Source organism: Aureimonas sp. AU12 (assembly GCF_001463705.1).
Lineage (GTDB): Bacteria > Pseudomonadota > Alphaproteobacteria > Rhizobiales > Rhizobiaceae > Aureimonas.
Genome location: NZ_BBWH01000009.1, coordinates 1 through 55832 on the forward strand (window position 1 = coordinate 1; position 55832 = coordinate 55832).

Annotated in this window: 53 protein-coding genes; 24 read left to right on the plus strand and 29 right to left on the minus strand. The window is 67.2% G+C overall.

What is annotated here, in order from left to right:
• From AUL33_RS03745 to AUL33_RS03765, 5 genes are all read right to left on the minus strand, one after another.
• Positions 1–752: ABC transporter ATP-binding protein (locus AUL33_RS03745; protein ID WP_062203876.1), on the minus strand; the 752-nt coding region annotated here is incomplete at its 3' end.
• 319 nt (positions 753–1071) lie between these two features.
• A complete protein-coding gene (locus tag AUL33_RS03750) occupies positions 1072–1926 on the minus strand; it encodes an ABC transporter permease subunit (protein WP_244491968.1) in 855 nt (284 codons plus the stop codon).
• A gap of 99 nt (positions 1927–2025) precedes the next feature.
• Positions 2026–3033, minus strand: a complete 1008-nt coding sequence (locus AUL33_RS03755; protein WP_062203882.1) for an ABC transporter permease subunit — start codon at positions 3031–3033, stop codon at positions 2026–2028.
• 138 nt (positions 3034–3171) lie between these two features.
• Positions 3172–4767: an ABC transporter substrate-binding protein gene (locus AUL33_RS03760; protein ID WP_062203885.1), complete on the minus strand. Its 1596-nt coding sequence runs from the start codon at positions 4765–4767 to the stop codon at positions 3172–3174.
• Between the two features lie 101 nt (positions 4768–4868).
• A complete protein-coding gene (locus AUL33_RS03765) occupies positions 4869–6068 on the minus strand; it encodes an Mrp/NBP35 family ATP-binding protein (RefSeq protein WP_062203888.1) in 1200 nt (399 codons plus the stop codon).
• A 138-nt stretch (positions 6069–6206) separates the two neighbouring features.
• Between AUL33_RS03765 and AUL33_RS03770 the strand changes: the two genes are divergently transcribed.
• Entirely contained in the window at positions 6207–6965 is a 759-nt protein-coding gene (locus AUL33_RS03770; protein ID WP_062203889.1) for a HugZ family protein, read from the plus strand.
• Positions 6966–7376: 411 nt separating this feature from the next.
• Here the strand turns inward: AUL33_RS03770 and AUL33_RS03780 are convergent, their stop codons facing one another.
• From AUL33_RS03780 to AUL33_RS03795, 4 genes are all read right to left on the minus strand, one after another.
• A complete protein-coding gene (locus AUL33_RS03780; protein ID WP_306302788.1) occupies positions 7377–7649 on the minus strand; it encodes a YMGG-like glycine zipper-containing protein in 273 nt (90 codons plus the stop codon).
• A gap of 104 nt (positions 7650–7753) precedes the next feature.
• Complete coding sequence (locus AUL33_RS03785; RefSeq protein WP_062203899.1) at positions 7754–8044, minus strand: hypothetical protein; 291 nt, start codon at positions 8042–8044, stop codon at positions 7754–7756.
• Positions 8045–8159: 115 nt separating this feature from the next.
• Positions 8160–9125, minus strand: a complete 966-nt coding sequence (locus tag AUL33_RS03790; RefSeq protein ID WP_062203902.1) for a PAS domain-containing sensor histidine kinase — start codon at positions 9123–9125, stop codon at positions 8160–8162.
• A 282-nt stretch (positions 9126–9407) separates the two neighbouring features.
• The gene (locus tag AUL33_RS03795; RefSeq protein ID WP_062203905.1) at positions 9408–10199 is read right to left on the minus strand and encodes a response regulator; all 792 of its coding nucleotides are present in this window, start codon (positions 10197–10199) and stop codon (positions 9408–9410) included.
• A 280-nt stretch (positions 10200–10479) separates the two neighbouring features.
• Between AUL33_RS03795 and AUL33_RS03800 the strand changes: the two genes are divergently transcribed.
• The 6 genes from AUL33_RS03800 to AUL33_RS03825 all read left to right on the plus strand — a co-directional run bounded on the left by AUL33_RS03800 (position 10480) and on the right by AUL33_RS03825 (position 13089).
• A complete protein-coding gene (locus AUL33_RS03800; protein ID WP_062203907.1) occupies positions 10480–10698 on the plus strand; it encodes a NepR family anti-sigma factor in 219 nt (72 codons plus the stop codon).
• A 3-nt stretch (positions 10699–10701) separates the two neighbouring features.
• On the plus strand, positions 10702–11253 hold the full coding sequence (locus AUL33_RS03805; RefSeq protein WP_062203911.1) for a sigma-70 family RNA polymerase sigma factor: 552 nt from the start codon (positions 10702–10704) through the stop codon (positions 11251–11253).
• 161 nt (positions 11254–11414) lie between these two features.
• On the plus strand, positions 11415–11762 hold the full coding sequence (locus AUL33_RS03810; protein WP_082652291.1) for a YqjD family protein: 348 nt from the start codon (positions 11415–11417) through the stop codon (positions 11760–11762).
• 3 nt (positions 11763–11765) lie between these two features.
• Positions 11766–12215: a hypothetical protein gene (locus AUL33_RS03815; RefSeq protein ID WP_062203913.1), complete on the plus strand. Its 450-nt coding sequence runs from the start codon at positions 11766–11768 to the stop codon at positions 12213–12215.
• Positions 12216–12333: 118 nt separating this feature from the next.
• Positions 12334–12606 (plus strand): hypothetical protein, encoded by a 273-nt coding sequence (locus tag AUL33_RS03820; protein ID WP_062203916.1) that lies wholly within the window; start codon positions 12334–12336, stop codon positions 12604–12606.
• 111 nt (positions 12607–12717) lie between these two features.
• Positions 12718–13089 carry a hypothetical protein gene (locus tag AUL33_RS03825; RefSeq protein ID WP_062203920.1) on the plus strand — a complete coding sequence of 124 codons (372 nt, stop codon included), beginning with the start codon at positions 12718–12720 and terminating at the stop codon, positions 13087–13089.
• 76 nt (positions 13090–13165) lie between these two features.
• On the opposite strand, the gene AUL33_RS03830 is transcribed toward AUL33_RS03825, so the two are convergent.
• On the minus strand, positions 13166–14197 hold the full coding sequence (locus AUL33_RS03830; protein ID WP_244491949.1) for a diacylglycerol kinase family protein: 1032 nt from the start codon (positions 14195–14197) through the stop codon (positions 13166–13168).
• Between the two features lie 53 nt (positions 14198–14250).
• On the opposite strand from AUL33_RS03830, the gene AUL33_RS21490 reads away from it, so the two are divergent.
• From AUL33_RS21490 to AUL33_RS03845, 4 genes are all read left to right on the plus strand, one after another.
• Entirely contained in the window at positions 14251–14415 is a 165-nt protein-coding gene (locus AUL33_RS21490; protein WP_082652292.1) for a DUF1328 domain-containing protein, read from the plus strand.
• A 147-nt stretch (positions 14416–14562) separates the two neighbouring features.
• Positions 14563–15990: a PRC-barrel domain-containing protein gene (locus AUL33_RS03835; protein ID WP_062203927.1), complete on the plus strand. Its 1428-nt coding sequence runs from the start codon at positions 14563–14565 to the stop codon at positions 15988–15990.
• A 198-nt stretch (positions 15991–16188) separates the two neighbouring features.
• Positions 16189–17475, plus strand: coding sequence for an efflux RND transporter periplasmic adaptor subunit (locus AUL33_RS03840; protein WP_062203930.1), 1287 nt, complete (start codon positions 16189–16191; stop codon positions 17473–17475).
• A complete protein-coding gene (locus tag AUL33_RS03845) occupies positions 17472–20615 on the plus strand; it encodes an efflux RND transporter permease subunit (RefSeq protein WP_062203933.1) in 3144 nt (1047 codons plus the stop codon). Before AUL33_RS03840 ends, AUL33_RS03845 begins: the two co-directional genes overlap by 4 nt.
• Positions 20616–20622: 7 nt before the next feature.
• Here the strand turns inward: AUL33_RS03845 and AUL33_RS03850 are convergent, their stop codons facing one another.
• On the minus strand, positions 20623–20853 hold the full coding sequence (locus AUL33_RS03850; protein WP_062203936.1) for a hypothetical protein: 231 nt from the start codon (positions 20851–20853) through the stop codon (positions 20623–20625).
• A gap of 105 nt (positions 20854–20958) precedes the next feature.
• Here AUL33_RS03850 and AUL33_RS03855 point away from each other — a divergent pair, with 105 nt between their 5' ends.
• Together AUL33_RS03855 and AUL33_RS03860 are read left to right on the plus strand one after the other, a co-directional pair.
• Positions 20959–21882, plus strand: coding sequence for a LysR substrate-binding domain-containing protein (locus AUL33_RS03855; protein ID WP_062203938.1), 924 nt, complete (start codon positions 20959–20961; stop codon positions 21880–21882).
• Between the two features lie 14 nt (positions 21883–21896).
• Entirely contained in the window at positions 21897–23726 is a 1830-nt protein-coding gene (locus AUL33_RS03860) for an ABC-F family ATP-binding cassette domain-containing protein (RefSeq protein WP_062203942.1), read from the plus strand.
• An 84-nt stretch (positions 23727–23810) separates the two neighbouring features.
• Here the strand turns inward: AUL33_RS03860 and AUL33_RS03865 are convergent, their stop codons facing one another.
• Entirely contained in the window at positions 23811–24281 is a 471-nt protein-coding gene (locus AUL33_RS03865) for a DUF3597 domain-containing protein (protein ID WP_062203945.1), read from the minus strand.
• Positions 24282–24470: 189 nt separating this feature from the next.
• On the opposite strand from AUL33_RS03865, the gene AUL33_RS03870 reads away from it, so the two are divergent.
• Positions 24471–25643 (plus strand): D-alanyl-D-alanine carboxypeptidase family protein, encoded by a 1173-nt coding sequence (locus AUL33_RS03870; RefSeq protein WP_244491952.1) that lies wholly within the window; start codon positions 24471–24473, stop codon positions 25641–25643.
• Between the two features lie 42 nt (positions 25644–25685).
• Here AUL33_RS03870 and AUL33_RS03875 read toward each other — a convergent pair whose 3' ends face one another.
• A complete protein-coding gene (locus AUL33_RS03875; RefSeq protein ID WP_062203952.1) occupies positions 25686–26384 on the minus strand; it encodes a bifunctional 2-polyprenyl-6-hydroxyphenol methylase/3-demethylubiquinol 3-O-methyltransferase UbiG in 699 nt (232 codons plus the stop codon).
• A gap of 426 nt (positions 26385–26810) precedes the next feature.
• Between AUL33_RS03875 and AUL33_RS03880 the strand changes: the two genes are divergently transcribed.
• A complete protein-coding gene (locus AUL33_RS03880; RefSeq protein WP_062203955.1) occupies positions 26811–28220 on the plus strand; it encodes a DEAD/DEAH box helicase in 1410 nt (469 codons plus the stop codon).
• A gap of 164 nt (positions 28221–28384) precedes the next feature.
• A complete protein-coding gene (locus tag AUL33_RS03885; protein ID WP_062203959.1) occupies positions 28385–28708 on the plus strand; it encodes a polyhydroxyalkanoic acid system family protein in 324 nt (107 codons plus the stop codon).
• Between the two features lie 9 nt (positions 28709–28717).
• On the opposite strand, the gene AUL33_RS03890 is transcribed toward AUL33_RS03885, so the two are convergent.
• Positions 28718–29215, minus strand: coding sequence for a hypothetical protein (locus AUL33_RS03890; protein ID WP_062203962.1), 498 nt, complete (start codon positions 29213–29215; stop codon positions 28718–28720).
• Between the two features lie 162 nt (positions 29216–29377).
• On the opposite strand from AUL33_RS03890, the gene AUL33_RS03895 reads away from it, so the two are divergent.
• Complete coding sequence (locus AUL33_RS03895) at positions 29378–29704, plus strand: PilZ domain-containing protein (RefSeq protein WP_062203966.1); 327 nt, start codon at positions 29378–29380, stop codon at positions 29702–29704.
• A gap of 80 nt (positions 29705–29784) precedes the next feature.
• Here the strand turns inward: AUL33_RS03895 and AUL33_RS03900 are convergent, their stop codons facing one another.
• Positions 29785–31134 carry a dicarboxylate/amino acid:cation symporter gene (locus tag AUL33_RS03900; protein ID WP_062203968.1) on the minus strand — a complete coding sequence of 450 codons (1350 nt, stop codon included), beginning with the start codon at positions 31132–31134 and terminating at the stop codon, positions 29785–29787.
• A gap of 231 nt (positions 31135–31365) precedes the next feature.
• Between AUL33_RS03900 and AUL33_RS03905 the strand changes: the two genes are divergently transcribed.
• Positions 31366–33186, plus strand: a complete 1821-nt coding sequence (locus AUL33_RS03905; protein WP_192843129.1) for an ATP-binding protein — start codon at positions 31366–31368, stop codon at positions 33184–33186.
• A complete protein-coding gene (locus tag AUL33_RS03910; RefSeq protein WP_062203974.1) occupies positions 33183–34544 on the plus strand; it encodes a sigma-54 dependent transcriptional regulator in 1362 nt (453 codons plus the stop codon). The genes AUL33_RS03905 and AUL33_RS03910 overlap by 4 nt, the downstream gene beginning before the upstream one ends.
• A 9-nt stretch (positions 34545–34553) precedes the next feature.
• On the opposite strand, the gene AUL33_RS03915 is transcribed toward AUL33_RS03910, so the two are convergent.
• Positions 34554–34805: a hypothetical protein gene (locus tag AUL33_RS03915; protein WP_062204182.1), complete on the minus strand. Its 252-nt coding sequence runs from the start codon at positions 34803–34805 to the stop codon at positions 34554–34556.
• A gap of 165 nt (positions 34806–34970) precedes the next feature.
• Between AUL33_RS03915 and AUL33_RS03920 the strand changes: the two genes are divergently transcribed.
• Complete coding sequence (locus AUL33_RS03920; protein WP_156419271.1) at positions 34971–35228, plus strand: hypothetical protein; 258 nt, start codon at positions 34971–34973, stop codon at positions 35226–35228.
• A gap of 184 nt (positions 35229–35412) precedes the next feature.
• Positions 35413–35670 carry a hypothetical protein gene (locus AUL33_RS03925; RefSeq protein WP_062203978.1) on the plus strand — a complete coding sequence of 86 codons (258 nt, stop codon included), beginning with the start codon at positions 35413–35415 and terminating at the stop codon, positions 35668–35670.
• 58 nt (positions 35671–35728) lie between these two features.
• On the opposite strand, the gene AUL33_RS03930 is transcribed toward AUL33_RS03925, so the two are convergent.
• The 5 genes from AUL33_RS03930 to AUL33_RS03950 all read right to left on the minus strand — a co-directional run bounded on the left by AUL33_RS03930 (position 35729) and on the right by AUL33_RS03950 (position 41948).
• A complete protein-coding gene (locus AUL33_RS03930; protein ID WP_062203981.1) occupies positions 35729–36841 on the minus strand; it encodes a DUF1513 domain-containing protein in 1113 nt (370 codons plus the stop codon).
• Positions 36842–37011: 170 nt separating this feature from the next.
• Positions 37012–38109, minus strand: coding sequence for an imelysin family protein (locus AUL33_RS03935; RefSeq protein ID WP_062203984.1), 1098 nt, complete (start codon positions 38107–38109; stop codon positions 37012–37014).
• Positions 38109–39638 (minus strand): di-heme oxidoredictase family protein, encoded by a 1530-nt coding sequence (locus AUL33_RS03940; protein ID WP_244491954.1) that lies wholly within the window; start codon positions 39636–39638, stop codon positions 38109–38111. Before AUL33_RS03940 ends, AUL33_RS03935 begins: the two co-directional genes overlap by 1 nt.
• Positions 39639–39749: 111 nt before the next feature.
• Positions 39750–40982 carry an imelysin family protein gene (locus tag AUL33_RS03945; protein WP_062203990.1) on the minus strand — a complete coding sequence of 411 codons (1233 nt, stop codon included), beginning with the start codon at positions 40980–40982 and terminating at the stop codon, positions 39750–39752.
• Between the two features lie 228 nt (positions 40983–41210).
• The gene (locus tag AUL33_RS03950) at positions 41211–41948 is read right to left on the minus strand and encodes a serine protease (protein WP_192843130.1); all 738 of its coding nucleotides are present in this window, start codon (positions 41946–41948) and stop codon (positions 41211–41213) included.
• Positions 41949–42105: 157 nt separating this feature from the next.
• On the opposite strand from AUL33_RS03950, the gene AUL33_RS03955 reads away from it, so the two are divergent.
• Complete coding sequence (locus tag AUL33_RS03955; RefSeq protein ID WP_062203997.1) at positions 42106–42834, plus strand: DUF2076 domain-containing protein; 729 nt, start codon at positions 42106–42108, stop codon at positions 42832–42834.
• A gap of 46 nt (positions 42835–42880) precedes the next feature.
• On the opposite strand, the gene AUL33_RS03960 is transcribed toward AUL33_RS03955, so the two are convergent.
• A complete protein-coding gene (locus AUL33_RS03960) occupies positions 42881–44254 on the minus strand; it encodes an APC family permease (protein ID WP_062203999.1) in 1374 nt (457 codons plus the stop codon).
• Positions 44255–44344: 90 nt separating this feature from the next.
• Entirely contained in the window at positions 44345–45031 is a 687-nt protein-coding gene (gene gph, locus AUL33_RS03965; RefSeq protein WP_062204004.1) for a phosphoglycolate phosphatase, read from the minus strand.
• 207 nt (positions 45032–45238) lie between these two features.
• On the opposite strand from gph, the gene AUL33_RS22475 reads away from it, so the two are divergent.
• Positions 45239–45385 (plus strand): hypothetical protein, encoded by a 147-nt coding sequence (locus tag AUL33_RS22475; RefSeq protein ID WP_192843131.1) that lies wholly within the window; start codon positions 45239–45241, stop codon positions 45383–45385.
• Positions 45386–45404: 19 nt separating this feature from the next.
• On the opposite strand, the gene AUL33_RS03970 is transcribed toward AUL33_RS22475, so the two are convergent.
• On the minus strand, positions 45405–45899 hold the full coding sequence (locus tag AUL33_RS03970; protein WP_062204006.1) for a MaoC family dehydratase: 495 nt from the start codon (positions 45897–45899) through the stop codon (positions 45405–45407).
• Positions 45900–46199: 300 nt separating this feature from the next.
• On the opposite strand from AUL33_RS03970, the gene AUL33_RS03975 reads away from it, so the two are divergent.
• Complete coding sequence (locus AUL33_RS03975; protein ID WP_062204010.1) at positions 46200–47900, plus strand: methyl-accepting chemotaxis protein; 1701 nt, start codon at positions 46200–46202, stop codon at positions 47898–47900.
• A 181-nt stretch (positions 47901–48081) separates the two neighbouring features.
• Here AUL33_RS03975 and AUL33_RS03980 read toward each other — a convergent pair whose 3' ends face one another.
• From AUL33_RS03980 to AUL33_RS04000, 5 genes are all read right to left on the minus strand, one after another.
• The gene (locus AUL33_RS03980) at positions 48082–49569 is read right to left on the minus strand and encodes a DUF4167 domain-containing protein (RefSeq protein WP_156419272.1); all 1488 of its coding nucleotides are present in this window, start codon (positions 49567–49569) and stop codon (positions 48082–48084) included.
• Between the two features lie 345 nt (positions 49570–49914).
• Positions 49915–50832: a peptide chain release factor N(5)-glutamine methyltransferase gene (prmC, locus tag AUL33_RS03985; protein ID WP_210171787.1), complete on the minus strand. Its 918-nt coding sequence runs from the start codon at positions 50830–50832 to the stop codon at positions 49915–49917.
• The gene (gene prfA / locus AUL33_RS03990; RefSeq protein ID WP_062204016.1) at positions 50813–51886 is read right to left on the minus strand and encodes a peptide chain release factor 1; all 1074 of its coding nucleotides are present in this window, start codon (positions 51884–51886) and stop codon (positions 50813–50815) included. The genes prmC and prfA overlap by 20 nt, the downstream gene beginning before the upstream one ends.
• Before the next feature lie 93 nt (positions 51887–51979).
• Positions 51980–54247 carry a phosphoenolpyruvate--protein phosphotransferase gene (gene ptsP / locus AUL33_RS03995; protein WP_062204019.1) on the minus strand — a complete coding sequence of 756 codons (2268 nt, stop codon included), beginning with the start codon at positions 54245–54247 and terminating at the stop codon, positions 51980–51982.
• Between the two features lie 94 nt (positions 54248–54341).
• Positions 54342–55595 (minus strand): aspartate kinase, encoded by a 1254-nt coding sequence (locus tag AUL33_RS04000; RefSeq protein ID WP_062204023.1) that lies wholly within the window; start codon positions 55593–55595, stop codon positions 54342–54344.
• Positions 55596–55832: the final 237 nt, after the last annotated feature.

Genomic DNA, 55832 nt, shown 5'->3' on the forward strand with positions numbered 1-55832 from the left:
GCGGTATAGGGGTGATGCGGGGCATCGAACAGCGTCTTCACCGGCTGGCGCTCGACCTGCTGTCCCGCATATTGCACCACCACGCGGTTCGCCGCCTCCGCGATCACACCCATGTCGTGGGTGATGAGGATCATCGCCATGCCGTAGCGCTCGCGTAGATCCACGAGGAGATCGAGGATCTGCGCCTGAATGGTCACGTCGAGGGCCGTGGTCGGCTCGTCGGCGATGAGGAGCTTCGGCCGGCAGGCCGTGGACATGGCGATCATCACGCGCTGGCTCATGCCGCCCGAGAGCTGATGCGGAAATACACGAAGTCGCCGCTCCGGCTCGGAGATCCCAACGGCGTCGAGAAGCTCGACGGCCCGCGCATGGCGTCCCCTACGATCGAGATCGGTGTGCGCCTTCAGCGCTTCCTTGATCTGATAGCCGACGGTGAAGCACGGGTTGAGGCTGGCGATCGGCTCCTGGAAGATCATCGCGATGTCGCGGCCGATGATCGAGCGCCGCTCGCGCGGGCTCATCGCCTGCATGTCGCGGCCCTCGAACTTGATCTCGTCGGCGGTGACGGTGGCGCTGGCCGGCAGGAGGCCCATCAGGCCAAGCATGGCGACGGACTTGCCCGATCCCGATTCGCCGACGATGCCGAGCACTTCGCCCGGCTCCACCGTGACGTCGACCCCGTCCACCGCGCGGAACGGGCCGGACGCGGTCTCGAAAGTGACGGAGAGGTTGCGCAGAGAAAGAAGAGGCATGGCCTGTTTGAACTTTCCGGCTTTGAGACTTACATTCTTCGAGAATGAATGGAGACGGACACGATGTCGTTCTGGAACCAAGTGCTCGACTGGATCGCCCCCAGGCCGCAGCTGAAGCCGCTGCCGGTGATGGTGCCGATCAGGAGACCCACGGGTCGCCGCGCCAACTACTGAAATCGACCTGACGCGATCGACGTCGTTTCCCCGGAAACGGCGTCTTTTCGTATCTGCCGGGTCCATCGGCTGCAGACCCCACGGCCGGCCGATGGGTGACATCCGCAATGGCCACGCTTGCCGGCCCGGGCATGAACGCCACGCCTCAGCTCTTCTTCAGCTTCGGATCCAGCGCATCGCGCAGGCCATCGCCGACGAGGTTGATCGCCAGCACGGTCACGAGGATCGCCAGACCCGGGAAGGTGACGACCCACCAGGCCCGCAGCACGAACTCGCGTGCCTCGGCCAGCATCGTGCCCCATTCCGGCGTCGGCGGCTGCGCGCCGAGACCGAGGAAGCCGAGCGCGGCCGCATCGAGAATCGCGTTCGAAAACGACAGCGTGGCCTGAACGATGAGCGGTCCCAGGCAATTCGGCAGGATCGTCACGAACATCAGGCGCATCGGACCGGCGCCGACGACCCGCGCCGCCGTGACATATTCGCGCTCCTTCTCAGCCATCACCGACGCGCGCGTCAGTCGCACGAAGTGTGGCTGCAGCACGATCGCGATGGCGATCATCGCGTTGACGAGGCCGGGGCCGAGGATCGCCACGAGGACGAGGGCCAGCAGCAGCGACGGAAACGCGAGGATGACGTCCATCACGCGCATGATGACGGTGTCGACCCAGCCACGGAAATAACCGGCGACGAGGCCGATGACGATGCCGGTCGAAACCGCCAGCACCACCACGAACGTGCCGATGAACAGCGAGTACTGCGCTCCGTAGATCAGGCGCGAGAGGATGTCGCGGCCGACCGCATCCGTTCCGAGGACGTAGGACAGGCGCCCGCCCTCCATCCAGAACGGCGGAATGAGCAGTGCGTCGCGGTTTTGCAGGATGGGATCGTGCGGCGCGATGATCGTCGCAAAAGCCGCGACGAAGACGACGATCGCGAACACGACGAGCCCGGCGACGGCACCGCGATTGACCGAGAAGTAGTACCAGAACTCGCGCAGCATCTGGCGGCGTCCGCTCGGCGTCGGCACCCTTTGGGTCACGAGCGAACCGACGCCCTCGGCGGCTTCCTGCGCTTCGATATGAGACATGGTTCCCGGCTCCTATCGGGCGCGAACGCGCGGATTGATGAGGCCGTAGAGTAGGTCGACCACGAGATTGACGAACATGACGACGAGCGCGATCAGCAGCAGACCGCCCTGCACCACCGGGTAGTCGCGTCGGAACACGGAATCGACCATCCACTTGCCAATGCCCGGCCAGGAGAAGATCGTCTCCGTCAGGATCGCGCCAGCCAGCATGACGCCGATCTGCAGGCCGATCGTCGTCACCACCGGGATCAATGCGTTGCGCAGCGCGTGGATGCCGATGATGCGCCCGCGCCCGAGGCCCTTGGCGCGCGCCGTGCGCACGTAATCCTCGCCGAGGACCTCCAGCATCGCCGAGCGCGTCTGGCGCGCGATCACCGCGAGCGGGATCGTCGCGAGGACGATGCCGGGCAGGATCAGATGGCTGACGGCCGAGGAGAACGCGCCCTTCTGCCCCGAGATCAGGCTGTCGATCAGCATGAAGCCGGTGACGGGCGGAAAGAAGTACATGAGCGAGATGCGGCCCGAGACCGGGGTCCAGCCGAGCGTGCCCGAGAAGAAGATGATGAGAAGCAGGCCCCACCAGAAGATCGGCATCGAATAGCCGACGAGCGCCGTGCCCATGATCGACTGATCGAGCCAGGATCCGCGCTTCACCGCCGCCACGACGCCGGCGGGAACGCCGATAAGGACGGCAAGCAGGATCGCCACGAGGGACAGCTCGACCGTCGCCGGAAACAGCGTCAGGAACTCGGTCAGCACCGGACGCCGGGTGACGATCGATGTTCCGAAGTCGCCCTGGAAGAGGTTCGTCAGGTAGTACCAGAACTGGACGGGCAGCGGCTGGTCGTAGCCGAGCAGCGCCGTCAGCTGCGCGTGGCGTTCGGGCGTGATGCCGCGCTCGCCCGCCATCAGCGTCACGGGGTCGCCCGGCAGCAGGCGGATGAAGGAGAAGGCGACGACGGCAACGCCGACGAAAGTCGGCAGGAGCACGCCGATACGGCCGAAGAGAAAGCGCAACATGGAACCGTTCTACAAGGCTTTCCCATGCGGCGTCATCCCGCATCGGTTTGAAAAGTCGGGCAAAACACAAAGTTTTTGACCAAATGGAAAAGGGCGGCATCGCTGCCGCCCTTCGATGATCGCCCGGAAAGGACCGGGTTATTCGGTGATGTCGACGCCGTCGAACGTGTAGTCGCCGAGCGGGCTCTGGACGAAGCCCGTGACGTTCTTGCGCATCGGCACATAGACCACCGAATGGGCGATCGTCGCCCACGGCGCCTGCTCCTTGAAGATGACCTGCGCCTCTTCATAGAGCTTGGCGCGCTCGGCCTGCGTCGGCTTGGTCTTGGCTTCCTGGATCAGCTTGTTGAATTCCTGGTTGCACCACTGCGCCCGGTTCGCGCCGCCGACGCCGTCGCAGCCCAGGAGAACGGCCAGGAAGTTGTCTGGATCGCCGTTGTCGCCGGTCCAGCCGAGGAGCACCGCGCCGTCGCGCTTCACGTCCTTCGAGCGCTCGAGATACTCGCCCCACTCGTAGGACACGATCTCGGCCTTGACGCCGACCTTGGCGAAGTCGGCCTGGATCAGCTCCGCCATGCGCGCCGCGTTGGGATTGTAGGGACGCGACACCGGCATCGCCCAGATCTTCATCGACAGGTCGGTGACGCCGGCGGCCTCGAGGGCCTTCTTCGCCGCTTCCGGATCGTAGGCGTCGTCCTTCAGCGCGTCGTTATAGGACCACATGGTCGGCGGGATCGGCGCCTTCGCCTTCTGCCCGGCGCCCTGATAAACGGCCGCGATGATCGCGTCCTTGTCGATCGCCATGTTCAGGGCCCTGCGGACCTCGGGCTTGTCGAACGGCGCCTGCTGCGTGTTGTAGGCGAGGAAGCCGATGTTGAGGCCTTCCTGCTCGTCGACCTTGAGGTCGGCATTCTGCTGCAGGCTGGGCACGTCGGCCGGGTTCGGGAAGGCCATCAGCTGGCATTCGTTGGCGAGCAGGCGCTGCTGGCGAACGGAGGCTTCCTTCGTGATCGCGAAGACGAGATCGTCGATCGGCTGCTTGCCGCCCCAATAGTCGGCGAAGGCCTGATAACGGATAACGGCATCCGGCTGGTAGGCGACGAACTGGAACGGACCGGTGCCGATCGGCGCCTGGTTCAGCTGCGCCTGGTTGCCGGCTTCCGCCAGCTTGTCGGCATATTCCTTCGAGACGATCGAGGCGAAGGGCATCGCCACGTTGGCGATGAACGGCGCGTAGGCAGAGGTCAGGTTGAAGCGGACCGTCATGTCGTCGACCTTCTCGACCGACTTGACGATCTCGTTCATCGACATCGAGGCGTAGTATTCCCACGACGCGCCGGAGACGTACTGGTTGTACGAGTTAGCCTTGTTGCCCTGCCGGTCGAAGGAGAACACCACGTCGTCGGCGTTCATGTCGCGGGTCGGAGTGAAGTCCGCGTTCGAGTGAAACTTCACGCCCGGACGAAGCTTGAACGTGTACTGCAGACCGTCCGGCGATATCTCCCAGCTGGTCGCCAGACCCGGCTCGGTCTCCGTCGTGCCCTTCTTGAACTCGGCGAGACGGTTGTAGATCGGGTGCGCCGAGGCGTCGAAGGTGGTGCCGGCGGTGTAGAGACCGGGATCGAAGCCCTCGGGCGAGCCTTCCGAGCAGTAGACGAAGGTCTTGGCGGAGGCCGCCGAACCGAGGGCCAGGACGATGGCCGTCGCGGCGAGGAGCTGCTTCGTCAGACGCATGAATGCGTTCTCCCATGAACGTCGAAAGGCAGCATCATTGCCGCCGAGTGCGCGCATCCAGCCGTGAAACCGATAAGTGTGCAAGCTCGTTTTTTGATCATTCACTCAAAAACGATCGTCGGCGCCTGCGGAGCGGCGGCGGCGACGCCCTCGATCGAGGCGAGCGTGCGTCTGGCGATCTCGCGATAGACGGCGGCGTGCGGGCCGTCCGGATCGGAAGCCATCACCGGATGGCCGCTGTCCGAGCTCTCGCGAATCGCCATCTCGATCGGCACTTCGCCGAGGAACGGCACGCCGAGGCGTTCGGCCTCCGCCCGCGCGCCGCCATGACCGAAGATGTCGTAGCGCTTGCCGGTGTCGGGCGCGAGAAAATAGCTCATGTTCTCGACGATGCCGAGGACGGGCACCTCGACCTTGCGGAACATGGCGAGGCCCTTGCGCGCGTCGATCAGCGCCAGATCCTGCGGTGTCGAGACGATGACGGCGCCCGCCAGCGGCACCTGCTGCGCCATCGTCAGCTGCGCGTCGCCGGTGCCCGGCGGCATGTCGACCACGAGAATGTCGAGCTCGCCCCATTCGACCTCGCGCAGCATCTGCGTCAGCGCCGACATCACCATCGGCCCGCGCCAGATCATCGGGGTCTCCTCCTCCACGAGGAAGCCCATCGACATGGCCTTCAGCCCGTAGGCCTGCAGCGGCACCATGGTGCGTCCCCCGACCGTCTCGGGCCGCCCCTTCAAATTGAGAAGACGCGGCACCGAGGGGCCGTAGATGTCGGCGTCGAGAAGCCCGATCTTGAGGCCCAGCGACTGGAGGCCCAGCGCCAGGTTGACCGCGGTGGTGGACTTGCCGACGCCGCCCTTGCCGCTCGCCACCGCGACGATCCGCGCGATGCCGGGAATGCCGGGCTTGGCGGCACGGGGCACCACCGGCCCAGGGCCCGAAGCGGCCGGGGGCGTTCCCGGGCGGGGCCGCGGATGGTGGTGGGGATGGGGCGCGGCAGGCGCGGCCCTCGGAGCCGCCGGCGGGCGCGCGGCCATCCCGCCACCCTTACGCTCGGCGGTCAGCGCCACCATCGCGGCCTCGATGCCGTCGAGTTCACCGACACGGCGCTCCGCCTCGCGCCGAAAACCCTCGAAGCGCTCGGCGTCGCTGGCGGGGACGCTCAGCGAGAAGAACGCCTTGCCGCTGGCGACGAAGATCTCCGACACCATGCCGCGCGACACCGCGTCCGCGCCACCGTCCGGCATGGGAATGGCACGGAGAACGGCGAGGATGCGGTCCTTCTGATCCTGGGTCATAGCTCTTCCATCGATCTTCATCACGCGGCATGCCCGACAGGACGCTTCCGGCCCGCTTCACACCGGGATAGGCCATTTCGGTCGAAAAAGGGAGACGCCCGGCCGGCGATCGGGGTTCCATCAGGACGAGGCAGCATCATGAACAAGGACCGCGCGTCCACCCTCCGCGACGTGACTGACCCCGTCCGGCGCGCCGCGCGGCGTCTGGTGGCGGAAGCCTCGCACGGAACCCTCGCCTACCTGTCGCCGCAAACGGGCGGACCGCTCGTCAGTCGCGCGGCCCTATCGACCGACGGCAGCGGCGACCCGACCATCCTGGTCTCCACCCTGTCCCGGCACACGGGCGCAATGGCCGCCGATCCGCGCGTGGCGCTCCTGATCGGCGAGGCCGGCGCGGGTGATGCGCTCGCCCATGCCCGGCTGTCCCTGGAGGGAACGGCCGTCCCGGTAACGCAAGGTACGGCTGAGCATGTCCGCATTCGACGTCGCTTTCTCGCGCGAAGGCCGGAGTCGGAGGTCTATGTGGATTTCGCGGATTTCGCTTTCGTCCGCATCGTTCTGACACGTGCGTCGCTGAACGGCGGTTTCGCACGAGCCTACGATCTCGACCGAAGCGATCTCTGCGTCGATGTGCCCGCGGATCTGGCCGCCGGCGAGGCGGATCTCGTCGATCGCATCAACCGCGGCCACGGCGCGCTGCTTCAGACGATCGCGACCCGAGATGGGAGGTCGGCATCCTCGGGCTGGCGTGTTGTCACGCTGGACCCGCGCGGCTTCGAGATGGTCGCCGTCTTGGGCGATGGTTGTGTCGAGATAAGACGACTGGAGTTCGATCGCGTGATCGACCGGGCGTCGGACATTCTTCCGGCGATGTCGGCGCTTGCTGCGCCTGCTTAGCCCATCAGGGCTTGTAGCCTGGTGGGCAGTCAGCCCGGAACCGGCGTCCTGCGTCGTTCTCATAAATGCAGCGTCCGGTCTGCGTTCCCGATTGGCCGATCAGCCGATCTCCATCGTGGGCGACCACGACCGGCAACTGGCCCGGCGCGTAAGCGGCGATGCCGCCGGAGCCCAGCCCGAAGACGGCCGGAAGGACGTCGGACCGGCAGGCGGACAGAACGGGGATGATCAGCGCAACGGCCGCGACGGTCCGCAGGAAGCGCTTCGCTTTCGACCTGTGCAATCGAGTCTCCGTCAACGCTTCAACCTCGCAGTCCAGGGATCGGGGTCTCGGACCATCCGGCCCGCAAAATACCGGATGGACCGCCCTCGTACGAAGGCGGTCCATCCAACCGATCAGAGATCTATAGATCAGTAGCCCGCGGGGCACTCTGCCGTGTAGCGCTGGCCGCGACCGTCGCGATAGACGCACTGGCCGGGGCGGTTGGTCGCCGCACCGAGAAGCGCGCCACCTGCGCCACCGACGGCCGCACCGATCAAGGCGCCACGTGCGTTCCCGCTGATGCCCGCACCGATCGCCGCGCCACCCAGAGCGCCGATGCCGGCGGGAATCGCGACGTTGCGGTCGACCGACTGGCACCCGCTCAATGCCAAGGTGCTCGCCGCGACTGCGGCCATGATCATCGATCTCATTTCAAATTCTCCAGCAGGATATGTCCCGACGCCAGAGAATAGCGCGAAGGTCCACGCGGTCCAGACATGCCGCCTGCTCTTCGCCATGGGAATTCTCAGCGACCGGCCACCAGGCTGGAGTCAGGTTCGATGGCAATGCGGAGTTCACCCGAGCGGCTGACCGCCCACTCGATCGACATCGGCCGATCGAGATCGGCCTGGGCGATCGGCTGGCACTCGCCGACGACACGGCGATCGAAAGTGCTGGATAGCCGCATCTGAAGCGGCAGAGCCGAGCGGCAGGCTTCGATGCTCTGGTAGACCGGCGTCGGAACCGGGATCTCGGTACAGGCGGCCTGGCCGGACGTACATCCGACGAGCATCATAAGAGCGACGATCTGGTCCATTGTTGCGACCCCTTCGACCGATCAACCGTCGATGACGCCAAGCGGTTCCCGATCGCCTCAAGATTGAAGCGACTTGAAGTCGATGCAGGTATTCACCCCTGAGCCAACCGCCCCATCAGGCCTCGATCACCTCGAACTGACTGCGCGGCACCCGGAGCCGATACTGCAAGCCCTCGGGGCGGTAATCGAGTTCGGCCTCGCCGCCGACCGAGTTCGGAACGATCCGCTCGAGAGTCGAGGTACCGAAACGCGGATCGTGATCGAGGCGAACGCGGGGTCCACGCGATTCCAGCCACTGGATCAGGAGAAGGCTCTGCCCATCCCGTGTCTCGATCGTCGAACGGATCGACACTCGCCCACCCGGGATCGATAGCGAGCCGTAGGATGCCGCATTCACGGCGAGTTCGTGGAAGGCGAGCCCGACATGCAGCGCCGCGGTCGGCGATAGGTAGACGTCGACCCCTTCGAACTGGATCTGCGCCATGCCATCGGGGGCGTATCGCTCGACCTGCATCGTCACGAGGCCGAAGAGATCGGCGCCGCGCCAGTCTGTGTCGGTCACGATATCCTGCGAGGAGGCCAGCGACTGGATCCGTCCGCGGAAGCGCACGAGGAACTCCGGCACGGTCAGCGAGTGGCGAGCCGTCTGGCTCGCCAGGCTTTGAATGATCGCGAGGAGGTTCTTGGAGCGGTGCGAGACCTCGCGCAGCAGGGTCTTCAGCGTCTCTTCACGCCGCTTCTGCTCGGTGATCTCCAGCGAAGTGCCGATGATCCCGATCACGGTGCCGCTCTCGTCGCGATCGACGTCGATGCGGATATCGAACCAACGCATCGAGTCTGAGGCGAGGAAAGGCAGTTCGAACCGAGCGGGCTTATGCGTGCGCAGGATTTCCGACTTGATGGCGTTCGACTTTTCCGCGGCCGGCCCGGACAGAAAGTCGTGGTCGATATCGCCGTTCCGGGCGGACGACAGCCACGAATTCTCCGCATTGAAAAGCCAGAGATAGCGAAGCTCAAGATCCTGCGCGAACAGGGTCATTTCCGTGTTCGCCAGAGCCTTGAGAGCCTTGTAGGCTACCATTGTGCAGTGCTCTCTCCGGCGGTCCGCAAGCCACCTCGCGCGATTGGCAGCAGTTCAACCTGTCCGCCGGCTCGCATCAGGCGCGGTCGAGAGAACGGGACGAAACCGCATAATCCCTCAACCATACGCCGCAAACCTTTCTTCGATGTTGAGCGTCGATCTTCAACACCGTCATGCCGATCATGGCCATCAACCGTTCGCGCGGGCCATCGGTTCCCGTCCGCGGGAGAAGCGGATCGCACAGCGCCCGCTCCTTCCCGACTCGCCGCGACCGTCCGCTTGTCAGGCCGCTTCGCGCTCTTTCTCGAAGAACAGCGCCTGACTGATAAGGGCCTTCACCATGTCCGGATTGAAGGGCTTGGTGACGAGGAAGGTCGGCTCCGGACGCTCGCCGGTCAGCAGCCGCTCGGGGAAGGCCGTGATGAAGATCACCGGCACCGACACCTTCGACAGGATGTCGTTCACCGCATCGATGCCGGACGAGCCGTCCGCCAGCTGGATGTCGGCCAGCACCATGCCCGGCTTCTGCTGCTCGAACAGCGCGATCGCTTCCTTGTGGGTGCGAGCGATGCCCGTGACGCCGTGGCCGAGGCTCTCGACCATCTGCTCGATGTCCATAGCGATCAGAGGCTCATCCTCGATGATCATGATATTCGTCGAGACCTGACGCCCGATGTCGGAGCTGGCCTGATCGATCAGCTCGGAGAAATCGGCATCGCCGACGCCGAGGATCGTCGCGGCCTCTTCCGTCGTGAAGCCTTCGACGGCGACCAGAAGGAAGGCCTGGCGCGGCAGCGGCGAGATCCCGCGCAGATTACGCGAGGCCTTCTCTTCCCACGCGGAGACCGGCGTATCCTCGCGGATGTTCACCTCGACGGACTGCCACAGCGACGAGAACAGCTTGTAGAGCGAAATGCGCGGGCTTTCCTGCTGATCGAACAGGCTGGGCTCTGCGATCAAGGCTTCGAGCACCGCCGCGACATAGGCGTCGCCCGATGCCTGAGACCCGCTGAGCGCGCGAGCATAACGGCGCAGATATGGAATGTGCGGCGCTATGCGCGAGGACATCGACATGAATACTCCCCTCGTACCTTCGTAGTTGGCGGGGACACATCCCGGCCCGGCGGTCCATCGCCGGACCGAAGATCAGCCGACGAACCCATCACTCGCCGGTCCCGATAGAATTGGCGAGTGTGGTTCTACGTAATGCGAACGCGTGGAAACGCTAGCCTCCCTCCACAAGTTTCCGATCACGGTCGATCAAACCTTGCGAAACGCGGTCACTCCCACATGTATCCCTGCCATGCGCCGGTGGGACAGTGCGGCACGGATGGGGCAACTGGTGAGAGGCTGAATGGAAGACCACAAGAACAAGGGGACCAGCATGCCCGAACCGCAACCGGCCGACATGGCCGGCTCGGCGTTGGAGCTGGGACCCAGCTCCGCCATCGGGAAACGCCTGAAAGCCTATTATGACGACGTTGCGGGAGAGCCGGTGCCGGACCGCTTCCTGTCGCTTCTCGATGCGCTGGATGCGGCCGAATCCCATTCGAAGACAACGAAGCGGGATTGAGCCATGGGCCAGGAACCCGATTTCCGTCGCGAGCTGATTTCCATCATTCCCAATTTGCGCGCCTTCGCCGCCTCACTCGCAGGATCTTTCGATCGCGCCGATGACCTTGTGCAGGAAACCCTCGTCAAGGCTTGGGATAAACAGCACACGTTCCAGCCTGGAACGAACCTGAAGGCATGGCTCTTCACGATCCTGCGCAACGAGTTCTACACGCAGATGCGCAAGAAGGGCCGCGAGGTGCAGGACGTCGACGGCATTCATGCGATGCAGCTGGCGGGTCATCCCGAGCAACAGGGGCATCTCGATCTCCAGGACTTCCGCAAGGCGCTCGAGCAGCTGCCGGACGACCAGCGTGAAGCGCTGATCCTGATCGGCGCCTCCGGGTTCTCCTATGAGGAAGCCGCCGAGATCTGCAAATGCGCCGTCGGCACGATCAAGAGCCGTGTGTCGCGTGCCCGGACCCGCATGGCCGATCTCCTTGGCATCGAGGGCGACGGCGAGTTCGGCCCCGACTCGATTTCGTCCCAGATCATCGGCGTGGCGCCGGCAGCCTGACGCATCGGGTTGCCACGTCGGTCCGAAGCAGGATCGGCGAGGCACCGAGAAAAGCATCCCGTGGCGGAACCACGTCCGAGCCCAGCCATTATCGAGGCGCTCGGTGCCGCCAACTTCCCCCGCGAGCCCCGGCCGCGTAAACTGGTTGAAAGGAACGATCCATGTCGTCCACCCATTCGAACTCCGACGATTTCACCTCCACGTCGGACGAGAACGTCCGCAACGCCGAGCAGGACCTGCAGGCGCAGGTCTCGAAGCTGCGCGAGGACGTGGCCGGCGTCGTGGAATCGCTGAAGTCCATCGCAGGTGGACGTGCCGACAACGCCAAGTCGCAGGCCTATGCGCTGCGTGACGACGTGCGCGACCGCGGCGAGCGTTATGTGCGTCAGGCGCAGGAGACGGCCAGCGAGTTCGAAGAGCAGGTCAGCGAGCGTGTGCGCGCCGAGCCCATCAAGGCGGTGCTGATCGCCGCCGCCGTTGGTTATGTCTACGCTCGCCTGTTCCGGTAACAGATGATCGGCCAGCTCATCACCAAGCTCTTCACGGGCGAGATCTCGATCTACATCGCCCGGTTGCGGACCGCCTTCGCGATTTACGCGGCGATGGCCATCCTCGCTGTGGCGATGATCGGGTTCCTGATCGGCGCATTGTTCGTCTGGCTGGCTCATCGCTTCGGCACGGTGCAGACATCCATCGGCTTCGCGGTTGCATGTCTCGTCGCCATCCTCGTGATGTACGCGCTGCTTCTCGTGGCGCGTCGCCCGCCCCGCCAGCGCGCAGCGGACCGCATGCAGCGCGACGTCGCGTCGATTGCCAGCATCGCCGCGGTATCGAACCTGCCGCTGATCTTCGCCAGCGTTCGTCGTCGCAAGTCGCTGATGATGCTGCCGGTGGCCGGATTGGCCGTCTGGGGTCTCTTCAAAGGCCTTCGTGGCTTTCGCGATCGTGGCCTGCGTGATTGACGCAGGCCTGGATCCTCGTCGGCGTCGTCGGATCCTTTCGACCGGTCGCGTATTGAACGAACGAACGGCCCGCCATCTGGCGGCGCCAAGATGACGATGGAGAGACGAAATGGCTGACATGAAGACCGACAAGGTGCGTCAGGGACGCAGCGGACGACCGGTCCTCTACGTTCTGATCGGCGGCCTCGTGCTCTGCGTCATCGTCTTCATCGGGCTCGGCTTCTACGGCCGGGCCCTTCCCGATCAGAATATCGGCGGCGCGGCGAATTCCGGCGTGAGCACGGCACCGGCAACGTCCACCGGATCCACCTCCACAACCGTGACGCCGGGCGAAGCAGCAAGTGCGCCGGGTTCTAGCGGGTCGGCGACGACGACGGTGCCCGCCAATTAAGCCGGTCGCTGACACCTGACAATCGAAATGACGGGCCCTCGCGGGCCCGTTTTTCGTTGCCAGAGCAACCTGTCCGATCACCCGGCGTTTGTCAGGAACAGGAGAGCAGCCATGAGCGAAACGAACATCACCAACGACCGCACCGTTCTAGCCCTCGATGCCGATGTCGGTGGGGACGGCGACACCCCGGGGATCTCGCAGACGTTGACCCAGGCGGAAATCGACGACGTCCTGTCCAATACGGCCATGACGATCGAGGAGAAGCGGGCGCGGCTTGAGCATTTCGCCGGCCAGATGGGTGATCGCGAGGCGATCGACCGCGGCAGCGAATTCGAACCGCTCGAACTCCAGATCCGCGATGCCCTGTCGATGCTTGCCGATGGCGGACATGACTACGGGACGGCCGAGTCGGTCGGGATGGACCCGGATTACCGCAGCGACGCACGGGCGCCGGATGATCTCGACGACCCCGAACTGCGGTGATCGCCTGACCAAACCAAGCGCAAGGCTGCCGCCCGGGACAGGGTGGCGGCCTTCATCGTTGGAAGGTTGGAGAGGCTTAGGCGAAAGTGGCCTCTTCGGGCACGAGGACCTTCAGTCCGCGCCGATGGATCTTCACGTTCGACACGCGGGCGAGATCCTTGAGTTCGCCATCCATGACTGCCCGGTCCTTGGTCTTGGCCCCGCGATACTCGATGCGAATATCGTCCGCAGCTGCAACCGTCAGATTCTCGTTGGCCTTCCAGGCGCCCCGCATCATGTCGACCGTCAACTTCAGGACGGCACCACGATCGCTGGAGCGCATCAGGTAGATGCCGAGCTTTCCGCCTTGCGGATCGTCGGCGAAGGGCACGTGCCCGTCTCCATAGACATTGTTGCTGATGGCCACCGCCGGTGTGCGGATCGTCTCCAGCTTCCCGTCGACGGTCAGCTTCAGTTCGACGGACGGGCGGCTCTGGATGGCCGATCCCACGGCACGCACGCTCGCCCACATCTTTCCGAAGCGCGAGGCGTAGTCGAGCTTCTCGCGGGTGCGCACCATGCGCGCATGCAAGCCGACGGCGAACTGGTGGACGAAATAGTCGCCGTTGACGCTGGCGATGTCGACTTCCGCGACGCGACCGGTCGCCAAGGCCTTAACCGCCTGATCCAGCACCAGCGGTATCTGCAGGCTGCGGGCGAACAGGTTCATCGTGCCGGCCGGCAGCAGGCCCAGAGCGATCGACGTTCCAGCAACGGCTCCGGCCGCGGAGGCGACCGTCCCGTCCCCTCCCCCGACCATCAGCACATCGAGATCGCCGCGCAGGGACTGCTTTCGGATTTCCTCGCCGATTTCGGCGCTTCCGAGGACGACGACTTCGATCTCGTGCCCATGCAGGCGAAACTCGTCGCAGATGACGGATGTCAGGAGATCGAGGTCTGTGGTTCTGAGCGTTCCGCCTTCGCGGTTGAGAATGGCGTGAACTTTCATTGCAGTGGCATACCCCGGTCGGTTGATCGTTTCGTCACGATATGGTGTCCGACCTCTGCCCTGCGAGGGTCCGTTGCAAACTCGCGGTATCAAGTGAGGGGAACACACGCCCGGCAACACCGTTCAGGGTGCGCGAATCCCGTGTTGGACCTCCTGCCGCGAAAGACCATCCCATGATCGAATGGATCGTCATCCTCCTCATCGTCGCCGCGATCGCGAGCCTGCTGGGCTTTCGGGGCGTCGCTGGCGCGTCGGCGAGCATTGCGAAGATCCTCATCTTCATCGTCCTGATCGGCATCCTGCTCCTGCTCTTCTTCGGTGTGATCGTCTTCGCCTGAAACGGCACGGCAAGATGAGGCGCGGGCAGTCGGATGTCGGCGACGTCTCAGGGAACCGGACGCCCGTCTGTCCGGTTTTTGCCTCGAAGCTCGCGGCTTGGTTCGAGTTGAAGCCGCGTTGACGTGATGTTGGAGAGGAGACCCGTGATGGTCCGCATTTGGCTTGCCACAACCGCATTGGCCGGCGTGCTGGCATCGAGCGCCGCAGCACAGACGACCGGTGGTCAGCCGGCAGAACCGGCAACAGCGACGAGTGCGGTCGAGGCCATCGCTCCCGCAACCGATATCGCTTATATCCAGTCGCTCGGCGCGGATCAGTATCTCGCCACCCGGCTGCAGGACGTCGATCTCTACGCATCGGCGAATGTTGACGCGATCGAGGCCGGCGAGATCCAGAATTTCGTCATCGGCGCCGACGGGACCATCGTTGCGGCGATAGTCGATACCGGTTCGTTTCTTGGCGACCAATCGAAGACCGTCGCGGTGCCCTTCGGCCGCATTCAGTGGGTTGCGGGAGCTGATGCGTCGCTGCGCCCCGTGCTGACGGCGACACGAGAGGATCTGGTCGCGGCACCCGCCTTCGTCGTCGCAGACGAAAACCCACCCACCGCAGCCTCGCCTGCTCCCGCAACCGACATGGCGGCGAGCACCACAGCACCCGGTACGGGGGTGGCGGCGGCGCCCACCGCGGGGATCGGCGATTATATCGCCACGCTCGGTCCCGAACAGTATCTCAGCCAGACCCTGATCGGCGACGAGGTGAATGCCGGCGTCTCGTCCGACTCGGACAAGATCGGCAATATCAACGACCTCATCCTGTCGGCGGATGGCAGGGTCGACGGATTCGTCGTCGGTGTCGGCGGTTTCCTCGGCCTTGGCGAAAAGGACGTGGGCGTGCCGTTCGATACTATCGCGATGACGCGCGACGAAAACGGCGACGCACACGCGGCACTGGCCGCGAACAAGGAGCAGTTGCGCGGCGCCCCGACGTTTGACCGCGGCTTGGCGACCGACATGATCGCCGCCAACACGACAGGTGCGGTGACCGCGGGCAGCAACGCGACCGGCGCAGCGGCGACCGGCGTTGCAGCGAGTACTGCTGCCGGCATCGCGGCCTCGGGGACGGCACCCACGGGTCTGGCGACCGACAAGACCGATGGCGTCGCCACATCGTCCACCGCCAATGCTCAGCCGTCCGACCAGTTGACCGCGATGACCGGCGGCGACCTGTCTGCGGACAATCTGATCGGCGCCTCGGTCTATGGGCCCGACAACACGACGATCGGCTCCATCGGCGATCTCGCCCTGGCGCCTCAGGGCCAAGTCGATGCCGTCATCGTCGATGTCGGCGGCTTCCTCGGCATCGGCGCCAAGCCGGTCGCTGTGGCGATGGACAACCTTCAGTTCATGCGTGACTCCGCCGGCAAGGCAACGCTGACGACGCAGTTCACGCAGGACCAACTGCGGGGCGCACCCGAGTACAACAAAGACACTTATGCGCAGAACCGCGACGGCATGCGTATCGCCAATCCCGGCGATCTCCAGACGGCGCCGGCGGCAGGGACCGCCCAGTAACGAAAATGCGATCTCGCCGGAAGCATTGCCAAAGTCGATTTGGAAAGCCCGCATCATGCGGGCTTTTCATATTCCACGGCCGGTGCCGCCATTTGGTCTCGGAGCCGCGTTACCAAAAATTCATGGCGGTGGCGACCGAGCCATCCGTTACCGTTCGCCGATGCGGTTCTCCTGCGGCCGCGCTTTGCAAAGGCCCTCATGGCATTCGTTCGTCAGATCGTCCTCACGCTCATAGCCCTGCTTCTCGCGGGTGTCGTCTGGCTGCATCTGTCGGAAGTTCCGGGCCGTTATCTTCTATCTGATGCCGTCGATCTGCCGGCCCCGGTGAGTGGCTGGGTCTCCGCGCTGTCGCCGGCCGACGATGCGCCGAAGGTCGGGGCGACGCCGCAAGGCGAGCGGCGATTGGGCGCCATTCCCCTCGTCGTGACCGATCCCGCGATTCCCGCCGTGACCCGCGATCAGTTGCGGGCGATCGGCACGGCCGAGGCGATCCGCACCGTCGCGGTGCGTCCGGACGCGAGCGGCATCATCCGCGAGATCGGTTTTCGCTCGGGCGACGAAGTCGAGGCCGGCGCGACGCTGGCGACACTCCAGAACGATGCGGAGCGCGTCGCCGTGGAGCGGGCGCGGATCACGCTGGCCGCCGGCGAGGATCAGTTGCGGCGCTATCAGTCGCTTTCGGCCAGTTCCTCCATCACCTCCGTCCAGGTCGACGAGGTGCGGCGCGCCCGGGATGCCGCGGCGCTGGACCTGCAGGCGGCCGAGATCGCGCTCGACAAGCGCAATATCACGGCGCCGATCAGCGGCCGGGTCGGCATCCTCGATCTCGACGTCGGCGCCCTCATCGACGGCACGACGCTGATCGCGACGGTCGACGACCGCTCCAAGCTCAAGATCGTCTTCAACGTGCCGGAGGCGTTCACCTCCGAACTGCAGCTGGGCCAGAGCGTCTCGGCGCAGCCAACGACGCGCTCGGGCGAGGCGTATGAGGGGCAGATCAGCGCCCTCGACAGCCGTCTCGACCAGGCAAGCCGAACCCTTCGCGCCGAGGCGGTGATCGACAACGAGGCCGATCTGCTTCGTCCCGGCATGTCCTTCGGCATCGAGATCGGCTTCGGCGGCAGCAGCTTCCTGTCGGTCGATCCGCTGGCCATTCAGTGGGAAAGGGCCGGACCCTTCGTCTGGGTCGCGCAGAACGACATCTCTCGCAAGGCACCGATCAGCATCATCGAGCGCAACGTGGATCGCGTGCTCGTCGCCTCCCAGACCCTGCGTGAGAACGATGCCGTCATCACCGAAGGCGTCCAGCAGCTTCGCGAGGGCGCGCCCGTGCGGGTCCAACAGCCCGTGACCGCCCCGCCGGCACCGGCGACGCCGGATGCGGGCGCGCCTTCCGCATCCGGCGAGCCGACGCCCCTTCGCCGCGCCGATGCCGCCGGTGCCACCCGCGCGCCGGGCGCCCCGGCGACGGGATCGGCGCCATGAGCGGCGCCGGCCCGAAGCCGGACGCCCTCACCTCCCTCACCTCGCTGTTCGTCCGTCGTCCGGTCTTCACGATCGTCATCAATCTCCTGGTGATCGTCGCCGGCCTCGCCGCCTTCAACGCCGTCGAGATCCGCGAACTGCCCAATGTCGACCGGCCGGTGATCTCGATCACGACGCTCTTCGACGGCGCGTCCGCCGAGGCGGTCGATCGGCAGTTGACCAGCGACATCGAAAGCGCCGTCGCCCGCGTGCCCGGCATAGCCTCGATTTCCTCGTCGTCGCGCTTCGGCCAGTCGCGCGTCACCGTCGAATTCTCGGACGCGACGGATCTGAACGTGGCGGCCAGCGACGTGCGAGACGCGGTCGCCGGCATCGCCAACCAGTTGCCGGACGACGCCGACGAGTCCCGCATCGTGAAGGCGGATGCCAACGCGGATTCGATCATGCGGGTCGCCGTCCTGTCGAGCACGCTGCGCATCGAGCAGCTCACCACGCTCGTCGACGACCGCATCGCCGACCGCATCGCGGCCGTGGAGGGGGTTGCCGACGTCACGCTCTCGGGCGAACGCGAGCAGCTGATCTATGTCGACGTGCGGCCCGACGAACTGGCGACGCGCGGGCTGACGCTCGGGGACGTCTCGACCGCGCTCGGCAATGCCGCCTTCGACGAGCCGGCGGGTTCGCTGGAGTCCTCGACCCAGAACCTCGTGGTGCGCGCCGATGCGAGCCTGACGACGCCGGACGAATTTGGCGCCGTGCTTCTCGACGCCGATACGCGCCTTCGCGACGTCGCCTCGATCCGCTTCGGTCCGGACGAGGCAGCCTCGCAGCTGCGCGTCAACGGCGAGACCGGCATCGGCCTCGACGTCGTGCGCCAAGCGGGATCGTCCACCATCGCGATCTCGGAAGGCGTGCGCGCCGCCGTGGCCGAGCTGAACGCCTCCCTGCCCGAGGGAACACGGATGGTGATCACCTCCGACGAGGCGACCTTCATCAACGGCTCGATCCACGAGGTGGAACTGACGCTGGCGCTGGCCGTCGTCATCGTGGTCGCCGTGATCTACGCCTTCCTCATGAACTTCCGGGCGACGCTGATCCCGACGCTGACCATCCCGATCGCCCTCATCGGCGTCGTCGCCGGCATCTACCTCATCGGCTTCTCGATCAACATCATCACCCTTCTCGCCCTCGTGCTGGCAACGGGCATGGTAGTGGACGACGCGATCATCGTGCTCGAAAACATCATCCGCCGCCGCGACATGGGCATGAGCGTCAAGGCCGCGTCGGTGATCGGCACGCGCGAGGTGTTCTTCGCCGTCGTCTCGACCACCGCGACGCTCGCCGCCGTCTTCATTCCCATCTCGTTCCTGCCGGGTGTCGCCGGCGGGCTCTTCCGCGAATTCGGCTTCGTGCTGGCGATCTCGGTCACGCTGTCGGCTTTCATCGCGCTGACGCTCTGCCCGATGCTGGCGGCCCATCTTCTCGAAGAGCGGGCGGACAAGGCGCGCGTCGGCGTCGCCAAGCGCGGCGCGGCGCGGCTCGGCGGCTGGCTGGCGGGGCTCTACACGTTCCTCCTGCGCCGGGCGCTGAACAACGCGCTGCTCGTCGTGGTGTTCTCGGTGATCTTCGCAGGGGCCGCGGTCGTGGTCTTCCAGGGACTGCCACAACAGCTGACGCCGTCCGAGGATCGCGGCAGCGTCCTCATGAGCATTTCCGCTCCGCAAAGCGCAAGCCTGCAATACACCGACGACCAGATGCGCCGGGTCGAGGAGATCGTGCTCCCCTATGTCGAGAGCGGCGAGGCGACGAGCATCTTCGCGCGGATCGGCACGGGCACCGGCAATTCCGCCTTCATGGTGATGACGCTGACGCCCTGGGGCGAGCGCGTGCGCACACAGCAGGCGATCGCGGCCGAGCTCAACACCGCCTTCCGCGAGATCCCCGGCGTGCAGGCGCGCGCCATCCAGCCCAACTCGCTGGGCATCCGGGGTGGCGGGCGCGGTTTGCAGTTCGCCATCGCCGGGCCGACCTACGGCGCCCTCTCCGACACCGCGGAGGCGCTGGAAGAGGCGATGAACGCCGATGGTCGATGGGGACGCGTGCAGCTCGCCTTCGACACCACGCAGCCACAGCTCTCGGTGAAGATCGATCGGGCGCGGGCCTCCGATCTCGGCATCGACATCGACGGGCTGGCCAGCGCCATCCAGTCGCTGCTCGACGGCCGCGAGATCGGCACGACCTATGTCGAGGACCGTTCGATCCCGATCCACATCGTGTCCACGACATCGCCGATCAACGATCCCGGCGATCTCGCCAACATCTTCCTGAAGACGACGGACGGGCATTTCGTGCCGATGTCCTCGATCGCGACGATCGTCGAGGAGGCGATCGCGCCGACGCTGTCGCGCGAGAACCAGTCGCGCTCGGTCGCCATGTCCGCCGACCTGCCGGCCGGCCTGTCGATCTCGCAAGGCTGGGCCGACATACAGGCCTTTGCCGCCGATCGCCTGCCGCCCGAGATGCGGCTCGTGCCGCTGGCCGAAGCCGCGACGCTGGAGGAAACGTCGAGCGGGCTTGCCGTGGTCTTCGGCTTCGCCATCGTCGTGGTGTTCCTCGTGCTGGCCGCCCAGTTCGAGAGCTTCGTCTCGGCTGTCATCATCATCGCCACCGTGCCCTTCGGCGTCGCCTGCGCCATCTATGCCATGGCCTTCTTCGGCGAGACGCTGAACCTCTATTCGCAGATCGGGCTGGTGCTCCTCGTCGGCATCATGGCCAAGAACGGCATCCTCATCGTCGAGTTTGCCAACCAGCTGCGCGAGCGCGGCGCGAGCGTGCGCGAGGCGGTGGAACAGGCCTCGATCATCCGCCTGCGACCGGTGATGATGACGATGATCGCGACGATCGTCGGCGGCGTGCCGCTGGTCTTCTCGACCGGTGCCGGCGCCGAGGCACGCGTCACCCTCGGCTATGTCATCGTCGGAGGCTTGGGGCTCGCGACGGTCGCGACCCTGTTCCTGACGCCCGTCGCCTATCTGGCGCTCGCTCGTTTCTCCAAGCCGAACGTCCACGCCGAGACGCAGCTGCGGCTGGATCTCGCCGACGCCGAGCGGCTGGGCCTTGCCGGCGACGGCCACCACTGAGCGGGCGTCATCCGAACGGACCGCCCTCGCCCGCATGCGGCCGGGAGCGCCCGTCGAGAAGGCCGACGTCGCGCAGGACGTGATCGGGCGTGGTCTCGTCGAGACGATGGATGCGCCGATGGCGGCCGATCGCGAAGCTCAGCGCATGGCGGGCGATCGCGCGCCAACGGGTGAGCGCGGCCCCGGCCGGCTGCGGCGCGGATCGGGGAGCGGCGGTTTCGTGGGCGGATGACGACATGGCGGGGCTCCATCGATGGGGCGTCTGGCTGCCCCATCTGGCGCCGAAGGGGCTTGCCGATCCAATCGAACGTCGCGCATGATGCATAAGGAGATTTGATGCATCATGACCCGATCCCTGCCCCCGCTCGCTGCCATCCGCGTCTTCGAGGCCGCCGCGCGCCAGCTGAGCTTCACGAAGGCCGCAGCCGAACTCGGGATGACGCAGGCAGCGGTCAGCTATCAGATCAAGGTGCTGGAAGAGCGCGTCGGCGCGGCCCTGTTCAACCGCGGTCGACGGCAGGTGGTGCTGACCGATGTCGGCGCGAGGCTGGCAACGGACTGCACCACGGCGCTCGACCTGATTGCTGCGGCCTTCAATGAGTCGCAGGGCGATGCCCATGGAGTGCTTGCGGTGACCGTGACATCCACCTTCGCAGCCTATTGGCTGGCCCGGCACCTCGTCGATTTCCAGCGGCTCCACCCCCGGCTGGTCGTGCAACTGACGAACTCCGAACAGGTGCTCGATCTCGAACGCGACAATGTCGATGTCGGCATCCGCGCCGGCAAGGGCGACTGGCCGGGCCTCACCTGCCACAAGCTGATCGAAACCGCATTCACGCCGATGCTGAGCCCGGCGCTGCTCGAGCGGATGGGCGGGGTCGAGAGCCCGGCCGATCTCCTGCGCTATCCGCTGATCGACCCGACCGATCCTTGGTGGAACCTATGGTTCGCCAGCGCGGGCGTGACGCGCGAAGGCTACGAGGTCGACAACGGCCACAAGATGGGTTCGCAGCATCTGGAGGCCATCGCGGCGATGGCCGGCCAGGGCGTCGCGATCCTCACCCGCTTCTTCTACGGCGAGGAACTAGCGCGCGGACAACTCGTGCAACCGTTCGACGTCGCGGGTGAGGAAGGGCGGGCCTATTATCTCGTCTACCCCACCGCCCGCCGCAACGCGCCGAAGATCCGTGCCTTCCGCGAGTGGCTCCTGGGCCATTTCCCGGCACCGGAGGTGGCAACCCCGCCTTCCCTTGCCGAAGCGGGATAGGCTAGAAGGCGCGCATGGCTCCTCCTCCGCTTCTGCGCCTCGATGGCGTCCGCCTCACCTTCGGCGGCACGCCGCTCTTCACCGATGTCGAACTCGGCGTGCTGCCGGGCGACCGCATCGCGCTCGTCGGCCGCAACGGCTCCGGCAAGTCGACCCTCCTCAAGATCGCCGCCGGCATCGTCGAGGCCGATGGCGGCGAGGTGTTCCGCCAACCCGGCGCGACCATCCGCTATCTCGCGCAGGAGCCCGACTTCGGCGACGCCGTCAGCGTCGAGAGCTATGTCGCCGCGGGCCTCGGCCCCGCCGACGATCCCTACCGCGTCACCCGGCTAATCGAGGGCCTCGGCCTTCGCGCCGACGCGCGGCCGGGCGACCTCTCCGGCGGCGAGGCGCGGCGCGCGGCGCTGGCGCGCGTTCTGGCGCCCGAACCCGACATCATCCTTCTCGACGAGCCGACCAACCATCTCGACCTGCCGACGATCGAATGGCTGGAGGACGAGATCCGTTCGATCCGCTCGGCCGTCGTCACGATCAGCCACGACCGGCGCTTTCTCGAGCGCACCACGGGCGCCACCGTCTGGCTCGACCGCGGCACCGTGCGGCGCATCAACGAGGGGTTCGGCGCCTTCGAGGCGTGGCGCGACAAGACGCTGGAAGAAGAAGAGCGCGACCTGCAGAAGCTCGACCGCAAGATCGTGCGCGAGGAGCACTGGCTGCGCTACGGCGTCACCGCGCGGCGCACCCGCAACGAGCGCCGCCTCGCCGCGCTTCACACGATGCGCTCCGACCGGCGCAACGCCCGCCGGGCCGTCGGCACGGTGGAAATGGCGGCCGGCGAGACCCGCGAGAGCGGCAAGCTGGTGATTGAGGCGAAGACGATCTCGAAAGCCTATGACGAGCGCATCCTCGTCAAGGATTTCTCGACCCGCATCCAGCGCGGCGACCGCGTCGGTTTCGTCGGGCCGAACGGCGCGGGCAAGACGACGCTCCTCAAGATGCTCATCGGCGAGGCGCAGCCCGACAGCGGCACGGTGCGCCTCGGCACCAATCTCGACCTCGCCTTCCTCGACCAGAAGCGCGCCAGCCTCGACGACACGCTGTCGGTTTCGGAAGCGCTGACGGACGGGCGCGGAGACCAGGTGATGGTCAACGGCGAGGCGCGCCACGTCGCGGGCTATCTGAAGGACTTCCTGTTCCAGGCCGAGCAGATCCGAACGCCCGTGGGCAATCTCTCGGGCGGCGAGCGCGCCCGGCTGCTTCTGGCCAAGACCCTGGCGACGCCCGCCAATTTCCTCGTGCTGGACGAGCCGACGAACGATCTCGACATGGAGACGCTTGATCTCCTTCAGGAGCTGATCGCCAATTATCCCGGCACGGTCATGCTCGTCAGCCACGACCGCGACTTCCTCGACCGCACTGTGACCTCGGTGATCTCGCCGGACGGCGGCGGCAAGTGGCTCGAATATGCCGGCGGCTATTCCGACATGGCGGCGCAGAAGCGCGGTGCCGAGAAGGAGGCCAAGACCGCCGCGAAAGCCAAGGTCGCAAGCGGAGGGTCGTCATCCTCCTCGTCTTCGGCGGCGGCGAAACCCACGTCCGGCGCCGCCGCGAAGCTCTCGTTCAAGCAGAAGTTCGCGCTGGAGAACCTGCCGAAGGAGATGGCGAAGTTCGAGGCGGCGATCGCCAAGGCCGAGCGCGAGATGGCCGATCCCGCCCTCTTCGCCAAGAACCCGGACCGCTTCTCGACGCTCGCCGCCGAAAGCGAGGCGCACCGGACCAAGCTCGCGCAGGCCGAAGACGAATGGCTGGCGCTCGAAATGCTGAAGGCCGAGATGGAGGGCTGACGCCCCGTCAGTCGATCCCTCCGGTAAAAAAGGGACCGATGCAGCCTGCATCGGTCTCTTTTGGTTAGTCCGTAAGGGTCGGGATCAGTCGGTGAGGTCGGCCGGCACCTTGCCGCCGTTCTCGGCGAGCTTCTTCATCAACGCCTTGTGCAGCCAGACATTCATCGTCGCCGAGTCCGACGTGTCGCCGGTGTAGTGCAACTCGGCTGCGAGTTCCTTGCGCGCACCGATGCTGCTGTCGAGATCGAGCGCCTTCATCAGATCGACGATGGACTTGCGCCAGTCGAGCGGCTGGCCCTTGGCCTTCACCGCACCGTCGAGCATCGCGGCGACGTCGACGGCCTGCGCCGACGTCGGCGCCGCCGTTGGCGCCGACGTCGGCGCGCCGGGCTGCGGTGCGGCCGGGGTCGAAGCTGTCGGTACCGGAGCAGCCGGCGTCGGCGCCGCTGGGGTCGGGGTGGTCCCGGTCGGTGCAGGTGCGGCAGGCTTGGGCACGGGAGCGGCTTCCGCATGCGTGCCGAAGATCGCGCCCTTGATCTTGTCGAAGATACCCATGGTCGTCTTTCCCTCTGGTCGCCGCCTGCAGGTTGCGGATCGAAAGGGGAAGCGGGAAAGCACCGGGATCGTTCCCATCGGGCTTCGCCGACGTTCACCGGAAACTTACCATGTTCGCCCCAAGGTGAAGCACGCGGTCCATTCGGCGTTCGGCTATGATCGCGTTCGACGAGGCGGGGACTACGATCGATGCGGCATAGCGTTTGGACGGCGGGATCGAACCTTCGGCGCAGCACCCCGATGGCGCTTCTGGCGCTGGCCCTCTGGAGCGCGTTCGGCACCCTGCCCGCCGCCGCCATCGAGACGGCGGCCCGCAACGCCATCCTCGTCGATTTCGACACCGACACGGTGCTTTTCGAGAAGAACGCCGACGACGAGATTCCCCCGGCGAGCCTGTCGAAGCTGATGACGCTGGCGATCATCTTCGACCAGCTGAAGTCCGGCGCCATCCGGGCCGACGAGACCTTTCCCGTGTCCGAATATGCCTGGCGTACGGGGGGCGCGGCGTCGGGCGGCTCCACCATGTTTCTGCCGCTCAACTCGCAGGTCAGCGTCGACGACCTGATCAAGGGCATCGCCATCCAGTCCGGCAACGATGCGACGATCGTCGCGGCCGAAGGCATTGCCGGCAGCGTTCCCGCCTTTGCCGAACTGATGAACGCCAAGGCGCGCGAACTCGGCCTCACGCACTCGCACTTCGCCAATCCGCACGGGCTGCCCGACCCCGGCCAGCGCGTCTCCGTGCGGGACCTCGCGACGCTCGCGACCTACCTGATCCGCACCTATCCCGAACACTATCCGCTCTTCTCGGAAGAGGAGTTCACCTTTAACGGCATCAAGCAGCGCTCGCGCAACCCGCTTCTCGCCTTCGGCGCGGACGGCCTGAAGACCGGGCACACGGCCGAGGCCGGCTACGGGCTCGTCGCCTCGGCCAAGGACGAGAGCGGCCGGCGCATCGTCTTCGCGATGACCGGGATGAAGACGGTGGGCGAGCGCGCCACCGAAGCGCGCGCCATGCTGACGACGGGCCTGCGGGGCTTCGAGAACGTCGTGGTGCTGAAGGACGGCGCGGTGGCGGGCGAGGTCGCGGTCACCGGCGGCACCGGTTCGAGCGTTCCTGTCAAGGCAGCCCGCGAGGTCCGCTTCCTCGAACCACGCGGATCCGGCGCGCCCTACAAGAGCGAGGTCGTGCCCGTCGGCACGCTGGAGGCGCCCGTCGCGGAAGGGCGCCGCGTCGCCGTGCTGCGGGTCACGCGCGACGGCAAGACGATGCGCGAGGAGCCGCTCTATGCGGCGGCTGCGATGGAGGAGGCCGGATTGTTCCAGCGGATCCAGGAGACGGTCATGAGCCACTTCCGGTAGTCCGCCACGCCGGACGAACTTCCCCGGGGGACGAGTGCCCGATCAGGCCAGCTTGCGGAAGGCGAACACGAAGTCGGTGGCGGAAAGGCCCCAGCGCGCACGGGTCAGGCCCCGCAGCACGCCGCTCGCGACCTGATAGGCCGCGTAGGCGGTCTTCGAATAGGCGCGAAGCAGCTTCAGCTGGTCGCCGACATAGTGCTCCTCGAACTCGATCCGGCAGCGGTGATCCCCGAGGAGATCGACGATCCGCTCCGGCGAGGCGTCGCCGGCATGTTCCACCGCATAAGGCGCCGAGCCCGGTTGCCCGGCGTCGGGGCGTCCGAGCACCCGACGGTAGAACTGGACGTGGAACCAGTGCGGCGTCAGGCGCGTCACCAGTCCCTTGAGCGAGCGCAGTTCCGGTCCGCGTACGACGACGAGACCGTTCGGCCGCAAAGCCGGCAGCGCCTGCAGAAGCGCGGCGCCGGGGTCCGCCATGTGTTCGAGCGTGTTCCAGAAGACGAGGATGTCGAACTTGCGGGCGCCGTAATCCATCGACTGCGCGTCGCCGACGATGACGTCCGACGCGTAGCGGTTGCGCTCCAGCGCATCCTCGCAGACGTCGACGACCGTATAGCGGGCGTTGGCCATCGGAACATGGGTCTTGGCCCCGCCGCCGATCTCGAGGATATCGAGGGTGCGTCGGCGTGGAACGGAGCCTTTCATATACTCGGTGAAAGCGGTGGGCGCGGTCTCTGCCATTCTACATTCTCCCGAAAGCGAGAAGGGAACGAGACGGCCAGTGGACGACCGCGGCATCCAATGGGACCGACCCTACGATCAAAAAGACACTGACGTGAAGCTTAAAATTGTAACGGGCACACGCTGGCTCCAACCTGACGCCGTGGCCTCGTCGCCACGTGGGCGCGCCGATCATCGAACGGTCCGTCCTCCCCGTTCGGCGACGACGGCCTTGACGCAGCGCACAAAAACGACGATATCGGTCTCGTGATGCCGCGTTTGCGCTGCGCCCGCTTTTTGATCCGCACTTCCAAGCTGGATATCTGACGAGCGCCCGCCGGACCTTTTACTTGTCCGGCCGCGGCCCGTGCCGTTCCGATCCTGCGCAGGATCGTCCGGCCGCTTCACGGACCCTGCGGGGTCCGTACCCCAAGTCAAAGGCATTCCTTGACCCAGACCACTTTCCAGGCGCTCGGCCTTGCCGACGTGCTTCTGTCCGCTCTCGGCCAGATGGACATCACCATTCCCACGCCGATCCAGGCGCAGGCCATTCCCGCGGTCCTGAAGGGCCGCGACGTGCTCGGCATCGCCCAGACCGGAACCGGCAAGACCGCCGCCTTCTCGCTGCCGATCATCGACGCGCTTCTCAAGGCCGGCGGTCGACCGAAGGCCAATTCCACCAAGGTCCTGATCCTCGCGCCGACGCGCGAACTCGCGGTGCAGATCGCCGAGAACGTCAAGGGCTTCACCGTGGGCACCCCGATCCGTCACATGACGGTGTTCGGCGGCGTCTCGATCCGTCCGCAGATGCAGTCGGCCACGAAGGGCGTCGACATCGTCATCGCCACGCCCGGCCGCCTGCTCGACCTCATCGACCAGCGCGCCCTGACGCTGGCCGACGTGCAGCACCTCGTGCTGGACGAAGCCGACCGCATGCTCGACATGGGTTTCGTGCGCGACATCACCCGCATCGTGAAGATGCTGCCGGTGAAGCGCCAGTCGCTGCTGTTCTCGGCCACGATGCCGCAGAACATCGCCTCGCTCGCCGCCAAGATCCTCAAGGATCCGATCCGCGTCGAGGTGACGCCGGAAATCGTGACGGTCGAGAAGATCGACCAGAGCGTCTATCTGGTGCCGCAGAAGGCCAAGAAGCATTGGCTGATCAAGCATCTGCCGACCTTCGAGAAGGCCGTGATCTTCACGCGCACCAAGCACGGCGCCAACCGTCTTGCGGAAGATCTGGCCAAGGCCGGCATCGGCGCAGCGGCGATCCACGGCAACAAGAGCCAGGGCGCCCGCCAGAAGGCGCTCGGTGAGTTCCAGACCGGCAAGATGAAGGTTCTCGTCGCCACCGACATCGTGGCGCGCGGCATCCATGTCGACGACATCAGCCACGTCGTGAACTTTGACCTGCCGGAAGAGGCCGAGTCCTACGTCCACCGCATCGGCCGCACCGCCCGCGCCGGCAAGTCCGGCATCGCGGTCACGCTGTGCGATCCCGGCGAGCGCGCCAAGCTGCGACAGGTCGAGAAGCTGACGGGCCTGCGCTTCGACGTGCAGACCTCGGAATTCTCCGACGCCTCGGCCTTCGCCGACGAGCCGCGCGAGTCGCGCGGTCCTCGCCAGCCCCGCGGCGGCTCGGGTCGTCCGGGCGGCGCGAAGCCGGACAGCCAGCGTCAGGCCCCGCGCGGCGGCAAGCCGGGCGAGCGTCGCGGCAAGCCGCAGGGCGAGCGTTCCTTTGCCCCGCGCGGCGAGGGCCCGCGCTCCGAAGCGTCGCGCGGCGAAGACCGTGCGGCCCGTCCGAACGGTGGTCGCGGTCGCAGCCGTGGCGGCAGCGGTTCGCGCGCCGTCGGCTGATCGGCCGATCCTGCCATCACGAGACAGGGGGCGTCCTTCGCGGGGCGCCCTTTTTCGTTGGCGGCGAGACCCCGCATGCGAGCGGAAGGGCATCCAGCGGTTGCGAGCATCGCCCCTCCCCTCCATATGGCCAAAAAGCCGATTTCGAGAATGGAGCACGACGTATGGCCGAGACCGTGAAGGTCGACATTCCGCACAAGCTGACGCGCGAGACCGCGAAGGCGCGGATCACCGAGGGCTTCGGGCGCATCCGCAGCGAAGCCACGGGCGGAATGCTGAAGTTCGAGGACCAGTGGACCGGCGATCATCTCGACTTCCGCGCGAAGATGATGGGCCAGTCGATCGTCGGACGCCTCGATATTCTCGACGACCACGTGCATGTCGAGCTCGACCTGCCGGGCTTCCTCGCCGCGATCGCCGGCAAGCTCACCGGCAAGATCCAGAAGGAAGGCCAGGTTCTCCTCGAGAACAAGACCACGGTGGCCTGAGCCGGCCGATCAGGGCGTTGCGGACGCCAGACTGTTCAGGGTGGCATTGTCGGCGATGACCGTGCCGCCCTTCAGCGAAGACCCGGCAATGGTGCGGATGGTGCCAAGGCCAGGAAGCACCGAGCCGACCTTCACGCGCATCAACTCGTCGCGCGTCGCCAGCAACGCCTCGTTCTGGAAGACCATGACGATCTGGTAGTCGCCCGGCATCAGCGCGCGGCTTCGCACGACCTGCGGTGCGGGAATGGCGCCGTCGGTGTTCACCGATCCCGTCGCGATCGCATCGAGCTTCTCCGGCATGTTGGCGATCGCCGCCTGCTGGAAGAAGTCCGGCGAGCGCACGGAGATGACGTAGGACACGGTGAAGAAGCTCGCCGATCCGAGCGCCAGGGCGACCGAGGTCAGGCCGACCACCCAGTCGGCGACGCTCCATTCGCCCTCGCCCCTGTTGAACAGGCGTCCGTCGAGAAATGAACCCTTTCGCAGGGTCGGTGCAAGATCGGTCATGGCAGCGGAAGGCTCCTTGCGTGAAGCTGAAGCATCGCCCATGCCGCGTTAACGAAGATTGGCGATCACGGCGGGCGGTCGCACGCATCTCGACTTAGGGTTGACGATCGGTAAAGACCGGCCGAAGGAACGGCGCACGTCGGCAGGAAACGGGATGGAACGATGATCTTCGAGCGACGACGGGAGCGACGCAACGCCACCCGCCTGCGGCCCGCCAAGCTCCTGACCGAAGGCGGCCGGTTCCTCTGCGACTGTGCCCTCATCGAGCGCTCCTCCACCGGTGCGCGCATCCGCGCGTTCGCCCCGGTCGGGGAGACCTTGCCCGAGGAGCTGTTCTTGTTCGACGAGGTCGAGGCTTTCAAGTGGCGGGCCCGCATCGTCTGGGCGCGCGGTGCCGAGATCGGCCTGACCTTCGCCTCAGCCCCTGAACAGGTGGATGCGAACGAACAGCATCGCATCGCCGGCCGCTTCTATGCCGTCGCGCCCTGACCCCCGTTCGTAGAGGCTTTGACGCAGAAAGGCCCGCCCCGGTTCCCCGGAGCGGGCCTTTCTCCTTTCAACGGGGGCGGTCAGTGCGCAGGGACCGCCTCGATCGAGTTGGTCTCGCTGGTGGCCGGGCCCAGCGGCTCGATCTTGCCGTTCAGCGCCGCATGGAGCTGATCGGTGTCGAGTTCGCCCTCCCAGCGCGCCACGACGATCGTCGCGACGGCATTGCCGACGAGGTTGGTCAGCGCGCGGCATTCCGACATGAAGCGGTCGATGCCGAGGATGAGGGCCATGCCGGCGACCGGCACGGAGGGAACCACGGAGAGCGTCGCGGCCAGTGTGATGAAGCCCGCGCCGGTGATGCCGGCCGCACCCTTCGACGACAGCATGGCGACGAGGAGCAGCAGAACCTGGTCGGTGAGCGAGAGGTCGATGTTCGTCGCCTGGGCGATGAACAGGGCCGCGAGCGTCATGTAGATGTTGGTGCCGTCGAGGTTGAACGAGTAGCCGGTGGGGACCACGAGCCCGACCACCGACTTCTTGCAGCCGGCCGCTTCCAGCTTCTCCATCAGGGTCGGCAGCGCCGCCTCCGACGAGGACGTGCCGAGGACGAGGAGCAACTCCTCCTTGATGTAGCGAAGCAGCGCGAAGATCGAGAAGCCGTTGTAGCGGCAGACCGCGCCGAGGACGACCGTCACGAAGAGGATGGCCGTGAGGTAGAACGTGCCGACGAGCATGGCGAGGTTCGCCACCGAGCCGATGCCGTATTTACCGATGGTGAAGGCCATGGCGCCGAAGGCGCCGATCGGGGCGGCTTTCATCAGGATGCCGACGAGCTTGAACATCGGAGCCGAGACGGCCGTCAGGAAGGCCGTGACGGGCGCGCCCTTCTCGCCGACCATGGCGAGCGACAGGCCGAACAGGACCGAGAAGAACAGGACCTGCAGGATGTCGCCGGAGGCGAAGGCACCGACGATGGTCGTCGGGATGATGTTCTGCAGGAAGCCGGTGATCGTCTGCTCGTGCGCCTTCGAGGCGTAGTCGGCCACGGCCTTGGCGTCGAGCGAGGCCGGGTCGATGTTGAGGCCGGCGCCGGGCTGGACGAGATTGCCGACGATGAGGCCGATGATGAGGGCCAAGGTCGAGAAGGTGATGAAGTAGAGCATCGCCTTGCCGGCGACGCGGCCGACCTTCTTCAGATCGCTCATTCCGGCGATGCCGGTGGCGACGGTGAGGAAGATCACCGGGGCGATGATCATCTTCACCAGCTTGATGAAGGCGTCGCCGAGCGGCTTCATGCTCGCGCCGAGGTCGGGATAGAAGTGCCCGAGCGTGATGCCGAGCGCGATCGCCACGAGCACCTGCACGTAGAGCTGTGCGTAAAGCGGCTTGCGGCGGGCGGGTTCGCTCCGCACGATGGGTATGGATGCCATTCGAGTGCCTCCCGGTTGTCGTTCACACGGGGCCTCCCGGCGTCCGCATGCGGCGGGCCTCTGCGTCTCGCTACACGGCCCGCCAACACCTCTGCAAGCACCGTGCCAGCTCTGCGCAGGGCTGCCATTCCGCTGGCGCACGGCTCTTGGATGTCCTGTACGCGCTTATTTTCCATGGGATCAACGCGGAATTCCGCCCACCCAATCCACCGAATGTGCGATCTTCCGCACATGCCTGACGTGCTCCCCCTTTCGCGCCGAAACGCCCTGCGGCTTGCCGGGATCGTCTGCGCCCTCGCCGTGGCGGCGGCGGTCTGGATCGCGGCGGGCATCGTCGGTCGCACGGCGGCACTCGACGATGTGAGGATGCAGGCCGCAGCCTCGATGCCGCTGGCCGCATCGGTCCTGCGCAGCGAAATCGCCAAGCAGCGCACCGTCCCCCTCGTGCTCGCCGGCGACCCCGACATCCACGTCGCACTGAGCGCGCCGACACCGGCACGCCTCGCGGTCGTCGATCGTCGCCTCGCGGCGCTTGCGGCGACCACCGGCGCCAGTGTCCTCTATCTCCTCGACCGGACGGGGCTGACGGTCGCCGCCAGCAATTTCAGCGAACCCACGAGCTTCGTCGGTAGCGACTACCGGTTCCGCCGCTACTTCACCGGCGCCATCGCGGAAGGCGCGGCCGAGCAGTATGCCCTCGGCACGGTGAGCCGGCGGCCCGGCCTCTACCTGTCGCAGCGCGTCGATGCGGACGGCACGGCGCTCGGCGTGGTCGTGCTGAAGGTCGAACTTGCCGATGTCGAGAGCGACTGGCACACGAGCGGCAACCTCGTCTTCGCCAGCGACGATCGCGGCATCGTCCTCGCCACGAGCCGCGACGCGCTTCGCTATCGGACCCTGCACCCGATCGACGGGATGCTCGCCGCGGGCATCCGCGAGAGCCTGCAATTCGGCGGCGCGCCGCTGACGCCAATGCCGCTCGGGCCCGACCGCGATGGCCTGACGACGCTCGGCGAGAACGGCGGCGCGCCGCGCTACCTCGCACTCGATCAGCCCCTCGGCGATCCGCGCCTGCCCTGGCGGCTGCATCTCTTGGCACCGGCCGATGCAGCGATGGCAATGGGCATGGCCTCGGCGCGGCGACAGGCGCTGGCGCTGGCCGCGGTGGCGCTCACCATCGGCATCTATCTCGTGCGCCGCCGCCGCCGGGCGCTTGCTCGCCAACGGAACCTGCGCCGTGCCGCCGACGAGTTGGAGCGGCGGGTTCTGGAGCGCACCGGCGAGTTGCGCGAAGCCAACGGGCAGCTCAAGGCGGCGATCGCCGCGCGCGGGATCACCGAGCGGCGGCTCGACGAGTTGCGGATCGATCTCGAACAGGCGAACCGGCTGGCAACGCTCGGCCAGATCACGGCAGGCGTCGCGCACGAGATCAACCAGCCGCTGGCGGCGATCCGCACCTATGCCGAGAATGCCGACCGGTTCCTGGCACGCGGCGACACGCCAACGGCCCGCCAGAACCTCGCCAGCGTGGTCGGCCTGACCACGCGGATCGGCGCCATCACCGAGACGCTGCGCGGCTTCGCCCGGCGGGGCCACGGCGAGATGGAGACCATCGTCGTCGCCGATGCGCTGGACGGCGCCGAGATGGTGCTGCGCGGGCTCCTCGACGGCGCCGGCGTCGTGCTGGTCCGCGATCCCGCTCTGGCGACGCTGCGGGTCCACGGGGAGCGCATCCGGCTGGAGCAGGTGCTTGTCAACCTCCTGCGCAACGCCGTCGAAGCAAGCACCGACCGGCCATTGCCGCGCATCGCGATTTCGGCCGAGCGTCATGGTGAGGACATTCTTTTCCATGTCGCCGACAACGGCACCGGGATCGCCCCGGAAGCCCTGCGCACCCTGTTCACCCCCTTCTCGACCACTAAAGCGCGCGGCCTCGGGCTCGGCCTTGTGATCGCCAAGGACATCTTGAGCGAATGGGGCGGCGATCTCTCCGCCGAGAGCCGCCCGAACGAGGGCGCCACGTTCACGCTTCGACTGAAGGCCGCACCATGAGCCAGACCATCGATAGGCCGAGCGTCGCCTTCGTCGACGACGACGAGACGCTTCGCGATGCCAACCGGCAGACGCTCGACCTCGCGGGCTTCACGCCGATGACCTTTCCCGACGGCGAGAGCGCGCTGGCGGGGATTACGGCAGAATTCCCAGGCGTCGTCGTCACCGACATCCGCATGCCCGGCATGGGCGGGCTCGAACTCTTCCGGCGCTTGCGGGCGATGGATCCCGACCTGCCGGTGATCCTCGTCACCGGCCATGGCGACGTGGCGATGGCGGTGGATGCGCTGCGCGAGGGGGCCTACGACTTCATCGCCAAGCCCTATGCCACCGATCGCCTCGTCGAGAGCGTGCGCCGCGCCACCGAGAAGCGTCGGCTGGTGCTGGAAAACCGGCAGCTGCGGGCGCTGGCCGAGCGCGCCGCCGACGACGACATGCCCCTGATCGGCGAAAGCCCCGGCATGGAGCGGCTGCGCCGCACGCTGCGGCAGATTGCCGACGCCGACGTGGATGTGCTCGTCGAGGGCGAGACCGGCTCGGGCAAGGAGGTCGTCGCCAGCCTCCTGCATCGCTGGAGCCGGCGAGCTCCCCGCCCCTTCGTCGCGCTGAATTGCGGCGCGCTGCCGGAAACGGTGATCGAGAGCGAGTTGTTCGGCCACGAGGCCGGCGCCTTCACCGGCGCTCTGAAGAAGCGCGTCGGGCGTATCGAACATTCGAGCGGCGGCACGCTGTTTCTCGACGAGATCGAATCGATGCCGCCGGCCCTGCAGGTGAAACTGCTGCGCGTTCTCGAAACCCGCGAGGTCGAACCGCTCGGCACCAACCAGCGCCGGGCGGTGGATCTTCGCGTCGTCGCCGCCGCGAAGGTCGATCTCGGCGACCCCACCGCCCGCGGCTATTTTCGCGAAGACCTGTTCTACCGTCTGAATGTGGTGACCGTTCGCATTCCACCGCTGCGCGAGAGACGCGACGACGTGCCCCTGCTCTTCGCGCATTTCCTGGCCCGCGCCGCGGAGCGCTTCCGCCGCGAGTTGCCGCCGCTGTCGAGCGGCGTCGCGCGGCGACTGGCCACCCACCTCTGGCCCGGCAACGTGCGGGAACTCTCGCACTATGCCGAGCGCGTCGCCCTCGGTCTCGGCGAGGACGACGCCGATGTGCCGGCTGCGGGATCTGCCGGGCTGACGCTTCCCGAGCGCGTGGACCGGTTCGAAGCGGGCGTGATCCGCGAGACGCTGGCCAACGAGGGCGGTGACGTGCGCAGGACGATCGAGGCGCTGGGCCTGCCGCGAAAGACGTTCTACGACAAGCTCCAACGCCATGGGATCAGCCGACGCGACTTCCTGCAATCCGAGGACTGAGTGTCTCGCTCAGGCGACGCCGCGAATGGCCTCGATCACCTTGCCGAGCTTCCGCGCGCCTTCGTCGGTCAGGGTGCCGCGCTCGCCTTCCGGCTCGAGAAGACCAGCGCTCTCCATTTCCTTCACGCCTTCGGGGTCGGCGTGATGGCCCTTTCCATCGTCGAGTACGACCCGCGTCACGCTCTCGCCACTGACGAGGGAATGATAGGCGGCGAAGGTGAGGATCGAGAGAGCGTGATCGCTGAGCGGGGTGTCGGACATGGTGCCTCCGTACATATTCATGCGTGTGGAGAGACAATGCATTCCGATCGCAGGCGCTCCGCACCCGTGGCGATGTTTCGCAGGCGCCGAACTTCCCGTCCGGCCTTCTCGACAGCGCCACGAACTGGCCTTACCTCACACGCCCCGACCGGCATGGCATGGACGATGACGACGCAGACCAATCCCGAACTCAGCGCTCTCATTCACGAGGTGCTCGAAGCCAATCTCCTGAAGTCGGGCTCCCGCGAGCGAGCCGTGGCCGAGCGGGTCGCCGAACTCGGCATCGGCAAGCTGCCGCCGGAGGAGCGCGACCTTTTCGAGCGGGCCGTCCTGCCGATCCTCGCCAAGCCGCTTCGCGAGCAGATCGCCGTGGCCTCCATCATCCAGCGCGGCGGCTACGTGCCGAGAAAAATCGACTACTGAACGCGGCCGCATCGGCCTCGTGCAGCCCTGATTCGCTGGCAGACGATCGCAATTTTCGTAAAGGTTTCAGCAACCCTCGAACCCGGCGCAGAGCTTGCGGCGCCGGGGTTTCAGCCTTCTGTCAAGCCGTGGAAACGAGCGATCGACACGCTATGTGCCGGCTTCGAATTGACGGAGACGACGCATGCCCCTGCACCCCGAACCCGAACTCGCGATCCTCATCGCCGAAGCCATCGACGCCGGCCTGCTGAAGCATGGAACGTCCGAACACAAGATCGCCTGCCTCTTCGCCACCAAGGGTCAGGGGCGGCTGACGCCGACCGAGCGACGCACCTTCGAGGAGCGCGTGCTGCCGATCCTCTCCAAGCCCATCGAGACGCAGATCTTCATCCAGTCCCTCGCGCGCCGCGCCAACCGGGTGCCGCGCCGCGTCGCCGTGTGAGGCCGACGGGCGGCGCGTCCGCACGCCGCCGAAACATCCCGCGTCCATCGAAAGCCAGTCAGCCGAAGGCGAGGATGTGGTTGTCCCAGACGACCTCGGCTCGCCGCATCGTCTGGGCCATGTCCGGCAGGTGACACACGGCCCCGTTGCCCCCGGTGGCCATCAGGCCGGTGAGGGAGGCATCCGGCGCCAGCCCGCAGCCTTCCTGCAGCGACAGGCTCTCGATCGTCGCGCCCGTCGCCGTATCGAGGACGAGCACGGTGTTGCCGCGCGGCGAGGCGAAGGCAACGCGCGATCCGTCGCGCGAGCAGGCGACCGACCCGACATAGTTGGCGAGCGCGCCGACATGCGCCTCGTCGAGATCGGCCAGCCGCAGCGTCTCGCCCGGCCGGGCGCAGCCGGCCAGCACCGGGCGTTCCGTTTCCGGACCCTCGTACTGGCAGCCGAACCAGACCGCGCCGCCCGCGTCCACCGCGAGATGGCGGATCGACAGCTGGTGGAGATCGGCTGGAAGCACGTGCTTGTCGAGGATCTGCCCGTCGCGGCGGCGGATGAAGACGAGCGAGGGCTCCATCGTCGCAAGGTTCAGCTTCTGGCGTCCGAAATCGGGATGGGTCTCGATCCCGCCATTGGCGACGACGATCGTCTCGCCATCCGGCATCAGCAGGGCCTCGTGCGGGTCCATGCCGCCGGTCTCGAACTCGCCGATCTTGGAATAGCCCGCCCGCACGTCGTAGACGCCGATGAGGCCGCGCGCAGCGTCGTAGTCGTTCTCGGTGGCGTAGAGCAGCGCTCCGTCCGGCGAGAAGAAGCCGTGGCCGAAGAAATGCCGCCCCTCCTGCGAGACGATCGTGGTCTCGGCCTTGCCGCTGCGCGGATCGAAGACCGCCGCGAAGGTGGCCGGGCGCCGGGCGAAGACGACGGCGCGGCGCGAGACGGGATCGAAGGTGACATCGTGGCCGCGATCGGGCAGGTCGATGCGCGAGAGGATCCGCCCGCGCTCGTCGAAGACGGCGCAGGCCGAGCCGCCCCCCGGCAGGTCGCAGGCACTGGCGAACAGCATGTCCGAACGCTCGATCGCCTCGGCGGCGCCCGGCGCGAGCGTCGCAAGGAACGCGGCGCCCGCGCCTTTGAGGAAGGTGCGGCGGTCGAGCGGCCGGATCAGTGCCATGGACGGATCTCCCGAGGCACCGGGGATGCGCCGATGCGAAGTTGCGCTTTGGAAGAACGGAGCGGCGCCGGAGCCGATCCAACGACATCGGTTCGCCGGATGTGCTTCCGATCTTGGTCAAGTCCGCTTCGTCCGACGACGAAGCGGGCTCCGCCTCGTCTGGAAAGGCTTCAATCGCCGTCGAGCGAGGAGAAGCCGGCGGAGACGCCGAGCGCCGGCGCGACCTCGGTGGCGAGCGTCGATTCGATGCCGCGGATTTCCAGCACCATGGCCTGCAGGGTGCCGTGGCCGTTGGGCGTCGCGGCCGCATCGGCGGGCGTCGGGGTCAAGGTTGCGAGCGAGCTGCGAAGGGTCTCGAATTCCAGTGTGACCGAAGCGGGAACCCAGCTCGAATCCTCCGGCAGGATGTCGAAGAGGCCCGAGCCCAGCATCAAGGCGCTCAGGCCGTCGAGATCGGCCTGCAGGACGGCGGCGTCGAGGTCCGAGCGGTGGAAGAGGAAGAGACCCGGCTTCGCCTCCGCCACGCTCTTGCCGATGCCGGGCAGGATGCGCAGGTCCCGCACCGCCTCCAGCCCGTGGATTGCAGTGCCGAGAATCTCCTGCAGCGCGTCGTTCGCGGTGCGGTAGTTCGGGTCGGCGGCGCTCGGCTGGATCAGCCGGCGTCCGATGCCGTCCGCAGCTTTCCATTCGACCGCGACATTGGCCGCCATGTCGCGAAGGTTGGCGGCGACGCCGCGCGCATAGCGACAGCGGAAGTCGCCGGCCGGGGTGGCGAGGTCGTCGGACCCCGTGCCGAACAGGAGCGCCTCCAGCGCCGTCAGCCCTTGCACCGCGACGCTCTTGGCGTGGAGCCCGTCGGGATCGACGGCCGCCGCGTCCTGTCGCGCCAGGATCTCACCGACCTGCCGCAACGCGACGCCGCGCCGGTCCGGCCAGAACAGGAAGCGCTCGATGCGGTTGTCCTGCGCGATCGGGCCGAAGCGAACGAACTCGATGGCGCCGAAGGCCCGCGCGAGATCGCCGAAACGCAGTCGGACCGCATCGAGCGCCGCCGGCGACGGCGCCGCGCAGAGCGCCGCGGTGGTCTCGGCCGCATCGGCCGACGCCTTGGCAAGAGCGTCGTAGCCCGGCCGGATCACGTCCTCGACCGCGCGGCGCACGACCTCCTCACGCGTCGTGGCCGGCCGGGTTTCGGGCGCCACTGCCAGCGCCGGCGCGGAAGCTGCGAGGGCGAATGCCAGCATGGGCAGCGAAAACAGCAAGCGCATCACAGCGACTCCAGAAATGCGAGGACGGCGGCACGGTCGGGCGCGGCCATGGCGGCGAAGGCGTCGCGCGCCCGCTGCGCCTCGCCCCCATGCCAGAGGATCGCCTCGGTCGCGTTGCGCGCCCGCCCGTCATGCAGAAGAAGCGTGTGCCCGCTCACGGTCTGCGTCAAGCCGATACCCCAGAGCGGCGGCGTGCGCCATTCGGCGGGTCCGGCGTCGCCCACCGTCGAGCCGTCTGCAAGCCCCTCGCCCATGTCGTGCAGGAGAAAGTCGGAATAGGGCCAGATGAGCTGGAAGGCCCGTGCCTTGTCCGGCGCCGCGCGGCTGGTGACGAATTTCGGCGTGTGACAGGCGGCGCAGCCCGTCTCGTAGAAGAGCTGCTTGCCGCGTAGCACCTGCGGGTCGCCGATCGCGCGACGGGCGGGAACGGCGAGGTTCTGCGAGTAGAAGGTGACGAGGCCGAGCACGGGATCGGGCGCCTCGACATCGCCGAGACGCGGCTGAACGCCGGTGGGCGCCTCGCGGCAGGCGGTCTGCGCCGGCATGCAATCGCCGTAGGACGCTTTGAAGAGAGGCGTCGAGATGCCGATGTCGCCGGCAAACGCATCGGCCGACTGGATCTCGATCGTCGGCGCGCTGGCCTTCCAGCCGAAGCGGCCGAGGACGAGATGCCCCGTCCCGTCCGGCACCATCGAGGCGCGGCCGGATACGCCGTCGCCGTCCCGGTCGTCGGGGTCGGCCTTGGCGAGAATGTCTTCCGCTGCGATCGCCTCGACGAGGCCGAGGCCGATCATCGGTGGAGCGTTGCGCGGCGAGAGGATGGTCTTGGGATCGAGCGGCCCGTAGCCGAGATCGACGGCGCTGTAGGTCGGGCGGCGCAGCGGCACGATCGTTCCGTCGCCGAGTTGCACAGGCTCTTCGGAATACTCGATCCGCATCTGCCCTTCCGGTGCCAGACCCGGCACGGCGAAGGTCTGGAGCTGGCCACCATAGACGGGATCGGGAATGCGCGGCAGCGCATGGCTGGCGAGGATCTGGCGCTCCTCGTCGGTCTCTGCGGGCTTTGACAGCCGCAGGAACATCGAGGTCGAGTCCTCGCCGGCCAGCGGCGGATGCCCGCGCCCGTCCTTCAAGTGGCAGGACTGGCAGGAGCGCGCGTTGAACAGAGGTCCGAGCCCGTCGGAAGCGGCGGTGGACGAGGGAGACGAGACCCAGAGCTTACGAAAAAGGGCGTTGCCGAGCTTGAAGCGCTCCTCGCCCTCGAAGCCGATATTGGCGGCCGATTGCGAGAAGCTGTCGCGGTTCACCAGCTTGCGGCTGGTGCCGGCGCCGCCCTGCATCTCCTCGAAGGCTTCGGCCTTGGTGAAGTCAGTGGTCGGCTTCGTCACGGCGACGACGCGCTTGAGATCCTTGGCGTCGAGATCGCCGCGCACCGGCAGGTCCAGCCCGAAACCGGCCGTGACCGGAAGCGCCGCACCGAGAGTCGCGACGAGACCCAGCACCCAGAGACCGCGCACGGCACCCACCATCGTCGTCTTTCGCTTCGAGCCGATCCCGGCGGGACGGCGGCTGCTCTCGAACGGCATCGAGCCGCCGCATCAAGACGATGCGGCGGCTCGGCTCTTCGATCCCGCGTGGTCCTACTGGAAGACCGCGTTCGTGTTGTCGAGGCTGTCTGAGCCCTCGATCGTGACATTCTCGATCTCAAGCGCCGATACGGCGCGCTCGATCGAGCGGGTCTGCGTCACCAACGCATCGATCGCGGCCTGGACGCGCGCGTTGCCGGCCTCGTTGCCTTCGGCGATCTGCTGGTCGTAGGCCTCGCCCTTCTCGGCGGCATCGACGATCTGCTGCTGGGCGGCGATGCTGGCGTCGATCTTGGCCTTGATCTCGGCATCGACGGCCGGATCCTTCGCCGCCACGAGATCGGAGATCGACGGCCCCTCGACGATCGATCCGTCGAGGCGCTGGTAGCGCCCGTCATAGACGTTGCGGATGCCGATTACGTCGTTGAAATGCGAGATGTGCGTGTTGTCGGAGAAGCAGTCGTGCTCCTCTTCGGGATCATGAAGCAGCAGGCCGAGCTTCATCCGCTCGCCCGCCAGTTCGCCGTAGGACAGCGAGCCGAGGCCGGTGAGGATGGCGGGAATGCCCACCGCCGGGTCGTCGGTCATCTGCTTGCGCGCCGCCCCGCCGTCGCGCCAGTCGCCGACCATCTCCTCGAGATCGGACACGAGCAGCGTCACCGCGGCGTTCAGATATTCGCCGCGCCGGTCGCAGTTGCCGTTGGTGCATTCGGTCCGCGAGTAGTCGGTCCAGGGGCGGTTGCCGGCGCCCGGTCCCGTGCCGTTCAGATCCTGCCCCCAGAGCAGGAACTCGATCGCATGGTAGCCCGTGGCGACGTTCGCCTCGACGTCGCCGGCTTCCTGCAGCTTGTCCTGCAGGAGTTCGGGCGTGATCTCCGTGGTATCGACCACCTCGCCGCCGACCGTGATCTGCTTGTTGGCGATCACGTTGGCCGTGTAGAGCGAGTTGGTGTCGGAATCCGAGCCGTAGGCCGGGCTCACGTAGTCGATGAGACCCTCATCGAGCGGCCAGGCATTCACCCGGCCCTCCCAGTCGTCCACCACCGGATTGCCGAAGCGGAAGGCCTCGCTCTGCTGGTAGGCGGGGCGGGCCGCCTTCCAGGCGAGCCGCGCCTTGTCGAGCGTTTCCTGCGATGGATTCACGATGAGCGCGTCCGTCGCCTGCTTCAGTGCCTGCGCGCCGATCAGCGCGTCCTCGTAGGTGGAGAGGGCGATGTCGGAATAGGTCCGCAGCACTGCTGCCGGCTCGGCCGTTGCCGTCTGTGCAAGGGCCGGCGCGAACGGCATGGCGGCGCTGGCTGACAGGAGAAGTGCCGATATCAGGCGGTTCGTTGGGGTCACCGTGCGGATCCTTCTCCAGCCCCCGCGCCGATCTCGAAGAGCCCTGCTCGGCCCGGCGTGGTTCTGCCGTGGGCTCCTAGGCTTCACTCCCTTTGAAGTCAACTGCATCGCTCATGTTCATCGGTCTCGACTTACTTGCCGGACGCCGAAGCTTGGAAGCATTCCAAAGTTGCATCATGGTCGACGCAAGTCTTCCGAGGTTCGAGCTAGCCGCGACATCTCGTCCAGCACCGCGCGCCAGGCCGAAACCGGCACCGCGAGACCCGACCGCCCCGTCTCCTCGCCCGCCACTGTGATGCCCACCAGGGCGCCGGTCGTCCGCGCCGTGAGCGGCCCGCCGGAAAAGCCGTGCGGCGCACGGCAGTCGGTGGCGATAAGGCCCAGCGGCGCGCGCGGCAAACGGGCGCAGGCGTCGGATCGGCCGAGGCGATAGGGCCGGTCGCGCGCGAACCCGAGCGACATCAACGCCTCGCCGGCGGCCGGCTCGTCCGCCAGTTGCGGCAGCGCGATCGTCGGCGGCGCCTTGGTCTTCAGTTCGAGCAGCGCCCAATCGCGGGCGAGCGTCTCGATCGGCCGGGAGGGATCGTAGAGCGGATCCGTCCGGTAGGCGGTCGCGACCGTGTGAAACGCGTAGGCGCCCCGGTCGAAGCCAAGGAGGACATGGATCGCCTCGGCGGGAAGCCAGCGGTTCACGCGCGGATTGAAGACGCAATGCGCGGCGGTCAGCGCGATGCGACGGGTGAGGAGGATGCCGGAGCAGAAGGCGCCCGCTGAGTTGTTGATCCGCGCGACGGCAGCGCCAAGGTCGTCTGCGCGCACCGGGTTCGCCGGCAACAGGGCTGCGAGCAGCAGGCAGACGAGGCGGATGGACAATCTCATCGCGTGCCGATGCGCCTTCCCGGCCGCGCCCACAAGCCGAGACCTTACCAGCAGATGAAATTTGACGGCGGCGCTGGAAGCGTCGGTGTCGCAGGCGCATGTTCGTCCCCGTCCGCCCCCGCTGGTCCCTCGGCCCGCATCGCGACGGACGCATCGGCCGGGAACGGCCCAGAGGGCGAGCGAGCGCGACATGAACAGCGAAGAACGTCAGATGATCGAGGGGCTTTTCGATCGGCTCGGCGAGGCCGAACGGCAGGCCCCGCCGCGCGACGCGGAGGCCGAGAGCTTCATCCGGGACCGCATCGCGGCCCGCCCGGCGACGCCCTATTTCATGGCGCAGACCATGATCGTGCAGGGCGAGACCCTGAAGGCGGCGCAGGCCCGCATCGAGGAGCTGGAGCGCTCGCTGCGCGATCAGCCCGCACCCGCCGGCAGCGGCGGCAGCTTTCTCGGCGGCCTCTTCGGCGGCGGCAGCGGCGCTCGGGAACCACAGCGCTCTCCCGCTCCGACGCCGGCTGCGAGGTCGAGCGGCTACGGCGGTCCTGCGCCCGGCCCCTGGGGCTCCGCACCCGCTGCGGCGCCGATGCAGGCCGCGCCCATGGGCGGGCGCTTCGGGGGCGGCGGTGGCTTCCTGGCCGGCGCCGCGCAGACCGCCGTGGGCGTTGCCGGTGGCGTCATGCTCGGGTCGATGCTCGGCAACCTCTTCGAGGGCAGCGGCCACTCGTTCCTCGGGGCCGGCGCGTCGGCGCTGGGGTCGGGAAGCGAGACGGTGGTCGAGAACAACGTCACCGAAAACTTCTACGGCGCGCCGGCCGACACGAGCGGCATCGACAACGCCAACTCCGACGCACCCGACATCGAGAACGCCGACTATGACAGCATGGACATGACGGATCTCGACGGCAACGACGACATCTGAAACCGGCAGGGGTCGCGGCGGCCAGCCGCCGCGACCCGAACCACCGTCAGCTGGCGCGTTCGCTTTCGAGGAAGGCATCGATGCGCCCTTCCCGGCCGGCGCCCGTCAGCAGGTAGAGAACGAAGATCGCCGCGACGAGACTGCCCGCGATGATCGGCGCGGTCCACGCGCCTTCGGCGATCCGCACAACGATCAGCGTCGCGCAGGCGATCGCGCCGAGGGCCGGCACCACGACCGGCACCTCGAAGGCTCCCGGCTTCTCGCCCGGCCGGCGCTTCAGCACGATGAGCGAGACGTTGACCACGGTAAAGACGCCGAGCAGCAGCAGCACCGTGGACGAGGCGAGCGCCGCGATGTCGCCGACGAGCGACAGCACGATGACGATGGCCAGAAGCACGCCGATCGCGACATAGGGTGTGTGCCGGGTCGGATGAACCCGGCCGAGCGCCGCCGGCAGCAGACCCTGCTTCGACATGCCGTAGAGGAGGCGCGAGGCCATCACGTAGTTGACGAGCGCGGTGTTGGCGACGGCGAAGATCGTGATGCCCGCATAGACCCCGGTCGGGAACCACGGCGCCGCCCGCTCGATGACGAGCGTGAGCGGACCCGACGCCTCCGCCAGTTCGCGCCAGGGCACGACGGAGACCGCGGTGATGGCGATGGCGATGTAGATCGCGGTGGCCATCAGCATCGCCGAAATCATCGCGATCGGCATGGTGCGCTCGGGGTTCTTCACCTCTTCCGAGACGTTCAGCATGTCCTCGAAGCCGATGAACGAGAAGAAGGTGAGCACCGCCCCCTGTGCCACCAGCAGGACGACCGAACCCTGCAGGGCACTGCCGTCCTCGTTCGTCGGGAACTCTAGGAGGTTGGCGTTGCCCCAGTAGGAGACGCCGACGGCGATCACGAGAAGGAGGCCGAAGGCCTCGACGACCGTGCAGACGGCGTTCAGCCAGAGCGACTCGGAAATGCCGCGAAAGAGAACGCCCGCCAGCAGCACGAGGAAGCCGATGGCCAGAAGGCTGAGCGGCGCGTCGATGCCGAGAGCACCCGCGAAGTTGCGGGCGACGACGTTCGATTGCGTGGCGATCGAGGTCAGGCCCGAGCAGACGACGGCGAGGCCCACGACGTAGGAAACCATCGGCCGGCCGTAGGCGCGCTGCGTGACGTAGGCGGCGCCGCCGGCTCGCGGATGGCGCGAGGCGATGGAGGCGTAGGACAGGCCGGTGAGCAGCGCGGCGACCATCGAGACGAGGAAGGCGAGCCAGACGGCGCTGCCGAGCTCGCGTGCGGCTTCGCCGATCAGGCCGTAGATGCCGGCGCCCAGCATCGAACCCAGACCGAACAGCGTCACCTGCGGCAGCCCGACCGCCCGTTTCAGTCGGGCTTCGCCGGCTGAAGTCTCTTGCGTTCCCGCCATCCCCGCTCTCTCCTTGCGACATTCCGTCTCAAGACAGTAGCGCGGACTCGGCCCGAGCCAAGCCGAATCACGGCAAAAATGCGGCAGCCGTCAGGCGGCCGTAAGTTCGGCGAGCCTGTGAGGGATCTCGTCGAGCCGGTCGAGCACGAGATCGGCGCCCAGCGCATCCGCGCCCTTCGCCGTATAGCCGCCGCGCATCGCGACCACCGGCATGCCGGCGGCCTTCGCGGCATCGACGTCGTTCTCGCTGTCGCCGACGAACAAGGCCTCCCCCGGCTCGATGCCGAGTTCGCGGCAGGCGAAGACGAGGAGATCCGGCGCCGGCTTCTTGCGCGGGCCCGCATCGCCCCCGACAACGATGGCCATGCGATCGGCCAGCCCGAAATGGGCGAGGATCTCCGCGGTCTCGGCGCCCGGCTTGTTCGTGACGACCCCGATCGCGATCCCGGCCTCGTCCAAGAGGCGCACCGCGTCGCTGGCGCCGGCATTCAGCGTCGTCAGTTCGGTGGCCCGGGCGCCGTAGATCGCTAGATAGCGCTCGGCGATCTTGTCGCGGGTGGCGACGTCGAGCGGCTTGTCCAGCGCCTCGTAGGCCCGGCCGATCAGCACCTGCACCCCGGCGCCCACCATGTGCCCCACCGCTTCGAGCATGAAGGGCGGTTCGCCGAGGCTCGCCAGCGTCTCGTTCAGCGCGGCGTGGATGTCGGGGAGCGAGTCGACGAGCGTCCCGTCGAGATCGAACAGCACGGCCTTCGGCCAGACGGGCGCGGCGCTCAAGACCGACGGCCCCGACGGCTTGCGGACGGATCGAAACGGCGCATGGCGGATCTCCGGCGGAAAGGGTCAGACCTTATCCGGCCTTGCCGCGCCGCCCGCAACCCGCCGGGCGCCCAAGCACCCGTCACCTTGCTCCGAATTCATGCAGCCGGCGGCGGCGTTCCGTGCGAGGCTCGCCGATCCGACGGGTTCTGAGGGAGAGTGACGATGGGCAAAGGCAGCCGCGAAGACAAGAAGCCGAAGAAGGTCGTGGAAAAGGGCAACGCTTCGGCCCCGAGCATCAAGGGACTGCCGGCCGGGCCGGTCAAATCCGTCGCCGCGCCGAAGATGGCGGGTCAGGAAAAGAAGAAGTAGGACCGCTCCGCCGCCGGCGTCAGTCCGCCGGCGGCTCGATCACCGCAAGCGTGATCCAGCGGGCCACGAGGGCCGGCTTGGCCGAGCCCTCGATCTCCACCGCCGCGTCCCAGGCCGACTGGACGCTGACGGCCCGCTCCGTCAGAGCCTTCAGCTGGAAGGTGCCCCGCACCCGGGCGCCCGAGCGAACGGGTGTCAGGAACCGGACGCTGTCGAAGCCGTAATTGACCCCCATCTTCGTGCGCTCGACGCCCGGCATCGCGCCATAGGCGAGGATCGACAGCAGCGAGAGCGACAGGAACCCGTGGGCGATCGTGCCGCCGAACGGCGTCTCCGCTTTAGCCCGCACCGGATCGACATGGATGAACTGGTGGTCGTGCGTGGCCGTCGCGAACGTGTCGATCATCGTCTGATCCACGGTCAGCCAGTCGGACACGAAGGTCTCGCCGTCGAGGTACCCGCGATAGATGTCGATCGGCACCAGCCGCGGCGCCTTCGGTTCGTTGGCGGTCATGTCGCGATCCTGTCGTCGGTTTGCTCGCCGGGTTCTAGAGCGTCGGCGCCGATGCGTCGACCGGCGCGGAACGCCCGGCATGGCGCGAAATGCGCAACGATGGACCGCCATTCGCGGCCTTCCATGCGAACGCTTCCTTAACGGTGTCGGCAAGTTGCAGCGGAACCACAACCCTGAGCAACATTATAGCAAGTTCAGCTTGGCATCTTCGCATCGTTCGGTTCCGCCCGATGGATGCGCCGCTGCGCGGCATTCACGCGGTCGGCGTCGAACCTTTACGTTTCGAAAAGCGAGGTTCGCATGCGCTTCAAGCCCCGGATGTCCATCCGCCTGAAGGTCACCCTGCTGGCGCTGGCCGGATTGGTCGCCCTGTTCGCCGTCAATCTCTGGCAGGTCCGTCACACGATGCTCGCCGATGCCGAGGCCAAGGGCATGGCGGTGCAGGACGCTAACATGCGCGTCGCCTGGGAGGTCATGGGCAAGTACGGCATGCAGTACCGGCTCGACGGCACCGACCTGAAGATCGGGGTGCGCACCCTCAACGGCTTCACCGAGCCGGTGGACCGGATCAAGGCTCTCGTCGGCGGCGTCGCCACGATCTTCGCGAACGACACGCGCATCGCCACCAATGTCGTGAAGCCGGACGGCACGCGCGCCATCGGCACCAAGCTTACGGCCGCGCCGGTCATCGAGGCCGTGCTCAAGAGCGGCCAGCCCTATCGCGGTGAGGCCACCGTCCTCGACCAGCCCTATTTCGTCGCCTACGATCCGATCAAGGACGCGAGCGGCAACGTCGTCGGCATCCTGTTCGTGGGAAGCGAGAAGGCGACCTATCTCTTGGCCGTCCACGACCTCATCCAGTCGATGGCGGCGACCAACCTCGCCATCCTCGGAACGGTCGCGCTCCTCGTATTCCTCGTCACAGGCCCCCTCTTCCGCCCGCTCGGTGTTCTCCGCGCCGATGTGCTGCGCATGGCCGAGGGCGATCTCGTCGCCGGCATCGCAGCCTCGAAATCCCGCGACGAGATCGGCGACCTGCAGCGGGCTATGGCGACGATGGCGGGCAACCTCTCGGGGATCGTGCGCGACGTCCGGGGTTCAGCGGCGCAGGTGGCTTCCGGCTCGATGCAGTCGGCCGCGACCGCCGACCAGCTCTCGTCCGGCTCGACCGAACAGGCCGCAGCGTCCGAACAGGCCTCGGCGGCCGTCGAGGAGATGACGGCCAACGTTCGCCAGAACGCCGACAACGCATCGACCACCGAAAAGATCGCGGCGCAGGCCAGCATCAGCGCCGAGAAGACCGGCGCGGCGGTGGCGCTCTCGGTCGAGGCGATGCGGACAATCGCCCAGAAGATCCAGGTCGTGCAGGAGATCGCCCGCCAGACCGATCTGCTGGCGCTGAACGCTGCGATCGAGGCGGCCCGCGCCGGCCAGCACGGCAAGGGTTTTGCTGTCGTCGCCTCCGAAGTGCGCAAGCTCGCCGAGCGTTCGCAGCAAGCCGCAGCCGAGATCGGTCAGATGTCGGCTCAGACGCTGGCGGCGTCCGAAGAGGCCGGGCACATGCTGCTGCAGCTGGTGCCCGATATCCAGCGCACGGCCGAACTCGTCACCGAAATCTCGGCGGCGTGCCGTGAACAGTCGGTCGGCATCGACCAGATCAACCAGGCGATCCAGCAGCTCGATCAGGTGACGCAGGCGAATGCCGGCGCGGCGAACGAAATGGCGGCGACGTCCGAGCAGCTCTCGGCCGAGGCCGGCCGCCTCGACGAGCGTGCGGCCTTCTTCCGCATCGAGGAGGGCGCCGCGGCCCATCCGGCACCCGTCGCCGAGACGTTGGCTCCAGCGACGATCCCGGCGAGCAACGTGCGGACCTTGAAGGCGCGCGCCGACCGCGTCGCTCGCGAGACGCGACCGGCGGGAAAACGCCCGGTGGTCGCCACCTCGAGCGGGTTCGACATCGATCTCGACGCGTCCGGCGGCTTCGAAAAGATGAGCGCCTGAGCCAAGGCCGTCCACAAGAACGAAGGCCCGGTCGCATCAGCGGCCGGGCCTTTTCGCGTCGTCACTTGGCCTACAAACCACGCCCTCCCCGACATCGCGAGAGCAACCCTCGTCCCGAACCGCCCGACGCAAAAAGGCCCGGCGGTATCCGCCGGGCCTTCCCTTCGTTCAGGCGTTCGGTTCAGCCGTTCGAGGCCAGGAGGAAGGCGGGCAGATGCTCGCCGCCGCCCCCTTCGCCGCCATCGTCGTCGTCCTTCTTCTTGCGAGGACGACCCGGACGGCGCTTGGCCGGCGTCTCGCCGGTGTCCGTGGCTTCGGCTTCGACCGATGCGGCAGGCTTGGCGACCCGGCGCTTCGGTTCGGCCGCCGAGACCGCGTCCGCCACCGCTTCAGAGACGGTCGCAGGCGACTGGACCCCGGCGGACGGCACGTCGGCGGTGATCTCGCCTTCAACCCGCTCGCGCCGCGGACGACCGCGACGGCGGGGCTCGCCGCCGATCTCGCCGCCCGGCATTTCGCCGGCGGGCGCAGTCACCTCGACGAAGGCTGGCTGCGTCGCCTCGTAGGAAGACGATGTCGCCGGCTGCGCGGCAACCGGCTGCGGTGCCATCGCAGGCTCGCCGGCGGGCGATTCGCTGCGTTCGCCGTTCGCGTCCTCGTTCGAGCGGTTGCGCTCGGCGTTCAGTTCGTCGCCCTGCCGGTTGCGGCTGAAGCGCTCCTCGAAACGGCGGTCGCCGTTCCGATCGTTCAGGCGCGGGCGCTCGCGGCGACCTTCGCGGCGGTTGCCCTCGCGAGCCACCGGCTCAGGCCCGGCTTCCGCCTCGTCGCGAACGAAAGGCTGCGGCCCGGTTCCGCTCAACTGCGGCTGCGGCTGGCGATCCCGGTTGGCATTGTCGCGATTCTGGCCGTCGCGGTTTGGGTTCTCGCGCGGCTGGCCGTCCCGGTTCTGACTGTCACGGTTCTGGCCATCACGCTGCTGACCCCCGTCGGCGCGAACCTCGCGATTCTGACCGTCGCGGTTCTGGCCGTCCCGGTTTTGACCATCGCGGTTCTGACCGTTGCGATCGCGATTGTCGCGAAATTCGCGTCGCTCATTCTGACGCTCGTTCTGACGGTTGAAGTCGCGCTCGCCGCGCGGCTGCCCGTTGTTATCGCGCTGGCCGTTACCGTCGCGCTGGCCGTTGCCGTCACGGTTCTCGCGGAAGTTCTGCTGCGTGCGATCCTGCCCGCCGCCGTTCTGGCCGCCCGAGTTCTGTGATCCGGAAGCCTGACCGCCGTAGTTCTGGTGGCCGAAATTCTGGCCGGCATAGGTGTTGCCGCGCTCGCCGGCGTAGCCGCCGGCCTCGTTGCCGTCCTCGCCGTCCTCGTCCATGTCGTCGAAGTCGCGCTCGGGCTGCGAGGGCTGGAACTGCCCCTGCGCCGCGGCGACGATACGACCGTAGTGCTCGGCGTGCTGGAGGTAGTTCTCGGCCATCACCCGGTCGCCGGATGCGGCGGCGTCGCGCGCCAGCGTCGTGTACTTGTCGGCGATGTGCTGAGCGGTTCCGCGGATCTTGACGTCGGGACCGTTCGACTCGAAGGAGCGGGACATCGGGTTCGGGCCCTTGCGCCCACGACCGCGCATACGCTGCTGCTGCTGCTGCTTGTTCTGCTGCTGTCCTGGCCTCATGCTCTTCCTGTCTTCTGGATCATCCGGCCTCGGCCGGCTGGGGCCCTCATCGCGAAGGCGAACTCGTCGCACTTCGCACGGTCTGCGTCTGGAGCGCGGCCGCCGGATCGTCGGATCCCGCTGGGCAAGGCTCGTCCTGGAGTTGGTCGATCCGGTGCGGCGATCCCCATCGCCGGGCATGACGGACGGAACGGAGCTTCATTCGAGCGTCCCGTCTTCGGAGGCCTGCGGCGCTCCGGCCTCAAGGGACGTCCCCCTCGATCGCTCCGTCTACACTGAATTTCTAGTCATTCGCGGGTCGCCAAACAAGAGGCTTTCGGCGCAACCCACGGTGTTCCCGCGCTTTTACGGTCGAAATTCCGAGGAATTGTCGCGGCGAAACCACAAAGCGCGCAGGATTTGGCCCAAGTCGACTTCCCCGGCGACGAGTTCGAAACCGGCCGCCCGGCAGATGATGCCGACATCGCCCTCTTGGCCGATCCCGATCTCCAGAAGGAGATCGCCGCCCGGACGAAGGCAAAAGGCCGCCTCGGCGGCGATCCGGCGATAGGCACTGAGCCCGTCCGCGCCGCCGTCGAGCGCCAGCATCGGATCGAACCGGCGCACTTCGACGTCCAGCCCGTCGATGTCGCGGCTGGGAATGTAAGGCGGATTGGACACGACCGCGTCGAGCGTCCCGGCGCCCACGGCCGACAGGTAATCGGAGCGCAGCGGCAGGAAGCGCTCGCCGACGCCGGCCGCGGCGGCATTGATGCGCGCCGTGGTCAGCGCTTCTTCCGCGATGTCGACGGCGAGGCACCGGCGCCGAGATTGCATCGCCAAGAGCGAGACGCCGATCGCGCCGGTGCCCGTGCCGATATCTGCGAAGACGAGCGGACGGTCGCTCTCGGCCTCGGCGATGCGGAAGGCGCGATCCGTGAGAGCCACGAGGATTTCCGTATCCGGCCTCGGCTCCAGCGTTTCGGGCGACAGCGCGAACTCGTGGTCGAAGAAAAAGCGGCGACCGAGAATGCGATGCACGGGCTCACCCGCCAACCGGCGCCGGGCCATCGCGTCGAGGCGCGCGGCGACTTCGGGTGACACCGGGTCGGCGGCGCGCAGGATCAGCCCGGCGGCGTCGAGTTCGAGCGCGGCGCCGACGAGAAGCCGCGCGTCCAGATCGGGCGTCGCGAGACTGGCCGTGCGAAACCGCTGCCGCAGCCCTGCGAGACAGTCGGCGACGGACGCCCCGGCCGCTCCGGGCTCAGGCGCCGACGGCGGCAAGGCGCGCGGCCTGATCGTCGGCGACGAGCGCATCGACGAGTTCGTCCATCTCGCCCTCGATCACCCGGTCGAGCTTGTACAGCGTCAGGTTGATGCGATGGTCGGTGACGCGCCCCTGCGGGAAGTTGTAGGTGCGGATCCGCTCCGAGCGGTCGCCCGAGCCGATCTGCGAACGCCGGTCAGCCGAGCGCTCCGAATCGACGCGCGCCCGCTCCATGTCGAAGAGGCGTGCGCGGAGAACCTGCATGGCGCGAGCGCGGTTCTGGTGCTGCGACTTTTCCGACGACGTGACCATGATGCCGGTCGGCAGGTGGGTGATGCGCACGGCCGAATCGGTGGTGTTGACGTGCTGGCCACCCGACCCCGATGCGCGCATCGTGTCGATGCGAATGTCCTCGGCGCGGATCTCGACGTCGACATCCTCGGCCTCGGGCAGGACGGCGACCGTCGCGGCGGAGGTATGGATGCGCCCGGCCGACTCGGTGGCGGGCACGCGTTGCACGCGGTGGACGCCGGATTCGAACTTCAGACGCGAGAAGACGCCGACGCCCGTCACCGAGGCCACGACTTCGCGATAGCCACCCGCCTCCCCTTCCGAGGCTTCGAGCACCTCGATCTTCCAGCCTCGCGCATCGGCATAGCGCTGGTACATGCGGAAGAGATCGCCCGCGAAGAGCCCGGCCTCCGAGCCGCCGGTGCCGGCGCGGATTTCGAGAATGGCGCCCTTGGCGTCGGCAGCGTCCTTGGGCAGAAGCAGGATCATCAGCTCGCCCTGCAGGCGCGCCAGCCGCTGCTCGACATCACCGATCTCGGACGCGGCGAGATCGCGCATCTCGCGGTCGGCGGTCGGGTCGGTCAGGAGGTCACGAAGGTCCGCGAGTTCGCGCTCGCTCGCACGATAGGCCCGGATGCCCGCGACCACGTCTTCGAGGCTCGCATATTCGGCGGCGATGCGCGCATAGACCTCATGGTCGGGACCCGACGCCATCTGCGCATGCAGATCGTCTGCCCGCCGCAGGATCTCGGTCATCGTGTGTTCGGGCAGAACGGCCATGCGCAACTTTCAAAGTCGTGTCGGCGCAAGCCCTAAACCCGGCGCGCCGCCCCGACAAGTCGCCAGCACTGCGGCAACCCTGCGAGCCGGGCGTCAGCAGGGAATGGCGTTGGCGGCCGCGAACTCCTCGAGCATCTGCCGGAAGGTCTGGCGCGGATGCTTGTCGGCAAGCTGCGCCATGACCGCCTTGTTGAGGGCACCGGCATCGAGATCGAGCAGCATCGCCTTCACCGGGCCGATGGCCGAGGAGGTCATGGAAATCGAGCGGAAGCCGAGGCCGATCAGCGCCATCGCCGACAAGGGCCGCCCGGCCATTTCGCCGCAGAGCGTCACCGACACGGAATTGCGCTGGCCCGCGTCGAGAATGTCCTTGAGGGCGCGCATGAACGGCGTCGACAGGTCGTCGAAGCGGCCGGAAATCTGCGCATTGCCCCGATCCACGGCGCAGAAGAACTGGAAAAGATCGTTCGAGCCGATCGAGACGAAGTCCACGAGTTGCATCAGCTCGTCGAGCTGGAACAGGAGCGAGGGCACCTCGATCATCGCGCCGAGCTTCAGGCGGCGCGGCATGACGTGGGCGAAGCGCGTCAGGTGCTTGAACTCGCGCGAAATCAGATCACGCGCCTTGCGCAGCTCGTCGAGGTCGGTGACCATCGGGAACATCACGCGCAGCTCGCGTCCGCCCGCCGCCTTGAGCAGCGCACGCAGCTGCGTGCGCATCAGGCCGGGCCGGTCGAGCGCCAGCCGCAGCGCGCGGTAGCCGAGCGCCGGGTTCTCCTCGGGCGGCTGGTGCAGGTAAGGCAACACCTTGTCGCCGCCGACATCGAGCGTGCGGAACGTCACGGGCTTGCCGTCGGCGGCATCCAGCACCGAGGCGTAAAGCTTCTCCTGGTCGCTGGTCTTGGGCAGCGTCGAGGCGATCATGAACTGGAGCTCGGTGCGGAACAGGCCGATGCCGGCCGCGCCCGCCGCTTCCAGCTGCGGCAGGTCGACGAGCAGGCCGGCATTCATCAGAAGGTCGATCTCGTGACCGTCCTTGGTGCGCACCGGCACGTCGCGCAACTCGCGGAACCGCTCCTGCCGCTTGGCGCGGAAGAGGACGCGCTCGGCGAAGACGTTCTCGATCTCGACGGGCGGGCGAAGGTGGACGCTGCCCTCCTCGCCGTCGACGATGATGGCATCGCCCTTCTCGGCCATCGAGACGGCGCCCTTGACCTGCCCGACGACGGGAATCCCGAGTGCCCGCGCGACGATCACGACGTGGCTGGTCTGCGCGCCCTCTTCGAGCACGAGGCCGCGGATCTGCTCGCGGCGATAGTCGAGGAGTTCGGCCGCGCCCATCGAGCGCGACACGATCACCGCGTCGCCGCTCGCCCCGTCGCCGAAGAGGTCGCCGGCCCGGCCCATCAACTCGCGCAGCAGACGATTCGCGAGGTCGTCGAAATCATGCAGCCGCTCGCGCAGATACGGGTCGGTCATATGCATCATGCGCGCCCGCATGTCGTTCTGCACCTTCTCGACCGAGGCTTCGGCGGTCAGGCCGTTGCGCACGGCCTCCTCCAGCCGCCGCACCCAGCCGCGATCGTGCGCGAACATGCGATAGGCTTCGAGCACGGCGCGATGCTCGCCCTCGGCCGCCATGTCGCGGCGCGACAGCATGTCCTCGATCGAGATGCGCAGCGACGAAAGCGAGGTCTCCAGGCGCGCAACCTCGGCCTCGGCATCCTCGTTGAAGAGGTTGGTCACGACGACGCGCGGCTCGTGCAGGATCACGTGACCAAGGCCGATGCCGTCCGCCAGCGCGTTGCCCTTGAAATGCACGGGGCGCGAGAGGTCGAGCACGACGCCCGGGCGCGACAGACCCTCGAGGCTGCCGGCGGCGATCATCTCTGCAGCAACCATGGCGACCGTTTCGAGCGCCTCGGTCTCCTCGTCCTTGTAGACCCGCTTTTCCTTGTTCTGGACGACGAGCACGCCGAGCGTGCGACCCGCCCGCAGGATCGGCACGCCCATGAAGGAGGCGAAGATCTCCTCGCCCGTCTCCGGCAGATAGGTGAAGGCGGGATGCTTCTGCGCGTCCTGCAGATTGAGGGCGCGCGCCGTCGCGGCGATCGTGCCGACGAGACCCTCGCCGAGGCGCAGCTGCGCCAGATGCACGGAGCCGGGATTGAGGCCTTCGGTGGCATAGAGTTCGAGGACGCCGTCGGCCCGCAGGACGTAGAGCGAGCAGACCTCGGCCACCATGTTGGCGGCGATCTGGCGAACGATCTCGTCGAGCCGGGCCTGCGGCTCCAGCGGCTCGGCCATCAGTTCCCTGATCCGGCGCATGAGGATGCGCGGTCCCGAGGAGTCGCTTCGCATCAGAGGCGTCTTCCGTCAGCCGGAGAAGTATACAGGACCCGGCCGCCGACAGGCCGGGAACAGGGCCGTCACGGCTGCTTCCAGCCGCGTCCCGTCAAGCTTTGTCGAGACCGTACACGGAATGCAAGGTCCGCACCGCGAGTTCCGAGAACTCGCCGTCGATGAGGATCGAGATCTTGATCTCCGACGTCGTGATGGCACGAATGTTGATGCCGCGTCCCGCCAGCGCCTTGAAGGCCGTGGCGGCGACGCCGGTGTGCGAGCGCATGCCGATGCCGATCACGGAGACCTTCGTCAGGCCCTTCTCCGACTGGATCACGTCGAAGCGCATGGAGGACTTGGCGTCCTCCAGAATGGCGGTGGCCTTGGCCAGATCGCCGGCCGGCACCGTGAAGGTCATGTCGGTGCGCGTGCCGTCCTCGGAGATGTTCTGGACGATCATGTCGACATTGACGCCGGCATCGGCCAGCGGGCCGAAGATGGCGGCGGCGACGCCCGGCTGGTCCTCGACGCGCCGCAGGGAGATCTGCGCCTCGTCCTTGGCGTAGGCGATGCCGGTGACGACCTGCTGTTCCACGATTTCATCCTCGTCGCAAATGAGAGTGCCCGGCGGATTGAGGAAGTCCCCCATGCCGGGCGCGTCCGGGTCCTCGAAGGAGGAGCGCACGAAAGTGCGCACCTTGTGGACCATCGCCAGTTCCACGGAGCGGACCTGCAGCACCTTGGCACCGAGCGAGGCCATCTCCAGCATTTCCTCGAATGAGATCCGGGCGAGGCGCCGGGCCTTGGGCTCGATGCGCGGATCCGTCGTGTAGACGCCGTCGACGTCCGTGTAGATGTCGCAGCGGTCGGCCTTCAGGCCCGCCGCGATGGCGACGGCCGAGGTGTCGGACCCGCCGCGCCCGAGCGTCGCGATGCGGTTGTCGGGTGCCAACCCTTGGAAACCGGCGATCACCGCAACCTGCCCTTCGCCGAAGCGGCGCACGATCTCGGACCCGTCGATCTCTTGGATTCGCGCGGCGCCATGGGCGCCGTCGGTGCGGATCGGGATCTGCCAGCCCATCCACGAGCGGGCGTTGACGCCCATGTTCTGCAGCGCGATCGCCAGAAGGCCCGCCGTCACCTGCTCGCCGCTCGCCACCACCGCGTCGTACTCGCGGGCGTCGTGCATGGCGGAGGCGTCGGTGCACCAGCCGACGAGTTCGTTGGTCTTGCCCGACATGGCGGAGACGACCACGGCGACCTGATGGCCGGCGTCGACCTCGCGCTTCACGTGGCGGGCGACATTGCGGATCCGGGCGATATCGGCGACCGAAGTGCCGCCGAATTTGAGAACGAGACGCGCCATGAACCCATCGAGCCTGCGACGGATCGCCGATCGGCCGCGATCCGGAATGAAAGACAAGCGCCGTCGCCGGAGAGGTCGCAATGGCGAGACTTCCGAGCGGCAGGCGGCCCGGGACGTAACCGAAGCGCGACATTTTCGCAAGGCGACGCCGGGATCGCCCGCGGACACCGCCGGCTCGGCGGCTTGACTTTGGGCGGGCGCGCGGAACATGCCGAAGCTCAATAGGTGAGATAAGCC

Excerpts from the sequence above, each read along its gene's own strand:
- AUL33_RS03750 (WP_244491968.1), bottom strand. The coding sequence starts at position 1,926 with ATGCTGCGCGAGTTCTGGTACTACTTCTCGGTCAATCGCGGTGCCGTC.
- AUL33_RS03755 (WP_062203882.1), bottom strand. The coding sequence starts at position 3,033 with ATGTTGCGCTTTCTCTTCGGCCGTATCGGCGTGCTCCTGCCGACTTTC.
- AUL33_RS03760 (WP_062203885.1), bottom strand. The coding sequence starts at position 4,767 with ATGCGTCTGACGAAGCAGCTCCTCGCCGCGACGGCCATCGTCCTGGCC.
- AUL33_RS03765 (WP_062203888.1), bottom strand. The coding sequence starts at position 6,068 with ATGACCCAGGATCAGAAGGACCGCATCCTCGCCGTTCTCCGTGCCATT.
- AUL33_RS03770 (WP_062203889.1), top strand. The coding sequence starts at position 6,207 with ATGAACAAGGACCGCGCGTCCACCCTCCGCGACGTGACTGACCCCGTC.
- AUL33_RS03780 (WP_306302788.1), bottom strand. The coding sequence starts at position 7,649 with ATGATCATGGCCGCAGTCGCGGCGAGCACCTTGGCATTGAGCGGGTGC.
- AUL33_RS03785 (WP_062203899.1), bottom strand. The coding sequence starts at position 8,044 with ATGGACCAGATCGTCGCTCTTATGATGCTCGTCGGATGTACGTCCGGC.
- AUL33_RS03790 (WP_062203902.1), bottom strand. The coding sequence starts at position 9,125 with ATGGTAGCCTACAAGGCTCTCAAGGCTCTGGCGAACACGGAAATGACC.
- AUL33_RS03795 (WP_062203905.1), bottom strand. The coding sequence starts at position 10,199 with ATGTCGATGTCCTCGCGCATAGCGCCGCACATTCCATATCTGCGCCGT.
- AUL33_RS03800 (WP_062203907.1), top strand. The coding sequence starts at position 10,480 with ATGGAAGACCACAAGAACAAGGGGACCAGCATGCCCGAACCGCAACCG.
- AUL33_RS03805 (WP_062203911.1), top strand. The coding sequence starts at position 10,702 with ATGGGCCAGGAACCCGATTTCCGTCGCGAGCTGATTTCCATCATTCCC.
- AUL33_RS03810 (WP_082652291.1), top strand. The coding sequence starts at position 11,415 with ATGTCGTCCACCCATTCGAACTCCGACGATTTCACCTCCACGTCGGAC.
- AUL33_RS03815 (WP_062203913.1), top strand. The coding sequence starts at position 11,766 with ATGATCGGCCAGCTCATCACCAAGCTCTTCACGGGCGAGATCTCGATC.
- AUL33_RS03820 (WP_062203916.1), top strand. The coding sequence starts at position 12,334 with ATGAAGACCGACAAGGTGCGTCAGGGACGCAGCGGACGACCGGTCCTC.
- AUL33_RS03825 (WP_062203920.1), top strand. The coding sequence starts at position 12,718 with ATGAGCGAAACGAACATCACCAACGACCGCACCGTTCTAGCCCTCGAT.
- AUL33_RS21490 (WP_082652292.1), top strand. The coding sequence starts at position 14,251 with ATGATCGAATGGATCGTCATCCTCCTCATCGTCGCCGCGATCGCGAGC.
- AUL33_RS03835 (WP_062203927.1), top strand. The coding sequence starts at position 14,563 with ATGGTCCGCATTTGGCTTGCCACAACCGCATTGGCCGGCGTGCTGGCA.
- AUL33_RS03840 (WP_062203930.1), top strand. The coding sequence starts at position 16,189 with ATGGCATTCGTTCGTCAGATCGTCCTCACGCTCATAGCCCTGCTTCTC.
- AUL33_RS03845 (WP_062203933.1), top strand. The coding sequence starts at position 17,472 with ATGAGCGGCGCCGGCCCGAAGCCGGACGCCCTCACCTCCCTCACCTCG.
- AUL33_RS03850 (WP_062203936.1), bottom strand. The coding sequence starts at position 20,853 with ATGTCGTCATCCGCCCACGAAACCGCCGCTCCCCGATCCGCGCCGCAG.
- AUL33_RS03855 (WP_062203938.1), top strand. The coding sequence starts at position 20,959 with ATGACCCGATCCCTGCCCCCGCTCGCTGCCATCCGCGTCTTCGAGGCC.
- AUL33_RS03860 (WP_062203942.1), top strand. The coding sequence starts at position 21,897 with ATGGCTCCTCCTCCGCTTCTGCGCCTCGATGGCGTCCGCCTCACCTTC.
- AUL33_RS03865 (WP_062203945.1), bottom strand. The coding sequence starts at position 24,281 with ATGGGTATCTTCGACAAGATCAAGGGCGCGATCTTCGGCACGCATGCG.
- AUL33_RS03870 (WP_244491952.1), top strand. The coding sequence starts at position 24,471 with ATGCGGCATAGCGTTTGGACGGCGGGATCGAACCTTCGGCGCAGCACC.
- AUL33_RS03875 (WP_062203952.1), bottom strand. The coding sequence starts at position 26,384 with ATGGCAGAGACCGCGCCCACCGCTTTCACCGAGTATATGAAAGGCTCC.
- AUL33_RS03885 (WP_062203959.1), top strand. The coding sequence starts at position 28,385 with ATGGCCGAGACCGTGAAGGTCGACATTCCGCACAAGCTGACGCGCGAG.
- AUL33_RS03890 (WP_062203962.1), bottom strand. The coding sequence starts at position 29,215 with ATGACCGATCTTGCACCGACCCTGCGAAAGGGTTCATTTCTCGACGGA.
- AUL33_RS03895 (WP_062203966.1), top strand. The coding sequence starts at position 29,378 with ATGATCTTCGAGCGACGACGGGAGCGACGCAACGCCACCCGCCTGCGG.
- AUL33_RS03900 (WP_062203968.1), bottom strand. The coding sequence starts at position 31,134 with ATGGCATCCATACCCATCGTGCGGAGCGAACCCGCCCGCCGCAAGCCG.
- AUL33_RS03905 (WP_192843129.1), top strand. The coding sequence starts at position 31,366 with ATGCCTGACGTGCTCCCCCTTTCGCGCCGAAACGCCCTGCGGCTTGCC.
- AUL33_RS03910 (WP_062203974.1), top strand. The coding sequence starts at position 33,183 with ATGAGCCAGACCATCGATAGGCCGAGCGTCGCCTTCGTCGACGACGAC.
- AUL33_RS03915 (WP_062204182.1), bottom strand. The coding sequence starts at position 34,805 with ATGTCCGACACCCCGCTCAGCGATCACGCTCTCTCGATCCTCACCTTC.
- AUL33_RS03920 (WP_156419271.1), top strand. The coding sequence starts at position 34,971 with ATGACGACGCAGACCAATCCCGAACTCAGCGCTCTCATTCACGAGGTG.
- AUL33_RS03925 (WP_062203978.1), top strand. The coding sequence starts at position 35,413 with ATGCCCCTGCACCCCGAACCCGAACTCGCGATCCTCATCGCCGAAGCC.
- AUL33_RS03930 (WP_062203981.1), bottom strand. The coding sequence starts at position 36,841 with ATGGCACTGATCCGGCCGCTCGACCGCCGCACCTTCCTCAAAGGCGCG.
- AUL33_RS03935 (WP_062203984.1), bottom strand. The coding sequence starts at position 38,109 with ATGCGCTTGCTGTTTTCGCTGCCCATGCTGGCATTCGCCCTCGCAGCT.
- AUL33_RS03940 (WP_244491954.1), bottom strand. The coding sequence starts at position 39,638 with ATGGTGGGTGCCGTGCGCGGTCTCTGGGTGCTGGGTCTCGTCGCGACT.
- AUL33_RS03945 (WP_062203990.1), bottom strand. The coding sequence starts at position 40,982 with ATGCCGTTCGCGCCGGCCCTTGCACAGACGGCAACGGCCGAGCCGGCA.
- AUL33_RS03955 (WP_062203997.1), top strand. The coding sequence starts at position 42,106 with ATGAACAGCGAAGAACGTCAGATGATCGAGGGGCTTTTCGATCGGCTC.
- AUL33_RS03960 (WP_062203999.1), bottom strand. The coding sequence starts at position 44,254 with ATGGCGGGAACGCAAGAGACTTCAGCCGGCGAAGCCCGACTGAAACGG.
- AUL33_RS22475 (WP_192843131.1), top strand. The coding sequence starts at position 45,239 with ATGGGCAAAGGCAGCCGCGAAGACAAGAAGCCGAAGAAGGTCGTGGAA.
- AUL33_RS03970 (WP_062204006.1), bottom strand. The coding sequence starts at position 45,899 with ATGACCGCCAACGAACCGAAGGCGCCGCGGCTGGTGCCGATCGACATC.
- AUL33_RS03975 (WP_062204010.1), top strand. The coding sequence starts at position 46,200 with ATGCGCTTCAAGCCCCGGATGTCCATCCGCCTGAAGGTCACCCTGCTG.
- AUL33_RS03980 (WP_156419272.1), bottom strand. The coding sequence starts at position 49,569 with ATGAGGCCAGGACAGCAGCAGAACAAGCAGCAGCAGCAGCAGCGTATG.
- prfA (WP_062204016.1), bottom strand. The coding sequence starts at position 51,886 with ATGGCCGTTCTGCCCGAACACACGATGACCGAGATCCTGCGGCGGGCA.
- ptsP (WP_062204019.1), bottom strand. The coding sequence starts at position 54,247 with ATGCGAAGCGACTCCTCGGGACCGCGCATCCTCATGCGCCGGATCAGG.
- AUL33_RS04000 (WP_062204023.1), bottom strand. The coding sequence starts at position 55,595 with ATGGCGCGTCTCGTTCTCAAATTCGGCGGCACTTCGGTCGCCGATATC.